Consider the following 41664-nt stretch of genomic DNA (forward strand, 5'->3'; position numbering starts at 1 on the left):
GAATTTTAACAAACAACTTATTTCTGAAAACAATCATAAGGAATTGTGGAAACCCCACACCAATATAGGTTTTAATGTGGCGCCATCACCACCGTATAAAACTCACTTTAGCGCTTATGGTCTAGGTTGGCTTCTGAGTGATAAAAACGGATTTATTGTTGTAGAACATACCGGAGGGCTGCCTGGGATGCTATCTAGAACCATGCTTATTCCCGAACTAAATGTTGGGATTGTTGTACTAACCAATACTGATCCAGGTGCGTATAGTTTTTCTACTATAGCCAGTACCATAGCGGACGCTTATCTCGGTGTAGATAAAACCGACTGGATAGCCAATGCAGATAAGAGGTTACAGGAAAGTGAAGCGGAATCCGATTCGATTACCACAGCGGTGTGGCAAACGGTAGCCAAACCGAAATCAACCAAAATTGACTACTCCAATTTTGTTGGCACCTACCAAGATAATTGGTTTGGGAAGGTAGAAGTCTTTTTAAAAAATGGCAAGCCATGGTTTACATCCTATAGATCCCCAAAGTTAAATGGAGAGATGTTTTTTTATAAAGCGAATACGTTTGCAGTAAAATGGGAATATAGGGATATGCCGTGTGACGCTTTTGCTATGTTCACTTTAGATGAGAATGGTAAGGCAATAGGAATAAAAATGAAAGGCATATCACCGTATATAGATTTCAGCTTCGATTTCCAAGATTTAGATCTAAAACGAATTGACAAATAAGCATAGAGGGATAACCGTCATAAATTCAGGGAGTTTTCCCTTAACATTTCTGCGCTTCAGTTTTAATTGTTTTATTGTATAATTACTACATCTGTCCTATTCTAGCGCATCTTACTAAATTGGCTTGTAAAAAATGTAGTTCAATAGTATAAAATCTGCCCAAAGAAAGGCAGATTTCATACTATTTTACATTACCCATTTGATCATTCCATATTAAAAAAAATGTATTGATTTTGGATAGCCAGAAAACAAATTATAACACTAGTTAGTATGTGGAACTACAAAAAATGGAATGTCGGAATGATATCCTAATCGCTTTATAACGGGCTCTTTAATAAAATCCTCAATTATACCATGCTCATAATTAATCATAGTAAGGATATTGATATTATTTTCCTCAATAAAGCTTTCTATTGCATGTTCCTTCTTCCCTTTGTCAGGCACCCAATTAAAACTATGCTGATAGTCCTTTAAATTAGTTTTTAGGAAATCCATATTCGCATTCTGTGTTTCAGTAAGGTGCTCCTTGCTATTAATATGCAGCACTTTAATTCTTGAGTTATGGATATCTGCTAAATTTTTTATGGGCTGTAATTCATCTCCATACCCTCTATTAAAATCGGTAGGAAAGCCAATCTGATTTGGTGTTACATATGCAAAATTACTTGGCACCAACAATAAAGGACAAAGTCTCACCTTGTCTATTACAGATACGGTATTGCTTCCTAAAAGAAACTCTTTGGCACCCGTAGCACCTTTTGTTCCCATTATTATTTGGTCTATATGATGCTCTTCAATTACATTTTTTATAGCATCCAATAACGGATCTAGACGAAAAAGGATTTCAAACTTATGCTCGCTGTTTGTGCTTTCACTTATAGCGAGTTCTTTCACCTCTGCCAAATGCGCTTTTGATTTGTCTTGAAGAATGTCTATATAACTAGGAGAAACATAGGTCCTAGAGCCGGAACTGAATGTCCAAGCGTGTAAAAAATAAAAGGTACACGGCTTTTCAGCATATAGTTTTAAAGCATATAGTGCAGCACTCCAGGCATTTTCTGAAAAATCTGTTGGTATTAAAATATGATGTCTCATGCTCATATTACTTCTTATCATTTTTAAAAAATTAAATCTTCATTCTAAAAAGTAAAACTAAGAAATAACGACTAGGAGTAAAATGACATCTGTCAGGTTTTAATCGAATTTAATAAACAAGCGTTGGCTGTCAATTACCGGGTTATTACTTCCGGTCGTCTAACCTCACTACGGTCATTGATTACGCTACTTAAATAGAACTTGTTCTCTCAAGGTTTAATATTTATCTTCCCCCCCTATTTAACATCCTGCTTTTATAGCTACATAAGAAGTAGAAATTGAGGTAAATGATCCCTATTGGGAATGGATAAATGGAAGTAGCAAATGTTTAATTGATAGTAACTACAAAAGAGAAAGAATGAAAAATCCCGTTGATAAAGGGCTTCTAAGGTCTTTAACCTTAATGGATGCGATTGGCATTGGTTTAGGTGCGATTATAGGAGCCGGTATATTTGTAGTAACCGGAATTGCAGCTGGTGTTTCGGGTCCGGCTTTTATCATTGGACTTTTGGCAGCAGGAATTATCGCTGCTTTTAATGCATTGAGTTCAGCACAATTAGCAGCTGTATATCCGCATTCCGGAGGCACCTACGAATATGGGTATATTTTAATAAATCCCGCTTTTGGTTTTTCCGCTGGTTGGATGTTTCTAATTAGCAAACTTTCGGCAGCAGGTGTTGTAGCTATAGGATTTGGTAGCTATTTTCATCAATTAGTTCCAATAGTATCTCCTATTACCCTTTCTATTATGGCCGTTATTCTGCTCACAGCTGCCAATTATTTTGGTATTAAAAAAGTTGGTATTTTGAATTTTGCTATTATCACCGTCACCCTGATTTCCCTTTTATATTTAACGTTTAGTGGAATATCCGAAATTAAAGAGGAGAACTTTAAACCCTTTGCGCCATTTGGAATTTCAGGAATAGCAGAAGCTGCGGCAATCCTATTTTTTGCATTTACGGGATACGCGAGAATCGCGACGCTTGCAGAAGAAGTAGCGGAGCCCAAGAAAACTATACCTAAAGCAATTATTATTACCATTGTAACTGCTATAGTATTATATGTTGCCATTTCTATAGTAGCTATTGGGGTTATAGGTTCGGAAAAGATGGCAAATAGCACTTCTCCTTTACAAGTGGTTGCCAACGCACTTTCTACTCCTGCAATTAGCACTATAATAACTATAGGCGCTTCTACGGCCATGTTAGGGGTACTACTAAGTCAGGTTTTAGGAATAAGTAGAATGATGCTGGCCATGGGTAGGCGGCGCGATTTGCCACCTATATTTCAAAACATACACAGTCAATATCAGGTACCCCATATAGGGATAGTGGTTACAGGTGCAATCATTTTACTGTTTACCATCCTCGGATCATTCGAGTTTATTGTAAGAGCGGCCACGTTTACTATTCTGTTGTATTACAGCATAACTAATATTGCAGCCATAAGACAACCTTTAAAGGAACGGTTATATGGCAAATTCATCCCTATTTGTGGTCTTTTAGGATGCTTAATTATGTCGGTATCCTTACCCATAAACGTGATAATTTCTGGTGTTGGATTACTCATTATTGGTTTTGTGATCCGGTTCTTAGTTCATAAAGTATATCGGTAGGCCCTATACTAACCTTCTTCTATACCTAGAATTTGGATTTAGGAGTCAACAAAAATAGGTATGGTATATCAATTTGATTACTATGAGATGTGGGTCGATTATTTTTTTGTATCAAATTTTAGCAAGCAGCTCTCTAACTAGGAGTTTCCATTTCATATTCAATCCATTCCCTAAAAACCACTAAACCACTCATTTTTAGTCGTTTTACACTACTATCATTTGCCATCTGCGGAAAATAGGCTATGTTGCTCAATTTGGTAAGAAAAAGAAAAACAGAAATGCCTTTCTTCTATTTTCTTCATAATGTCTATTATCATTTAATACATGAAAGTACCTGCAACTATTGCCATTAAACTAACTAAAGCAGCCGAAAAAGCTGTTAAACAAGGACATCCTTGGGTATTTGAACAAAGTATTGAGAAGGGTCCGGCCGGAAATGCAATTCCGGGAAGTGTATGTGTGATTTTTGATCAAAGAACGAATAAACCCTTTGCATTTGGATTATGGGATCCAAGAGAAATCATCCGAATAAAGATTATTTATAGGGGTGCGCGCCTACAACTATCACCCAATTTTTGGAAAGTGCAACTTAAAGAAGCGTATTCCAAAAGAAAGCACCTAATTACTAGCGGAGTTAGCGGGTATCGAGGTATTCATGGAGAAAACGATGGCTTTCCCGGCTTAGTATTAGATATTTATGCAGAAGTAGGGGTGCTAAAAATATACTCCGAAATTTGGAAACCTTATAAACAGCTACTGATACAAGAAATAAAAAAGCAGTTTAATATTGAGGCCATTGTGATCCGCTTTAGCCGTAAAATTTTAAAGAACAATCCCTTTTCTTATCAGGAAGGAGATGTCATAGGCAAAGTCCTGCACGATGAAAAGGTAGCTTTTAATGAGTATGGAGTACAATTCTTAGCCTATACCCGATCGGGGCATAAGACTGGATTCTTCTTAGACCAAAGACCTAACAGATTTTGGGTACAACAAAATGCAAGGGGAAAAAAGGTTTTGGATGTCTTTAGCTATGCTGGTAGTTTTGGTATTCACGCATTAAAAGGTGAGGCTCAATCCTTAACCTCTATCGATATTAGCGCGCCCGCAATGGACGTGGCTTTCGAAAATTTGGAACTTAATGGATTAGATCCTACAAAATGGACTCCGGTGGTTGCGGATGCTTTTACGGCTTTAGAGGAATTAATTGATAATAAAAAACAATTTGATATTGTTATCATAGATCCCCCTTCCTTTGCCAAACAAGCAACTGAAGTCCCCATTGCCCTTAAGCAATATGAACGATTGGCGCAGTTAGGAAAAGAATTGGTAGCTGTTAACGGCACTTTAATTTTAGGCTCCTGTTCTAGTCGAATCAACTTAGAAGACTTTCAGATGGTTCATCAAAATGGAGGAATTACAAAATCTAATGGATGGAAGTATTTACAAACGACTTTACACGATGATGACCATCCAATTTCATTTCCAGAGAGCAACTATTTAAAAACAATTTTCTATAAAAAAATAAAGGAATCCCAAGCACATGCTATATTGGGCTAGACCTATTAGTGAACAGGTGACTTACGGAAATAGTTTATAAAATTAAATTGTTTTCCTTTATAAAAGGTCCTAATTCATTTTTTTTCTAAATAGTACATCCGGTTCAAAACTAAATGAGATATCGTTTTGTTTACTAATGTTCCGATCAACCATATCCGATTTTAATGAGCTTAGAGTGTGCCTAATGGAGAGGTGAAAAATGGACAAGTCTGTATTCAGGGGAAATTTGGTGGATTTATGTTATTTTGGACTATCCCATCAAAACTTGTATTTTAAATCCGATTCCGGAAAGGAAATTAAAATCTTACTTAGCACAGTAAGCGTTCCTGCCCTGAGGTGTGAAAATTGTGGAGTAGTTATCCTTAATAAAGCAATAGTTTCACAGAGTCCGCAGGAAATACTCAATGAAATTCTTACTGTATCCGCTTCAAAAGAATTATAGGAAAGTAGTATGAGGGCTTATCCAGAGACCAATAGTCATGAAGAAATAGAGAAATTGTGGGACGATTTCTATTCCCCACAATCAACTAGTTTTAAAGAATCGTTCAACCAAGAAGAGCTATCATTCTTATCGCAATTTAATGACGTAATAGCGACTAAAAATTGGAAAATAATTCAGGCCTTTGCGGATTAAAAATTAGATTTGATAGTGGTAAAATAAAGAAACTAGTTAAAGGAAATTCTACAGTTTTACATTACTCTAGGATGCAACTTATTTACTAGATCCAATCAATCCATATTTGTTATTGCTTCATTTCTAATCGTACAGCCTTTAACCAAGAATTATGCAACTGTAAAAGTTCCTTTAAAATTTTAGGATTGGATTCCGCCAAATTATATTGTTCAGCGATATCCTTCTCTAAATTCACCAAAAACAACTTCTCCAAGTCCTTACTCTTTTCTTTACCAAGTGGCTCATTTACATTCCCTATAAGTTTCCATGGCCCTTTACGTACTGCCCATTGCGCAGTGCTATCATCATAACTGCCAAATTGCCAGTGCACTACATCGTGTAAAGATTCCTTTTTAGCATCTAAAATAATAGGCATTAAACTTTTACCGTCAATTTTCTCTGATACTTTAGAACTCGTCAGTTCAGCTATTGTGCTAAACCAATCCATTTGCATAGTAAGCTGGTCTCTCACTTCATTGGATGGAATTACTCCAGGATAGCGAATAATGGCTGGTACACGGATACCTCCTTCAAATAAACTAAATTTACTACCCCGATAGGGCCCTGCATTTCCTCCACCCCAAAATGCCCGTTCCTCCAAGGAATGTCCGTGATCTGACTGAAAGACTACAATAGTATTATCCGCAAGGCCTTGCCGATCTAGATAGTCCAGCACCTCTCCTATTGCCTCATCAGTTTTTGAAATAAATGCAGCATATTCCTTTCTGGGAGTAGGGAATTCACGGTAATAGTCCAGCCATTTTTTTGTCCCCTGATACGGATAATGGGGTGCATTAAAGGCCCAGTAAATAAAAAAAGGTTCGTTTTGTTTGTGATTGATCACTTGCTTGACTTCCTCGGTCATTAAATCCGAAAAGTGAGATCCATCATAATACACTTCCTCCGCGTTTCTAAATAAGTCGTGCTTATTGGGACCATCCCAATAGAATGTGTGGGAATAGTTATCGATACAGCCTCGTTGATGGCCAAAAAAATAATCAAACCCTTGTCCATTCGGCAAATTTTGCTCTCTGTGTCCCAAGTGCCATTTTCCGATCAAGGCGGTATAGTACCCATTTTCCTTTAACATTTCCGCCATAGTAACCTGTTCTGTTGGTAGCCCATAGCTACCCGTTTTTTCGGCCCCTTCAGGGGTAGGTACATTGTTGGGAAGACCTGCCCGTAGGTTAGTCTTTCCGGTCAATAGGGCTGCGCGTGATGGAGAACACACGGGTGCTCCAGCATAAAACTGGGTAAATCTAACACCTTCCTTAGCAAGCCTATCCATATTAGGAGTATACAGATCCTTAGCTCCATAACTATTAAGATCTATTGCACCTTGATCATCCGTCATAATAACAATGACATTAGGTTTGCTCTTATCTGATGCTTGGGAATAAACCCCTTGGCATAAGAAAACGAAGAGAAGCGTTAAGCAAATAGGACTGATAGATTTAATTGTGGTCATTTGATTCCGTTAATTTTTAATTTTAAAGATAGTAAACTAGATTAAGATTGGTGAAATAGATCCTAACCATCCTGTATTTAAATAAACTAATTGATCCATTGAAAATGGATAACATTAATCTACATTTCAAATTTTCAAATTGACTCGTGTCCAGTAGCGGGAACAAATTGGAAGTAATCTTCTTTTGCTGTAAACAATCCAACCTATCAATACTTTGCAGCGCTTAGTCAATTTATAATCAACGGCAGGGAAGAAAAACTCATACAGAAAGTTATCTACCCCTACTCCTGCGAGTGTGATTTCTCTCCCGATGGCTCGGAACGTTGTAATAGGCAACTCAAAAGGAAATGACAGGGTGCTGATTTTCAAATTATTACATTGCTTAATTTTTACATTAATCAATTGTTACATAAAATCAAATTTTCAAATTAACAAATCAACTCATCTCCAAATTAACTCGTTATTTATTGATTTTCGCTAAATATTCCTTTAAAAAGCGTTGGTCATTCTCATCTGAATCTCCATACTTTTTTCGCATTTCTTTTAACCTTTTATGCATCATAGTTTTTACTTCGGCATAGGTAGCATCATTATAAACGTTTTTCATTTCGTTGGGGTCACTTTCCAAATCATATAGTTCCCATTCATCAATATCATAATAAAAATGTATCAGCTTATAGCGATGCGTACGCACCCCATAATGCCGCTTTACCATGTGTATAGAAGGATATTCGTAATAGGTATAATATATGGCGTCTCGCCACTCTGTATTTTCATTTTTTACTAATTTCCTAAACGATTCCCCCTGCATCTTTTTGGGAATTTTAACGCCGGCATAATCCAAAAGTGTGGGAGCATAGTCAATATTTTGAACCATTTCGTTAACCTCTGTTCCTGGTTTTATTTCTTTGGGATACGATATCACAAAAGGAGTCCTTAGGGATTCTTCGTACATAAAACGTTTGTCGAACCAACCGTGCTCTCCTAAATAAAAACCTTGATCGGAAGTATAGACTACAATCGTATTTTCGTCCAACCCATTCTCTTTTAGGAAGTCTAACACCTGCCCTACTCCCTCATCTACCGAGGCTATACTGCCTAAATAATCCTGCATATACCTTTGATACCTCCATTGCATTAATTCTTTTTGGGACATACTAGGATAAATCTCTTTAAATTCTTCATTGATAGGACCATATATAGAATCCCAGGAGGCTCTTTGCTCCGCATCCATTCGTCCTAAATTATGTTTTAAGGCCCCAATTCCCCAATTGGAAGTTTCTTTTATACCCAATTCTTCCATAACCTCAGGATTTATTTTAGAATCTCCGGCCCAGTTCATATGTTGAAGAATATTCATTTCGGAACTCTTTGCGGCAGAACCCCGGTTGCTATAATCATCAAATAGGGTTTTTGGTTCCTTGAATTCCATTTTGGTGTATTCCGAATAATACTTTTTTGCTGGTAGCCATTCCCTATGGGGTGCTTTTTGGTGATAAAGAACACAGAATGGTTTATCCTGATCTCTATTTGCCAACCATTCCAAAGTAAGATCGGTAGTTATTTCCGTAACATATCCCGATAATTGTTGCTTATCCCCATTGATGATAAAATCGGGATTATAATAATGCCCCTGTCCAGGAAGAACAGCGGAATAGTCAAATCCCTGAGGTAGACCATCTAGATGTATTTTTCCGATCAAGGCCGTTTGATATCCGTTCTGCTGTAACAATTTAGGGAAGCTTTCTTGATCCCAATTAAACTCCTGCACATTGTCTACCTTACCATTTATAAAACTATGTTTTCCTGTTAACATCACTGCCCTACTGGGAGCACAAATAGAATTGGTGACAAAGGAGTTGTTGAAAATAGCACCGTTTTTAGCTATTCTATCGATGTTTGGTGTATTGTTTAATTTATGACCATAGGCGCTTATCGCCTGATAGGCATGATCATCGCTCATAATAAATACGATGTTGGGTCTTTTTTGGTCCTTTTCTTTCTTTTGTGCGAAAGATGAGGCTACTACAGCCAACATCACTAGGCAGCTAATTGATTTTCTCATTTCTATTGGTTCTATTTTAATAATAAAATGTGGTAATGGTTTACTTAGTTTCTTTGATACTTAATCTCGAGATCATTAGTTCTTACCTCCTTTAATTTTGCCCTTAACCGATTTTGCATCTCCGCTCTTACATTAGCATATTGTGGGTTATTTGCAAGGTTATTGTATTGTTTGGGGTCGTGCTCCATATCAAATAATTCCATCCCCGATCCGGCATCCTCATCGTATTGAATATACGCCCATTTTTTTGTCCTAATTAAAAAGGAATTTCCTCCCTGACTTACGGAAAAAGCCATATCCCGCACCTCAATATCAGGATTATCCAATGTTTTTGCGATACTTTTACCCTGAATGTTTTTAGAATATTTTAATCCTGCCAATTCTGCTACAGTGGGATAAAGATCCAATAATTCTGTAAATGAATTGCAAACCGCAGGTTCCTTGCCTGGCATTTTAATAATTAATGGTATCCGAACGGACTCCTCCTTCAAACTTACTTTCATCCAAAAACGGTGCTCCCCCAAATGAAAACCATGGTCTGAGGTAAATATAACAATAGTATTATCCTCCAAACCTTCTTCTTTTAGTGTGTTGAGTACCTTCCCCACCTGGGCATCCATATAAGACACCGATGCATAATAGGCAGCTACTGCTTTCTTTTCTTGCTCTTCCGACATTTCCCCATTTACACTGGTAACATAATTAATACCACGAGCTGGTATATCATCCCAATCATTATGGACTTTGGGAGGTAACACTATTTCCGAATGGGGATAAGGATCAAAATAAGATTTTGGTGCTACAAAGGGTACATGTGGTCTAACCAAACCCACGGCCAAAAAGAAAGGTTCATTTTTGTGCTTCCTGATTAATTCTATCGCCTTTTCTGCAGTCTTACCATCGGAATGCACTAAATCATCCCCATCTGCTTTTACTATGGTCATGACATTACCCCCTTTTCTTGGTTTATCTCCAAATGGATTGTTTTGCACCAATTCTGCCTCTCCCTCTGCTTTCCACTCAGGACCTTGACTATTATATCGTTCGGTCCAAGAGGCCTCGTCATCTTGACCGTCAGAACCAGTTTCAATATCAATAGGAACTCCCATATGGTAAATTTTACTTACCCGAGCTGTATAATATCCATTGTCTTTAAACAGCTGAGACCAGGACTTTCGTTTATCACCTACTTGTTCCCGACCGCTGACATATCCATAGGTTTGGGTTGCATTAGGGTAATATCCGAACATTAAGGAGGCCCGGGAAGGACCACAAACGGGATACTGAGAATAAGCGTGGGTGTACCGTGTCCCCTCTCTAGCTAGTTTATCTATGTTAGGGGTTTTACTAGCTATATTCTCATAGGAAGATACAGCTGTAGCCGTGAGATCATCCGCAATTATAAATAGGACATTAGGTTTCTTTCTGTCTTGTGCAACACCTATTGCTGAAATTATCAGTACTAAAAACAGTGCAAAATTTGTTCTCATATTGATAAATTTAGAGTGTGCCAACTGGTCTCTTTCCATTTGTGATCTTTTCATCTAAACTATACATCTGTTTTTTAAGATTGCTGATTTTTTCCGGCATTTCTTCCGCAAGATTGTATTCTTCTGAAATATCACTTTCCAAGTCAAACAAAAAAGTTCCCTCATCCTTAATAAGTAGTTTATACTTACCGTCTCTTATGCCTTCAAGCTTACCTTGTTTAGCATAATAAAGAAAGGGGTTAGAAGTCATTCTATGGTTTTGGTCAAAAAGCGCGGCAGACATGTCTACACCATCTATTTTAACATTTGGCAATTCTGCATTACAGATAGAAGCTATTGTAGGTAGTAGATCCATATTGGTTAGTACCTGGGTTTGTAAGCTCCCCGAAGGCACTTTACTTGGCCATCTAACGATACACGGGACACGCTGACCACCTTCCCAGGTGGTTCCTTTACCACCTCGTAAAGGTCCAGCAGATCCGCCTTCTGTTTTATATACTTTCCACGGACCATTATCCGATGTAAAAATAACCATGGTTCTTTCATCGATTCCGGATTCTTTGATGGTTTTTAAAATTTCACCAACGCTCCAATCTATTTCTTCAATGGTATCACCGTAGGGACCTCTCACACTTTTTCCTTCAAATTTCTTGGAGGAATAAATTGGAATGTGGGGCATGGGGTGTGCTAAATAAATGAAGAAAGGACTTGCTTTATTTTCTTTGATAAAATTGATGGTTTTTTGCGTTACTACTTTTGTGGAAAGCCGTTGGTCTGGATCCAGCTCTAGGGTGTCACTTTGTGAGAGAACAGGTAGTTTCCAAGGGTATGTGGAAGCCCTATTATTTATTAAGGATTGTTCTTTTTTACTCATGTCATTACTAAAGGGATACCCGTAAAATACATCAAACCCTTGCCTGTGGGGTAAAAACTTATCGTGGTGTCCTAGGTGCCACTTCCCAAAGCAGGCTGTTTTATAATCTATTTTTTTTAGAACTTCTGCTATTGTTTCTTCATCGGGATTTAATCCAGTTTTGGAATCGGGAAATAAAACCCCTTTTTCCAAACCTACCCTTTTTGGATAACTACCTGTCAGCAATGCTGCTCTAGATGGGGTGCAAACGGTAGCAGCTACATAGAATTGGGAAAGTTTCATGCCTTCTGCGGCCATTTTATCCAATTCTGGGGTGTGGATGGTAGGATTACCAAAACTACTGATATCCCCGTACCCCATATCATCAGTGTAAATTATTATAATATTAGGCTGACTTACATTTTGTGCAAATCCCATACTTGAACAGAGAATAACCATCAAGCGTATTGCATAAAGCTTTCTTATCATTTTAATTTGGTTTCATTGGTTGGAATTATTCTTATATCCTTGACTTTTTATTATAAAAATAATTACAGTTTAATTGTGTTGAACATGGTGCATTTTTTTTTACAAGAATATTTCTGTTAATTCCATATATCCTCTCCTTTTTGAGTATGATAATTTTCTAAATTATTTAATTTTCCAATGTCTTCATGTAAATTAAACAATTCTATGCCATTAACTTCATAGTAAACATGAAGTTTGTAATTGGAAAGCATTAACCTATTACCTTCGGATCGATAGTTAAAAATATTAACCTCTAATATTTTCATGAATGTTATAAAAAATTAGAAGTTAGTTATGTTCTTTTACTGGTTCATACCATTTAAGAATAAACCAGTATAAGGTTTTAAATAATTCAATTATGATTAAAACGAAAACAAAAACCTATAATCATCCAAATAATTTGATTCACGAATTAAGTTTAGTAATCCATAAGGGGGATCTTAATAGCGGCTGTTATGCAATGATATAAATCAAATTGATAAGATTTCCTATTCATAGATAGATAACAAACTTTAATAGAATAAAAAAGGACTAAAAGTTCCCCTTTGCTCCTTTTCCAACTAAATTAACCAACTCAAATCATTTATTTTACAAGAATTCTTTTTTAAAATTGGACCCTTCATATGTCACTATCTGATTATTTTAGATTATACCGATAATTTAGTAAGTCAGAACTGTTAACACGGGATAGTGATCTGAAGGCAATCGTGCCTCATTTGCGTAAAGTATCACATCCTTCGAATAAGCATCTAAATCCTGAAGTTCTTTAAGCTGATCAACATCCGTATGATAGGTGTCTGTTAAAATTCCATGCTTTAAAACATTAAAATTATCGCTCACAAAAATATGATCTATTCGGCTTTTACGATTTAAGTTTATATTAAAACCGTTAAAAGTTCCTTCAGCCCCATATTTAAGACTGGCTAAGTTATAAGCATCTTTTAGTATGGGAGAACCATCAAGAATCTTATATCCTTCGCTGGTTTGATCAATATTAAAATCGCCAGTCAACAAGACGGGGTTTTCTCTGGTAATTTCCTTGATTTTCTTTAAAATAAGTTTTGCGCTTTCTAATCTTGCCTTTGTCCCCACATGATCAAAGTGAACATTAAAAAAGAAAAATGTAAAATTCGTTACTTTATCTTTGAATTTACCCCAAGAACATATTCTAGGTAATGCTGCATCCCATCCCTTATTAGGTTGAGTAGGATCTTGAGACAACCAAAAATCCCCCTTATCCATAAGTTGAAACTTCTGGGTATTGTAAAATATAGCAGAATATTCACCTTTCTTTTTCCCATCATCCCTGCCAACTCCAATATATGCATAATTAGGGAGTGAATTAGATAATTCCTCCAATTGATGAACTAACCCTTCTTGAGTCCCAAAAATCTCAAAATCGTGAAATTGAATTAAATTGGCAACCGTTTTCTGCCTGTATTTCCAATTATTTAAAGAATCATTTGGGTTATCATACCGCAAATTATAACTGCCTACCCTAAATGTCTGTGAGAATGTAATATTCACCCCAGTAAAGAAGATTATTATAAAAATCAAAAATAAATTATCTACTGACTTCATAATTATTTATTTAAATATGAATAAAAGTTATAACTAACTAATAATAACGACTTGTAATAAATTAACAAAAGAAGTATCAATTAGTCTTTTTATTATATAATTGGTATTTAAAATAAGCCTCCTTGATATTGAAATCACCATTTTGATTTCCAGAGGCTTATTTTTACAAATCAATATTTAGAAGCTTACATCCTTGCTTTTAAATTATCCACAACAACTAAAGTTCCGATTTGTTATCACCAACCTGGATTTTGCTTTAAATTTGGGTTCATAAGAATATCTTCTTCGGGAATCGGGTAATAGTATCTTTTTTGATCCCAAATCCTGGGAACATTATCCAACCAAGTCAATTCTCCACTTGTTCCATTCGACAAACGTTGAGGATTAGGTTCGTTATTTATTGTAGGCCCAACAGCAACAAATTCGTAGGATACGTCAGGCAAAGGATTTGGCACTTCCAGAACAAAAATAACATCATCAATACCATCATCATTTAAATCCATTGGTTCGTTCAATGCTGGGACATAGAACCCTCTCCAGTTAATTTTCATCAAATCACCTCTATCCCATCGCCTCAAATCATCAAACCTAAACCCTTCCATAACCAGTTCAATTCCTCTTTCCCTTCTAACCTCCAATAAAACGGGGTCATTCAAATCAGGGAAATAATTTGATTTTAAATATTCATCTACCTGGGTCGGCAATTGACTTATGCCATTTTCAATACCTGCACGTCCTCTCAATGCTCCAATTGTTAGGGCCCAATCAGCATCATTTAGAGTTCCGAGTTCCGCCTTAGCTTCAGCATAATTTAGGAGTACTTCTGCATATCGAAGTATGGAAACAGAATTATCATTGTAGTCCCTTAGATCATAATAATTATCATCTAAAACCCATTTTATAGGTTGATAGCCGGTGAGAACATATTGAAAAGTTGGTGGGGCTGGAACAACTCTGTCCCCGTTGGTTCTTGTGTAATCGCCAAGTCTTATAGTTTGCTTTAGCCTTAAGTCTCGATTTTTAACTTCTTCCTTAAAAATCGTAGTTTCAAAGTCAGGACTAGAAGTGAAAGGTGTTCCATCCAAATTAAGATAAGTATTGATAAATTGTCTTGACAAACTAGATTTAACGCCATAAGTGGGACTAGTATATTTCCAATTGGCACCATGCAATACACCCAACTCCTGGTCCATTACCACAGCAAGCATTACTTCTGTATTTACAGGGCTTTTACTAATGAAGAGATTGCGGTAAGTTAAATCCGGTGTGCCAGAATAGTTTAAAGAGTATCCTGAATTCTCAATAACCAGTTTTGCTGCAGATTCAGCTTCTTCCAACCAAAAATCGGCGCTTGCTTGTAGTTCAAGTTCAGAATGGTATTTCCGATAAGTACCTTCAAACAAACAAATTCTGGATTTAATACCATAGGCTACCCATTTTGATATAGTACTACTGGTTGGGTCTACATTGGTTGTGATATTATTACAAGCATAATCTATATCGGCCAAAATAGAATCCATTACAATAGCTCTGGAATCTCTTTCTGCATACAAAAGATCATCATCACTTATCTCTGGTACTTCTCCTACCCATGGTACCTCTCCAAAACGCTTTAGTTTTTCAAAATAAAACATCGCTCTAAAAAATTTGGACAATCCATTATAGTGATTTCTAACAATAGGATCAATCTCCTCTGAGTTATTATTTTCCAGAAAAAAATTAATATTTCTTAAATCCGACCAACTCCATCCTGAGCTCTGATTAGCCCCATAACTTTTTGTAAGAAATTGATCAATTGAATTTCGTGCAATATAATCAGACATGTCATCGCCCAAGTAAATGTCTTGTGCTGACGGTAATATATTATAAAATGAATTCGTATATAGCTGTAAACCTGCTTCAGTATTAAATACAGATTCTTTTGACACCTCAGCTTTAGGGAGCTCTTCCATTTCACAAGATGTAGAAATAAGAGCAATGAACGTTAACCATATAATTAAGTATCTCATAGTCTTTTATTTTTTTTTGTTAGAATGTGGCAGAAATCCCAAATGAAATTGTTTTCAACATGGGATAATTTAGTGCATTTCCAGACCTACGTCCTTCACCTGAAGTTAAGTCAGGATCCGATCCACCAATATTTTCCACATCAAAATCTGTTGTTCTTTTATATAATGGTGACGTTGTCCATAGGTTTTCTCCAGAAACATAAAGTTTAACGTTAGATAAAAAAGAAAGGTTTTTCATGACACTTTCAGGTAGATTGCCTCCAATTTGAATGTTTTTCAATCTAAGGTATGCAACGTTCATTATATAACGCGACTGTACAACAGAAAGTTCCCTTCCAGCTCCTTGTGCAATATATCCTCTATACCTCGGTAAAAATGCATTAGGATTACTTTCGGACCAAACATTGTCCTGATGCCACTTTGGCAACATATTATATGGCCTATTGTATTGTCCCCAGAATGAACTTGCCTCTCTATCTGGAAACCAATCCTGCTTCCCCACTCCCTGAAAGAATGCAGAGAAAAAGAAATTATTCCAATCTGCGCCTAGGTTAAACCCGTAAGTAAATCTAGGACTGGAATTCCCTACAACTTTGAGATCGCCAGGATCACTTATCCTATTTTGACCAATATCTACCTTGCCATCCCCATCCAAATCTGCGAATTTTATATCCCCAGGTAACCAAATATTATTAGATGAAACTTTAATATATGACTGGTCTGCATGGGCATCAATTTCCGCTTCACTTTGAAATAACCCTTCCGTTTCAAAACCCCAAATTTCACCTAACCTCATACCTTCATAGTAATTGGATAACAGTTTCTCTGGATTATTAAATTTTGTAATTACCGATTTGTTGTCAGCCAAAATAAAACGAAGATCATAGTTAAAAGGTTTGCTGGCTAAATCAAATTGATTTCTCCAACTCATTGAAAGTTCCCAACCATTTGTTTTCATATCAGCATAATTCCCTTTTGGCACAGTAGCTCCAAAAATAGCTGGTACAGGCAAACCGGTAGTATACATATCTTTAGTTAACCGTTGATAAATATCTGCAGTTACATTTAACTTATTTGAAGCAAAACTTAAATCAACACCAAAGTTTGTTGTTGTTGCAGTTTCCCAGGTTAACCCCAGTGGTATAATGTTGGGCTGAGAAGTGTAAGCAGGCCTTGTTCCATTGATTATCCTTCCCAATTGAGATATGTTAAACAATTCCATGTAAGAATAGGGAGAAACATTCCCATTCCCCAATGAACCATACGAAGCCCTCAATTTAAAATTGGATACTATATCTCTATCAATATTCCAAAAGGATTCATTCGATAAAATATATCCAACAGAAATAGATGGAAAAAAAGCAGTTTGTTGATCCGAAGGAAATTTCGAAGAAGCATCGAGTCTTCCATTTAATTCTAACAGATACTTGTCTTTAAAGCTATAATTGACTCTATAAAATTGACCGGCAACGCGCCATTTATCAAAGCCCCCATCAACGTTAATATTTTCACCAATAGTTAACGCAATATTTTCTGCATCTTCAAATAAGATACCATTTCTAGATCCCGTAAAAGACTCGTAGGCTCTTTCTTCATAATTAAATCCAGTCATTATTTTAAAATAATGATTCTCATTAAATGTGGTTTCATACTCTCCATAAATGTTTGATGCAATATAATTTGTCTCAGCACTAATTCTTCTGATATCATTCGTTGTTGTACCAACATAATTTACGACACCCTCTTGCCGGCTAAATGGCACTTGAACCCGTCTACGAAATGATGATCGATTATCCATAGAGAACGTAAAATCCCCTCGAATTCTCAATTTATCATCAAGAAATTTCGCGGTTAAACCAGTCGTGTTTTTGATGAGAGCTCTTTTTGTGTCTTCTCCGTTTTTCCCATACCACATATCACCTACAGCATAAGACCCTGCATGGGTTAATGTTCCGTCTGGATTAAACATGGGAGAGGTAGGATGTCCTTCATCCGCAATATTTCTCCATATACCACCACCTTCTCCAACGTTTAACGGCTGGTGGTATTTTTGAACCGAATATTCCGTATTATTATCTAAACTGAACCAGTCAGTAATTTTTATTTCCCCTTTAGCTCTAAAGTTATACATTGAATAATCATCAGAATTATATCTGAATAATCCTTCTTGATTATTGTACCTTCCAGATATATAATAGCTAATCTTATCGTTGCTCCCAGAGACAGAAATATTTTGATCAATAGATGTTAATATATCTTTATACAACAATCCATACCAATCTGTACTAGCGTAGTAGATATAGTTACCGTCACCATCTATTTCATAATCGGGAAGGTTAGGATTTTCGGAACGTCTTTTTAATTCCTCTAGGTAAGCTAATGAAAAACTTTGTGTTTTATTGATAGAAGAAGGAATTCTACTGTAGTCGTTCCAAGCATTATATGCTTCATTAAAATTCTTAGCAAATGTATAACCGTCAGTTACAAAATCAGGCACTGTTGTTGGCGATTTAAAACCGGAGTTTAAAGTGTAATTTATAGTTATTTTATCTTTTTTAGGAGTCTTAGTGGTAATCAATACAACACCAAAAGTTCCTCTTGCACCGTATACTGCAGCTGAAGCGGCATCCTTTAAAACCGAAATGCTTTCTATATCATTGGGATTAAGTAGACTGGGATCCCCCTCAACCCCATCAATCAAGACGAGAGCGGACCCTCCCTGCCCAATGGAAGACGCTCCACGTACATTAAAACTTGCGGAACGACCTGGCTTTCCATCTGCAAGATTTATATTCAAGTTGGGAACAACGCCCTGCAATGCTTGAGTAACATTATTTATTGGACGATTCTCTATTACTTCAGAGCCTACCTGACTCACGGCACCTGTTAAATTAACTTTTCGTTGCGTACCATATCCCACCACAATCACCTCATCCAATCCAGCAGCACTTTCCTCCAATACAATATTAACATTGGTTTGTCCATTCACAGGTATTTCTTTAGTGGCAAAACCTACATAGGAAACGACAAGGGTTGCAGTGCCACTCTCAACACTTATAGTAAAGTTACCATCAAAATCTGCGGTCACCCCGTTGGTTGTCCCTTTTTCAACCACATTGGCCCCTGGCAGCGGAGTTCCAGTATCATCTTGTATAGTTCCATTAATGGCGAATTGTTGTATTAATTCCCCAACTGGAACACTTTTATCCATTTTTATGATATTTTCAATTTGTTTGGTAAGCACAATTTGCCGATTGTCCATCACCTCATACTTAATAGGTGTTCCCTTAAAAAGTTGATCAAGGATATCATAGATATTCACTTTGTTAACATGTAAGGAAACTGTTCTTTTAAGATCTATTTCTTTGTTTTTGTACAAAAACCTAAATTCACTCTTCTTTTCAATTTCCTTAAAGACATCCGCGATACTTACTTGATCGTGATTTATGGAAATTTTGGTGTTCTGTGAATAAAAATTCGCTTGGATCTTAAAAAGTGAAACTAGTAGCAATAACGCGGTCAGTTTCATTTTGAGAGTCATTTTTAAAGGAATGGACTTGAGCCATCCCTTAAAGCACATATTTTTCATATTTCTGGTCGGTTAATCGGTTTAACAAAAATTTACGTTACATCACATTAGCTCAATTTAAGAGATGGTGGAATATGCCCCATTTTATGTGACAAAACAAATCCTGGTTTTAAATTTTGATTTTTTACTTCATTGGCTCGTTTTAATTTATAGTGATTGTTCTGTTTTTATCAATTAAATAGTTGTTAAGGCTATTTTTTGAAATATAGGCCATAACTTGCTCAATACTTTCGAGTTCTATATTAAAAGTGGCTGTGAAAATTTCATCATCTAAAGCCCGGTTATTATTTATTATTTTACAATTATAACTCCGCTCTAATTTTTTAATAATATCCTTAAAAGCTACTCCCCTAAAAATTAATTGGTCTTTCATCCAAGCAGTAGTCATCGAAATATCAGCTTCCGCAATTGTAATACTTTCATTTTTCTTATTAAAAATGGCTACCTGCTCCGGCAGAAGAAGTGTTGCTGAATTATTCTTGGATTGTTTTGAAAATAGTTCAACAGACCCCTCCACCAATACAGTGTGCATATTTTGATCCTCTATATAAGCCGAAACATTAAATTGAGTTCCCAATACCCTAACCTTCACATTGTTTGCATTTACAATAAAAGGGTCTTTGTTTTTTGCAACATCAAAAAATGCCTCCCCTGACAGAAAAACGGTGCGATTCTCACCATGAATAAAATTTACAGGAAATTTCATACCGGATCCAGCGTTTAAAAATACCCTTGTACCATCAGAAAGAATTACTTGAAATTTTTTACCATATGGTACTTTAAGGGTGTTGTAAACCAATTCAGATAATTTAGTATCTGTATATTGGATTCCATGTTGAACTTGTTTCCCAATAACTTCTCCATTTTCCGAGACAATATCTTTAATTTCTTCCTCCTTTAAGATTACTGAACGCCCATTCTCCATTTGCAAGGTTATGGTTTGCTCATTATTAAAGGGCTCAGAAATGGAGGCGGCATGCTTCTCTCTTATAAAGATTAATAGCACACCTACTAATACAACTAATATGGCTGCATATCTAGAGACCCTAAATATTCTTCTCCTAGCATAAGATTTCTTATCCTTTCTAATTATTTCTTGTACGTGTTTATTAACATTTTCACTATCATAATCACCTAACTTATAATATACTGAGTAATTAATTTTCGAAAAGTCCTTAAAAACATCGGTGTTTCCTGGCTGCTCCAGCCACGAAATTAGCTCATCCAGCTCCTCTTCCTTTAGAGAATGGCTAAGGTACTTCACTATTAGGTTATCGATATAATTGGACTTCATAGCTTATCAATTCTACACATAATACGTAACCAATTTACTAGTCCCCTATTATTTATCAAAAAATATTATCATATTTGAATAGACACTCATAAAATGTATGGATAGTAAGTTGAATTTCAAAAACAATTCAGTTTTGATAGAGCAGCTAGAAAAGGGCAATGAACAGGCATTTGCTTATTTGGTAAAAGCCTATAACCATAAGTTATGTGTATACGCCAACAGTTTGGTGAATAACCCAGCAAAATCGCAAGATATAGTACAGAATGTATTTGTTAAAATTTGGAAGAATAGAAAAAAACTAATAAAAAGTTTTTCAATCAAGGGCTATATGTACCGCGCCGTTCATAATGAATTTATTGATCAATATAGAAGTACCAAATCCTTATTGGCCATAGAAGAATTATATATGGATACCATTCTGCAATATGAAATGGAAACTGAAATGGAAAAGACTGAAAAATTAATGAATCTTGTTATGGCGGCTATAAATGATCTTCCTCCCAAATGTAGACAGATATTTCTTCTAAGTAAACAAGAAGGCTTGGATAATATTGAAATTGCCGAGTACTTGGCCATATCGCGTAAGACGGTCGAGAATCAAATAACAAGAGCTTTCAGAATTCTAAGGGAAAAATTAGGAAAGAAGTATGAACTGGTCATATTGATCGTCTTTGGATTAGATAATAAAAACTTAACTAAACGACTTCAATGAATAATATCCAAATATTGAAAACCCTGAAATACACTATCCCGTAAACCGTTTAAGTTAGATTATAATAAAAACATCTGACTGAGGTCATGTATTCTTTTTTGCCAACTGTGTATCTTTAGCATAATCCACTTCTTTTGGCTTTGGCCCATATTTATTTTCTCCGGGAGTGCCCTCAGTTATAACAGGAGGCATTAACATAGCTGACGCAATAAATGAATTGACGGAGATGAACAACATATAACAGCGTATACCTAAATCCATCAGTATATTTACTCAATTTTGGTATAAATAAGGCCAGCATATAAAATATTAAAAATGACCCGTAGCCGACAGCATACCCCATACTCAATAGTATCTAAGGTAGTTTTAATGCTAAGTATATAATTATAATATTAAAATAAACAAATATCCAAAAGTTAATTCTTCTTGCTCTACCATTGAAGTCATCATACTGTTTCCATCCGTTTTTTAGAGTACATCCCGAACGTAATTTCTTTTAATTGTATCAGAATAACTATGAATAAACAATTTTGAGAATATCACGTTTTTTAACCGATTCTGATTAAAATGATGATTATATTAAACAAATTAATTATTATATAAGTAGGGTTGATTAAATGTTACAATAAAATAGAGATCTTACGCTACAACAATACGCAACAGCTATAATAATGCTAATTTTATAGTGTCAATTACTTCATGGAAAGACCATAAAATCTTTTATGGAGATCAACACTATCAATCAAAAGGTTCAGTTCGGGCAATCCCGTCTGAACAAGCCGGGTAAACCCGTCTAAATGAGTCGGGCAGGTCCTGGTGGGAGCATTCAAATAACAATTAGTCAATTAAAAAATAACAAAATGAAAACAAAAACGGTAGAACTAGTAGCTAGTCCAAGGCCGCCCCATTTTGTAGGGGACGGATTTAGGGTACATAATTTTATTCCAAGCGGATTCCGGATGGATATGGAGCGAATGAGCCCCTTTATTATGCTGGACTACAATTCCAAATATACTTTTCCGCCTTCCAACACTCCTAAAGGGGTTGGTGTGCATCCCCATAAGGGTTTTGAAACGGTAACCATTGCGTATAAAGGCAGAGTAGCGCATCACGACAGTAGTGGTGGTGGTGGAATAATAGGGGAAGGCGATGTACAATGGATGACTGCCGCTAATGGGGTGCTACATAAGGAATACCACGAAACCGAATGGAGTAAAAAGGGAGGCGAATTTCAGATGGTACAATTATGGGTAAACCTTCCCGCAAAGGACAAGAAAAGCGATCCAAAATACCAGGCCATTAAATATGAAGACATCAATCGATATGAATTGAAAGATGGATCGGGTACTATTGAAGTCATCGCGGGTGAATATAAAGGCACAAAAGGGTCTGCTTCTACCTTTACACCCGTACATATGTTTAATGCCAAACTGAACAACGGCGGAAAGGCAGATTTCCAATTTCCGGCCCATTACAATACAGCCTTGCTTGTTATAGAAGGAAGTATGGTAATCAACGGCAATGAAGAGGTGCCCACAGACCATTTAGCATTAATGGCAAACGACGGAGAAACTTTTGAAATTAAAGCGACAGAGAATGCCGTGGTGTTGGTGTTGAGCGGAGAACCGATTAATGAGCCCATTGCTGCACAGGGCCCCTTTGTAATGAATACCAGAGAAGAACTTATGGAGGCCTTTAACGACTTCAATACCGGTAAGTTCGGTTATTTGGAAGATTAAATAGTAGGTTCGAAAGAAACCTTTCTTAAAATAGTATTTTTTTTATACTTAACCGCAAAATCATTTGCCACGACGTTTTGTGCCGTGGCATTTGTGTTTGTACCTAGTTTCAATGCATGAATGTACATCCCTGATATGGGATGACCACTTAAAAATAATCAGTTGTACTCCATTAACACTGAGTTCCATGAACATAAACAGTAATCAATTTGAGTGGGCGGTAAAGGAGGTGGGATTTCTCAATCGTTGCGAAAAGCAACTTATGTCGAAATGCCGATTTTCAGTAATCGGTGGTCAGTTGAAGCTAATAGCACTATACTATTAGTTATGAAGCGATTAAAATTATATTAGCAATGATCTATTCCCTCTTTTGCTCTCAAATAAGGAATATACTTCCGGTTTTGTTTTCCTGATCCGCAGAGAACCTTAATGTAAATGCCACGGTTTGCATTTACGTGAAGAGGCCAGCTGATGCGCTAGAGGAATCCCGAAGCTTCGAGACCGAGATTCAACTTTTTATTTTTTTATAAAAGCGTGGCGTTTTTGAAAACGTTGACTCAAAAAAATTCATTATCAGATTTCTATAGCGATTATTTGAAATATCAAATTCCATTTTCAGGAAACATATTGAGCCATTTCTTGGCATTATGTAAGTAGATCTTATCTACCACCTGCTTTGGTAGCTTTAAGCCTTTAAATTCTTCATTTACCAGGTTGCTTGTCATTACCTCATCGGTTACAAAAAATCGCCAGTCCCGGAACCAGGTATCATGCATCTCCTGCATTAATTCATCAGCATCATCCTTTCCATCATCGGTCAAATCCGTGGCATAGAGTACACGATCTTGGTACTTTATAAAAAAGTTGCGCACCTTTTCCCTGTCCTCTGCGGTCTGATAAAAAACCTGACCCATTCTAGCAGCTAGGTCTATGGACATATTGGGAAACTTATCTAGCCTTTCTGCCAATTCATCTACGCTCCACTCTAAACTCCCCATATGTGCTCCAATAAACACTAGATCCGGGTGTTTTTCCAACATTCGGTCCCGGGCGGCTATCTGTTCTTCATAAGAGGGTAGTTCTGGGTGTTGGTACATATGGTACTGTGGATGTTCTTCAAAATATGCCCTATCATTATTGGTAGTCATTTCCTCTAAAGGAAGCCAACAGTTTTTTGGTTCTCCCAAGTGACCTACCAAAGGTATCTTCTTACTTACCAGGTGATTGAAGATAGCATCTAATCTAGGATGGTCTATCATAATCAACTGGTTGTCTTTATCGCGAAAAACCATACCAATATTCTTCCAAACCTTAACACCAATTGCTCCTTCTTCAAAACTCTTATCCAGCCACGCAATAGTATTCATTATAAAATCGGGATTATCCCAATCTTCTATAGAAAATGAGGAGACGACTTCATACTGCCCTGGATGCGCTTTCTTTTGCGCAAAACTATAACTGTATTGTGATTTTATGAGTTCCTTTCCTTTAGAAAGGTCCACCATAATATTAAGCAACCGAAAATTATCTTTCTTTGCTTGTTCTACAAAACTGTTCCGATTGGTAAAAACGTGAATATGAGTATCTATTTTAGCTACCTTATTAAAGTCTTCCAAAGTATAATATTCCTGGTTTTCCATGCATGATATTGTTAATAGTATTAATAAAGGACTCCACCGATGTAGTTTCATTTGGTTGGTTTTTATATTGATATCATCTGATAAAAGGAAGCCTCCATAAACTTACATTTTGCATATAAAGAAGTGCCTACTTTTTATTTACTAGCATTAATTTCTATAGGGGACTTACGCATTTAATGTGGGATTACTTATTTTTCTTATTTAATAGAAGTACTAACGGCTACTCAACCAGCCGCATCTTTTTCATCGGTTTTATCCGATTTAGGTAAAATGTTTTGCGCCTTATTATCTAACACAAGCGGTCCTACGAGATTTTCCCTGAAGAAAAACAGGAACAATAATCCAACTACCAACGCTATTATTGCTGGAACCAACCAAATGGATTCCCATTGGTAACTTAATACCCCCTTAATTTCTACAAGAAAATTATCGGTTACAGCTCCGGATACAAAAGAGCCAATAAACATCCCCACCCCATAGGTAGCAAAAGTGATTAGCCCTTGAGCAGAATTTCTAAAGGAAGGTTTACACTTTTTATCTATATAGATCTGTCCCGATACAAAGAAGAAATCATAACAAACCCCATGTAAAATAATCCCTAAATACAGCATCCAAATTCCAGGACCTATATCTCCATAAGCAAAGAGAAGGTACCGGACTACCCAGGCAAAAATACCTATCAGCATCATTTTTTTAATGCCCAGCCTTCTAAAAGCAAGCGGCATCAGCAACATAAACAACAATTCAGAAACCTGCCCCATTGTCATCTTAGCAGCGGCATTATCCATCCCCATATCATTCAGAAAAGGATTGGCAAAATTGTAATAAAATGCCAAGGGAATACAAACTAAAATTGAGCTAACAAAAAATACGATAAAGGACCTTTTCTTAAATAAAACCAAGGCATCCAATCCTAGAATGGAGGAAATGCTTGCACTTTTACCCGTAGGCGGCGTACTAGGCAGAAAGAAACTTAGTATGCCCAGTACTAAAGAACAATAGGCCGCAATACGAAAGGTCATATAAGACGATTCCAGTTCCATAAACCCTATTAAAAGTCCAGCTGCAATCCATCCTACAGTCCCTAATACCCTAATCCGCGGAAATTCCTTATCGGGGTCCTCCATTTGTGAGAACGAAATGGAGTTCACCAAGGACATAGTAGGCATATATAATAAAGTATAGAGCAAAATCAACCACCAAAATTCTTGAAAATGAGAAACGGTACTTATATAATACAAGGTGGCAGCACCCATTACGTGCAATGTTCCCAATACCTTTTGTGCGGAGAAGAATCGGTCAGCTACCAGTCCCACAAAAAAAGGAGAAATAATAGCGGCAATAGAAAGGTTGGCATAGGCTGCCCCTACCTGTGTGGCATTTACCTCCAAGGTAGACATTAGATAGGTGCCCATGGTAACATACCACGCTCCCCATATAAAATACTCTAATAGCATTAATACGGATAGTCGTAATCTTACGGTGTTTTTCATGCTGGTAGTTGGTTATATTTTTTATTGGATGATTCAATTGGTCAGAAAGAAGCACCGTTTATTTTTAGGTCTAGGATGATATTATTATCACATCCTGGTCTTATATCGACTCCATATATTTCAATTTTCTATCGGAACAAGGGAAAACCTGACCTTTTTAGATCAGGCTTCTTGTTCTTCCATAAAGGTCACACTAATTACTAAGCAGAGGAGCTATTTGTTCTGCAGAAGTTACTCCTGGAGGGAGTTCTATTACTTTTAAATTTCTAAAGTGAATTTCCGCTCCTTCAGATTCCAAACATAAATACCCTTTCTTTTGTGTAGATTTAGAAATTCCGTTAACGAATTTACCATTCACCGCAAGTTTAATCACTCCGTCTACACAAACAACATCATAGGTATTCCATTCACCTTTTCCCTTGGCTCTATTTTCTATGGACTTACTTCTCTCCCCTCTTGGATTGTCTGGTTTAGTTACTACTCCACCTACACCCCAAACTTCTCCATGAACATAGGCTATGGGTTGGGGAACCCCATCTTTTGCATTTATATTTACCCAATCCAATTCCAACATCTGGATTTCCACACCATCTGGCAAGGGGGAATTCCCTTTGGGATCTGCGCCACTCCAAGCAAAAATGCCCGAATTACCTCCGGCTTCCATATGGCGCCATTCTACATGCAGAATAAAGTTTTCATATTGTTTTTCTGATCTTACCACTCCAATTGGATGGCCTAAATTTACCAACACCCCATCATCACCAACAGTCCACCCTTCTTTGACGGTATTCACATTTATCCATTTAATGGTAGCTTCTTCTCCAGATTTACCAGAGATCATATTTTCCCAGGTATTATCGCTACCAAATTCAAATTCGAATGCTTCATTTTGAGCATTAGCGTGGCACCCCGTTAGTGCAATCAATACTACCGATAAATGGGCAATTTGTTTTCTAATTGAGATTTTCTTCATTTTCTTATGGTTATATATTTTTTTTACAATATAGTAATGGTCCTACATATTACCGCATATATCTTTTTAAAAGTATATAGTATCCTCGTGAAAAAGCGATTCACAAATTCCCAAACCACTTTTTCACGAGAACTATAATTACACCATTTTGGTTACTCCGGGCATAGCTATACCAGGTCCATCATACTTTAAGTCCCAGCTGTATTCATCATTCTCCGGACCTAGGGATACATTAGAATTCATTGCTTCCCCCCAAGTGATAGTCTGACCAGAATAGGCTGCATCCCTCGCAATAATAGCCATTAAGGTACTATTGGCAGCCATTTCCCCATCGTTTATGGCACTTCCCTTACGGATAGCTTTAAACAAGGCGTCGTGCTCACTTTGGTACATATCATTTGTTTCCCCATCGTACTTCCATTCATTTTCGCCCCAAATTTCGTGTCTATTGCCCTGATAAAACGCATTACCCAATGTCCCAGCGATTTCTACGGAGTTTTTGGACGATCCTCCACTTAACTGTCTCGTAGCGATATTTCCTTTTAATCCGCCGCCATAATCGAATTCTACAGCAAAGTGGTCATAAATATTACCGTATTTCTTATCGGTACGCCACTGTCTACCTCCTACTCCGGTAGCACTCAATGGCATTCTTTCTCCCATGGCCCAGGATATCATATCGGTACTATGGACGAACATTTCTACAATAAAATCGCCGCTTAACCAATTGTAATAATACCAGTTTCGCATTTTATATTGCATATCGTTCCAATCTGTTTGGCGATCTTTATACCAAAGCTCACCTCCATTTCTGGTGGAGGAAATGGATTTTATAGCTCCTATTTCTCCATTCAGTACCTTACCAAAGAAGGTCTGTTTAGGCAGATCATATCTAAAGCATAAACCAGAAACTATGGAAAGGTTCTTCTCTTTGGCCATTTTTGAAGCTGCCAGAAATTTACGTATCCCAGGGGCATCTACGCCAACGGGTTTCTCATAGAACACATGTTTACCCGCTTCTATAGCTGCGCTAAAATGCTTTGGCCTAAACCCAGGAGGTTCGGCCAATAGCACTACATCTACACCAGAATCAATTAATTTCTGATAGGCGTCAAAACCAACAAACTGTCTTTCTTTTTTTACATCAGCCCGCTGCCCGTGTTCTTTCTTTACCAATTCTAAGGAGCTGGTCAACCTATCTTCAAAAACATCGGCCATAGCGTGCAAAACCGTATTGGGGTCAGCATTCAATGCCTGTACGGCCGCACCGGTACCTCTACCCCCACAGCCCACTAATCCAACCTTTAACACTTTTTCCTGTGCAAGGAACGGATTTGCAAATCCGGCATTTAGGGTCGCTGCACTAAAAAGTGTAGCGGCCCCCGCCTTTTTTATGAAGGTTCTTCGGTCTGAACCTTCTGATGAACTATTCTCTTTTTTCAACATAACAATTATTTTACGTACCCGGGATTCTGGGTAATTACATCATTTATATCCATTTCTTCTTGTGGAACAGGCCAGCAATAATCCCTACCTGCATTAAAGCTTGCTATCCTTCCATAGTCCAATATCTTCCATTGTCCAGCTTCCTTATAGTACATTCCTTGGACCAATCCGGCTTTTACCTCACCTATTTTCCAACGATTAATATCAAACAAACGCAAGCCCTCAAAGGCCAATTCCCTTGCTCTTTCGTCTCTCACCATTTCTCTTAATTCTGCTTGGCTCTTTCCTTCCGCAATTGCGGGCATTCCAACAGTTGGCCGTTGCCTTATATCATTTATCGCCTTGTAAACCGAAGCATCTATCTCATTTAACTCTATTTTGGATTCAGCATACATCAGTAAGACATCCGCATAGCGCATCAATATCATATTGATATCCCCAAGGTTAGAGTTAGCAGCAAAAGACTCATAATCTACCCATTTCTTTAAATTATAACCATGAACGGTAGAAAACTCGGTACTACTAATCTTATCTGGCGTAGGACTATCTGGCCAAGAGTTATAGGTAGTATTGTTTCCAATAGGCTGTCCTGTATAATAAGCGATATAGTTCCACCTAGGATCTTTGTTCGCAAACGGATTATCTGGATTCACAGGGCCGGTATACTCGTACTTTTCAAAAAGACCGTGCATGGGCTCCACACTAGAACTACCTCCTAAGGAAGCGGCAGAATAACCAAAGGCATTATAGGTATCGCCACCGACTGCAAACTGCCTATCAAAAATTACCTCCGAGGAGTTTTGTCCCTCTACCTGAAACAACTTTTCATAATTGGGATAAAGACTATAAATACCCAGATCCATTACTTTTTTGGAAGTATCACGAGCAAGCTGATAATTACCGTTACGAATCGCTACTCTCGCTAATAAGGTTAAAGCCGCTCCATGGGTGACCCTTCCTGTATCATCTGCAGAATAACTCAATGGCAATGCATTAGAATTTATAATGTCATTCAGTTCATTGGTTACAAAGGTTACAATCTCTTCCCTAGAATTGGTAGGGCGTTGGTCATTAATATCAATAACCTCAGTAATTAACGGCACATCACACCATAAACTGGAAAGCTGCGTATAGTAATAGGCTCTTAAAAATTTAGCCTCCGCGGTCAATCTAGCAATCTCTTCTGGATCTGCGTTCTCTAACTTTACAATATTCCCAATTACATCGTTCGCTTTTCTCACTCCTCTATAGTACCGGTTCCAAATACCTGTAATAGTACTATTGGAAGGATCTATTTCCCCAAAACGGACATCGTTAAAGGTAGGAACGTTAGAGTACTTATGGTAGCCCAGATCAGTAATACCATCTAGTGCCATAACCATTTGCGTACCATCCAATTCGGCATAAACGGCATTAACGGCTAACTCAGCATCCCTTACGGTAGACCAGTAGGTAGTTTCGGAAACTGCCCCAGTCGGTTCTATATCTAAACCTTCATCAAACCCTTCACTACATCCCATAAACAAGGCAACGGTAGCGAAGAATAATAAACCTTTTATATTATTATTTCTTTTCATGATTTTGTCTTTTTTAAAATACGATGTTTAAACCTACGCTTATAGTCTTTGTTTGTGGAAAGAACTGGCTTCTACCTCTAGGGGTTTCAGGATCAAAAAGATTCTGTGGTGTAAAGGTTACCAAGTTTTCTCCTGACACATACATCCTTAGGTTAGAGAACACATCCTGCTCTAAAGTATATCCCACTTGGAAGTTTTTTAGCCTTGCATACTTGGTATCAACCAACCAAAAGCTCGATTTAACGATATTCCAGTTTCCACCAGCAATTACCATTGGCCATGTTCCATTAGGTCTTTTAACAGGATCAAAAGCGTTATCTGCCATTTCCTTAGGAATAAAGTTCTGATAAGCAGGTCCTTCTACCAATGCGCCGTCTAGGGTATGATATTGCTTTAATACGCCCTGCCAGAACATGGAGAAGTCAAACCCCTTATAAGAGGCATTAAATCGTAAACCGAATTCGTATCGAGGATCTTCATTTCCTATAATTACCTGATCTCCTCCTGGAGCTAAGGATTGAGAGATAACTCCGTCGCCATTTACATCTTTGTAAATGATGCTACCAATTCCCGCATTAGAACTTAACTTCGCAGGATACTTATCCAAGTCGGCCTGGGTACGATACAGCCCGGGAGAATCCAGCCCTCTAAGCGCGTTAATGGAGTAGCCCTCTTGCCACACGGTAAAACCATCGTTAAAGTAAGGTCCGGCTCCCTTTAAATCTTCAATCTTATTGATTACATCAGAGAAATTTACCCCAATGGTATAGTTAAACCCATCGTCATCTTTAAACGGACTGTGGTAGGTTAAACTAAGCTCATATCCATTGTTGGAAACCGCTGCTGCGTTCTGTACCGGTGCACCCACCCCAATTGTACTAGAGATAGGCAATTGCAATAGAATATCATCGGTGTACTTCCTAAAATATTCTCCTACAAAGGAGAGTCTATTGTTAATAAATGAAGCATCCAAACCAAAGTTGGTAATGGTCGTAGTTTCCCAGGTGATATTCGAATTCCCTGCCTGAGTGATAGCGGACCCGGAAACTACATTCCCTCCAAACTGATAACCTTGATTTAGGTTGTATGTATTTCTAAACTTATGAAGTCCAATATTCTGGTTCCCCAATTGTCCCCAAGATGCTCTTAATTTAAGGTCACTTAGGACAGCCCCGTCAGAAAGGTTTTCCATAAACGACTCGTTGGCAATATTCCAACCTCCAGAAACGGAAGGGAAATAACCATATCTATTACCATCACCAAATCTAGAAGAACCATCTATCCTTAAATTGGCTTGTAATAAGAACCGATCGTCAAAAGAATAATTTACTCGGCCAAAAAAGGAACGAAGTCTCCATTCTTCCCTAAATCCGCTTATACTCTGGTTATCCACACCACCAGCGCTTAAATCACGAAGGTCATTATTAAAGAAACCTTCCCTTTTAGCTGCTACGTTTTTAAGGCTGTTGTGTATCTCCTCGTAACCAACAAGTGCACCAAGGTCATGATAGCCAAATGTTTTCTCATAATCTAGGAACAACCGCTGACTCAATTCCCTTTCCGAAATATTCCTTTCTGTTAAGCTATTGGTAGCAAACCATCCGGATACGGTAACAGGCTCACCGGTTACATAATTTTTCATCCCTGCAAGGCTATTCATAAAGGTAGAAGTTCCTTGGTGATTGTTTTTATAGGTCACATTTCCTTTCAGGGTAAGCGCTTCCGAGAATTTATAATCAAAACCTCCCTGTGCTACAACATCATTGGAAAGCCTTACGGTTTCCCCTTCGTTGGCCATAGCAGCAGCATTCCATTGTCCAGAAATTAGGTCATAGGTACCATCTGGGTACTCCATCACCACATTTCTGTTCATATGCAGAAGTGCTTGTACAATCTGTTGTCCCGCAATGCCAGATGAATTTATAGCGTGTCCCGGTCCTGTAAAATTCCCGTTACGGTAGGTAAGTCCAACTTTAAAGGTCAGCTTATCATTGGCATATAAATCCGCGTTAAGCACTACGCTAGTTCGCTTATTGTTGAAATTTTTAATGATACCATCGGTATCGCTATAATTTAGGGAGGTGAAAATCTTCCCTATGTCGCCACCGCTAGAGATGGAGAAACCATGTTGGTTCATAAGGGCACCATTTCTAAAGATACCTTCTTCCCAATTTGCCCATGGGAATTGTAAGGGATTTGTTCCAGCAATCACATTGGAAATATACTCCTCAGAAAAGGTAGGAGAACCACCGGCATTTACCTGTGCATCATTTTCCAATCTCATCCAAGCCTCGTCACTAGGTTTTTCTGGAAAAAAACTAGGGTGTTGTATACCTATTAAAGTATTGTAGGACATGGTAGTTCCGGTAGAAGCGCCACGTTTTGTAGTTACCAAGATAACACCGTTTGCTGCCCTAGAACCATATATAGCGGCAGAAGCAGCATCTTTTAATACGGAAATAGATTCTATGTTCTGTGGCTCAACAGTACCAAGTGCCTGCTCAATACCATCTACTAAAACTAGCGGATTGGCATTGTTTAGCGTACCTACCCCCCTAATCCGGATTTTAACATCTTCTACCCCTGGTGCTCCACCCGAGTTAAAGATGGTTAATCCTGGAACTTCCCCTTGCAAAGCATTCGCCGTATTGGTAACGGGACGCTGAGCAAGTTTATCGGTAGGGATGGTACTAATTGCCCCAGTAATGTTTTTTCTGGACTGGGTACCATACCCTACTATAACCACCTCATCTAATCCAGAAGCACTCTCTTCCAATTGTACGTTTACGGTAGTTTGTCCATTTACAGAAACCTCTTTGGTAGCAAAACCAATGTAGGAAATCACCAATGTGGCGTTTTCACTAGCTACTTCCAAGGAATAGTTCCCATCAAAATCAGCAGTAACCCCATTAACGGTACCTTTCTCTACAATATTTGCACCAGGTAGTGGCATAGTACTTTGATCGGAAATGGTTCCAGATACGGTAAATTGCAGTGTTTTTATGTTGTTTTCATTAGTACCAACAGGGCTCTTGGGAAGGGTCTTTTTGGCCGATTTGCTCAAGATGATCTGTTTGTTCAATACCTCAAAATCTACATCGGTATTATTAAAAAGTTCCGATAAAATAGTAGCGATTTTTTCTTTATTTGCTTTTATGGAGACTTTTCTATTTAGGTCTACATCCTTCCTGTTCAATAGAAATTTAAATTCCGAAAGCGCTTCAATTTCATTGATAACAGTTCCAACAGTAGCATTGGACAGGTCCAAGGAGATTTCCTTGTTTTGTGGATAGGTATTTGCCTGAAGCTGAAATAGAGAAACAATGGTCAGCAATAACGTGAGTCGCATTTTCAGGCTTCGCTTAAAAGGGTAGCATAGCCCACCCCTTAGTTTAAAATGTTTTTTCATAATCTAGAAGTGTTAACTGGTTTTTATTCGGTTAAATTATTATGTGTGAAATCGGAAAAAGCACTAAAGCTATCCGATTCAAGTTTTTAAAACAATCTGATTACTAATAGGTTAAATGGTCTATTTCATTCTGTTGGGTTTTAGGGGTTACACAATTATTGTATTATTACTTCCTTATTTTCTATATCGTATTCAATGGCATAACTTTTATTAAACGATTCTAGCACCTGGTCTATGGTTTCTATATCAAATGTGGCATCGAACACTTGTTGGTCCAATAGGGGGTTGTTATTTGTAATAGCCACGTTATAATGTCGCTCTAAGGCCTGACGGATTTTTTTAAATTCCGTATTTCTAAATACCAATTTACCTTGGGTCCACGCGGTATAAAGTTTAGTATCTACATTTTCTACGGCTATCGTACTCCCACTTTTTAGCCATTCTCCTTTTGTTCCTGGTTCCAATCTTGTAGTTATTGCATCGGTAGCTGAATCTCCCTTTATTTGAAGTGCTACAGCACCTTCTACTAAAACGGTTTGAATATGATCGTTCTCTGGGTAATGGGAAACGTTAAATTCGGTTCCCAACACCTGTATCTCCATTTCATTGGCATAAACTACAAAGGGATGTTCCTTATCCTCAAAAACATCAAAATAGGCCTCCCCGGTTAAATAGACGGTGCGCTCCTTTCCTTTTATAAAGGCTACAGGATACCGAATAGAAGTACCCGAATTTAACACTACCTGAGTCCCATCGGAAAGAACAAGATTAAACTGTTTTCCATAGGGAACGCTTAGGGTATTGTACACCAGTTTCTCCGTATTGGAGGTGCCGCTATATACTAATTTGGTATCCTCTAAAATCCCTATACTATTTCCATTAGCATCTTTAATTGTTTTTTCTTTTCTACCCCGCAGCGTTTCTACTTCACCATTGCTCAAAGTGATCGTGATTTCTTCCTGCTTGTGCAAAATTGAATTGGTATTTGGTTTTACAAAAAGCGATAACGGTATAAGATACCCTAGGGATAAAAGTAACAGCCCTACTGCTGCATATCTAGTACTGGTTTTTAAAACGTGCTTCTTTTTATGCTTTTCTATTTTATGGATCAGTTTTTTTTTTATACCCACCGTATCTGGCCTGTTCTTGCTCGTAATTATTTCCAGATGCGATTGCACGTAAGCATCAAACAACTTCTGATTCCCTTCCATCAGGATCCAGTTAGTTAGCTCATCTATTTCCACAGTAGTAGCGGAATTGGATAAGAACCTAACAATCAGCTGTTCTACTTCTGGACTGACCATAGTTCGCCTCTTTAGTATATAGACAATACAAAATGCAAATACCCTAACTTTCTATCCGATTATTTTCTATATTCACATAAAATAACACCAACTACTTTTATTAAACCATTTAATTAACATGAAAAATGACAATAATAATTTTCTTGTTTCTCGACTTAAAATTGGAGAAGAAACCGCTTATAATTCCTTAATAGACCTTTATAACCAACGACTTTACGGTTATGCCCTTAGCCTTACCCGCGACCATGCACAATCACAGGACATTTTACAAAACGTATTTCTAAAGACCTGGGAAAAGCGAAAAAAACTAGATATACACACCTCGCTGAAAAACTTTTTGTACAGGGCCGTTTACAATGAATTTATCAACCAGTACAAGAAGAAAAGAGCGATCATGGTTTTAGAGCAAACGTATTATGATAGTTTAGAGAAGGCGGTGCTAGCTCAGGACGATCCTAGTTATGAGCGCATTAACAAGGAAATTACCAAGGAAATAAAACGCTTACCCCTTAAATGCCAACAGGTTTTTATCCTCAGCAAGCTAGAAGGCCTTACCAATACAGAAATTGCTAACTACCTCAATGTCTCTATAAAAACGGTAGAGGCACAAATCACCAAGGCCTTTAACATCATCAGAGGAAAAGTAAGAACTAAGTATGATATGGTTTTTATTATTGTTTTGGGAAAGAATGCTAGAGGTTAAGGTCGAATAATAGACTACATTATTTTGAGTTGCTTTTGAAGTTTGCCTAATTTTAAATCCTGGGCTAGGCAAAAGTTACGGCTAGGAACACTTATCCTTTGGGTACGATATTATATTGACTCTTGAAAGATATAATGATTCATGATATAATGGCCAACGCGCCAACTGGCCCCTCTCTACAAATGCAAAGCATTGCATTTTCCGATCGGTCCTAATAAATTTTTTAGAATACATCTAAAAACCGGTTTTTAAACTCCGCGCTTTTTAAGAAAATAAAAAGCTGAATCTCGGTCCCGATGCGTCGGGATTGAACCCTATTTTGGGGCTCAGGAAAACCAAACGAGAGGCTTTCCTCACCTGTTTTCAGCTTAGTATTAATTTTAAAAATTCTTCTCCTTTTCTCTTTATGAAGCTGAACTTCCTTACGGTAGGTAAATTCGAGTATAGAGATAAGCTTGGGTTACCACCCTTCTACTACGCATACCTTCGGGAGGTAAACCTTCCTCCGGTAGGTAAACTCCACAATAGGGTTCGGTTGACTTTTTATAAGTCAAACACACCAATACAATACAACGCAGTGTTTTCCCTACGCTAACTTATCACGGAAAAAATCTATAGTCCTATTCCATGCGAGTTCAGCTGCATCCCTGTCATACCTCGGAGTGGTGTCGTTATGAAAACCGTGGTTAACATTCGGGTATATATAAGCGGTATATTCTTTATTGTGCTTTTTTAAAGCCTGCTCATAGTCGGGCCATCCTTCGTTTACCCGTTTGTCCAGCTCCGCAAAATGAAGCAACAATGGTGCTTTAATCTTTTCAACCCCTTCCGTTGGTGGTCCCCCGTAAAAGGGTACGGCAGCGGAAAGATCCGCAATCGCTACGGCCATCATATTGGATACCCATCCTCCAAAACAAAAACCTACCACCCCTACTTTACCAGTACAATCTGGATGTGCTTTCAGGTAATCAAAGGCCGCTATAAAATCGTGTAGCATCTCATCCCTATTGCGTTTTTGTTGAAGCTCCCTTCCTTCATCGTCGTTCCCGGGATAGCCTCCCAAAGGCGTCAGCGCATCTGGGGCAATAGAAATAAATCCGGCCACGGCGGCCCTTCTCCCCACATCTTCAATATAAGGATTTAGTCCACGATTCTCGTGCACCACCACTATCCCCGGTAGCTTCCCCTGAATTTCAGCAGGTTTGGATAGCAATGCCTTTATCTCCCCTCCTCCTTTTGGGGAACTATAGGTGATGTAACCCGACCCTAACCGTGCGTCGTCTTTTTTTATCTGGATTTTCTTCACATAATCAGGAGAAATAAAACTGAGTAGCGCACCTACCGTGAGTCCGCCTATCGCATAAGTAGCTAGTTTATCAAGAAATAACCTTCTGTTTACCCTGTTATGGGCATAATCGTCGTAAAGATCAAACACTTCCTGTTTAATATCTTCTTTTGTGATCTTTTTCATTTTCTTGAGTTTTAGGTTATTGTTTGCTCTAAATACGCAAACGAAAGGTAAATTTATATCCCTAGATTATTTCCTGTTTAAAGATCAGCCTAACTTTAGGTAATTACGTTACCGTCTTCTTTGGCCAGAATATTCCATGGCTTCTCCTTTTCCAAAGCCGTAACTGAATCCGAAGGATACAAATCGGCCTCTTTGTCGCGTATTATAAATTTCAAAAGCTGCCTGGGCGATCTGGCTCTCATCTATTCTAGATTCAAACAGGTCCATTACACTTAGACTGAGGACCGCCTTGCCTTTAAGCAGACTCTTTCTAAGTCCTAAGTCCATGTACAGGTTATCGCTAATAGTACTCTGAACCGTTTGGTAGCTAGATTGATAATTACCCGTCATCTCCAGGTCAACGTCCAATGGCAATTTATATTTGGTCATTAATTTGGCCGACCATTGGTCCCCGCTGAAATCGAATACCGTAGTATTAAAAATCCCTTCCCGTTTAAACTGACTATAATTAAAATCCCCCGTTAGGGTAAACCATTTTACGGGACTATACTTGGTATTAAACTCGATTCCATTCGATTGATTGGTCCCAATATTTTCTGGCCTATAGGTGCTTACATTATTTTGGAAGGTAGATACCCGTTCTATCACATCGGTTGTATACCGGCTATAGATACCCAGGTTTAAGGAGGTCTTGCCTAAAATATAAATGCTGGTAATTTCATAGGAATCCGTGAACTCCGGTAGTAGATCGGGATTACCTTGCCGGATGCTAAAATTGTTCCGAATATTAAAAAAGGGATTTAAATCCCATAGCCTAGGCCTGTAGATACGTTTGGAATACCCCGCTTGTAGGGATATCCTATCGCTAAACTTATAGGAGGTATGCACACTAGGAAAAAAATTGGTATAATCCTGATCATTAGCTTCCCCAGAAGTGGCCAGTAAGGTACTCAGATCGGTCTGCTCTAATCGCATCCCTGCTTTTATCCCCCATTTCTCACCTTCGTAAGAGCCAGTACCATAGAGTCCCACTACTTTTTGATTGTACTCAAATATGTTTGTCAGCCCTGGATCATTTTCAAACGCCCCATCAACTAGGTTATTTACCTCATAATCATTGCTCACATCGTTCAGCACATATTGCGCCCCCGTTTCCAAGGTCCATTCCTCCGTAAAGGGATTGGTATAATCCAATTTATAGGTGAATACCGCTTCCTTAAAATCCGTCCGCGTATGTTGGGTAGCATCATTATTAGCTCCGGAAATAGTAGTGTTCTTAAATTCGGACGACTGGTCCTTACCAAAAAAATTCCCCAAGGCACTAAATAGTAGGGTATGGTCCTCATCCCCTTTAAAATCTTTTTTATACTGCAACTCGTATTGCAGTTTGGGGTTTTTAGCTTCGGTAACCTCATTTCGTTCCCAATTGCTACTAGTATCCCCACCAGAATTAATGGCTGCAAAGGCGGTGGAAGAAGGTTGCTCCTCTATTTCCATGGCAAAATTTCCCGAAAGGGTAAGTACATTGGTCTCATTGATATGATAATCCGTTCCCAAAACAATATTGTAATAGGTTTCGTTTCTGTATTCGATCCCACTACTGAGGATTGTCCGATTATTGACCAGATCTACGTTTCTGGTCTCAATATCATTGGGCAATTCCCGCACTCCGACTCCGAGCTGACTAAAAAGGTTGAATTTTTCGGTACGCCTGTTTAGGCTTACGCCAACGCTATGTGTGTTGGGAGCACCTGTATTTACAGATATAGATCCATTTAGCCCTTTTCGCTCCTCCTTTTTAATAACAATATTAATAATCCCTGAAGTTCCCTCTGCATCGTACTTGGCAGATGGGTTGGTAATTACCTCTATCCTATCTATCATATCGGCAGTAATGGTCCCCAAGGCATTCCCTTGTTCACTAGCGATGATGGAGGGTTTTCCATTGATGAGAATTTGTACTCCCTGACTTCCGCGCAAACTTACCTGTCCCTCTATATTTACATTAACCGAAGGCACGTTGTTCAGCACTTCTAGGGCACTAGCCCCTGTGGTACTCAGGTCTTTCCCCACATTAAAAACGCGCTTGTCCAACTTAAATTCGGTCCGGGATATTTCCCCTTGTACTACCACCTCCCGCAGTTGTTCTGCATCTTCAATAAGGGCTACAGTCCCTAAATCAATGATAGGTGTGCTACTGATAGGTTTAGCAAAGGTTTGGTTTTGATAGCCCAGAAAACTAATCTCTATATAAAAATTAGTGGCATCGGTCTTTAACTCAAAACTACCATCATCTGCTGTGGTGGTGCCTGATATCGGCTTTTTAGTAGCAACATGCGCTACCATTACCGTCGCAAAGGCAATAGGTTGTCCGCCTGTCTCTTCTACCACCTTTCCGGTAATAGTTATGAGGTTGTCTTGCGCATGGGATACGGTGGAGTTTAGTAAAAATAGAAAAAGGTATAGTCGTTGGAGCCTGGTGTATTTCATGAGTTTATTGTTCCTGTAGCAGGTGTAATATACGAATTTGTAGGTTGCAAACGCTTTGTAATAAATGCTTTAACTATTTTGTAAACCACGGAAGTCTACACGAGAAATGATTTGGTTTATAATTGGGTTTTAAAAATCTTATGCTTCCATTTTTAGCACCCTTCGACTACATTAAGGGTTCGGGTTAACACCAATATTAGGGTTCAGCTGGGATTGTAACTCTTCGACTACGCCTCCCTTCGGGAGGTAAACATGCCTGTGATAGGTAAACTTCACTTCGGCTGATAAACCTACCCCGGTAGGTAAATCTCCCTAAAAAGGGTCCGGGTGACTACTACGATTTATGCTTCCATATTTCCACCCTTCGACTACACTATAACTTTTCAATTAGTAGATTTATTTCAATCAGTATTATTATAATTAGAGAATCAAGCGAAGCAAATTTCCTTAGCCGCAGAATAATTGACGAAAGCTCCGAAATCAGGAGTGGAGGAACGAAACGACGCGGAGTTTCGTCAATGGTTTTTCGACCTCGTTGTCGAAAAAATTCATTGGATAAGGCGCCTTCGCCAACGCTACGGCTGGCTCCTCTAAACCAAGGTACACTGTACCTTCGCTTTTCGGCCCTGTTTCTTTTGGGCGAGCAAAAGAAATGAAAAGAGGATAGGCAAGATAGATTAGTTAAGACGCATAGCTTAGTAAATAAAAAGCAAACAGACCATATTAAGAGAAGGTATGCTGAACCGTTATTTTAAGGAGCTAATTTTAGCGAAGGCTAGTGCGCCAACTGGCACATCACTTTTAAATTGCCACGTATGAATTGCCACGCGCTTTTAAGCCGTGGTACAAAGAACATAATCACACCTACATTACATAAGCAATTAATTATAACTGTAGGCGTATGTATTGAATTTTAGGTCGTTTACTTTTTCTATATTAGCCGTCATGAATAAGATTGATATTAGAACAGTAAATGTTGTTCAATATATAAAACCGTTACGGGAAGGAGGCTCCTTACCTGCTATCGTCAAGGCCGATGATGAATTTCTTTACGTCTTAAAGTTTAGGGGAGCTGGCCAAGGGAAAAAGGCGTTGATTTCTGAACTTATCGGTGGGGAATTTGCACGTGCTATCGGACTAAAAGTGCCGGAATTGGTGTTTATGAATTTAGATGACACCTTTAGCAAGACGGAACCCGATGAAGAAATTCAGGATTTACTAAAATTTAGTGTAGGCCTTAATCTGGGACTGCATTTTTTGTCCAGCGCAATTTCCTATGATCCTTTAATTTCCACAGTAGATTCCATGACCGCCTCCAAGGTAGTCCTCTTAGATAGTATTATTAGCAATATAGACCGTACGGCCAAAAACACCAATCTATTAAACTGGAATAAGGAATTGTGGGTAATAGATAACGGGGCTAGTTTTTATTTCCACCATAACTGGGAAAATTGGAAAAATCACCTTTCCAGGACTTTTCCTCTGATAAAGGACCATGTGCTCTTGGAGCGTGCCCATAGTTTAGCAGAGGCCGCCGAGGAAATTAAAGTCAGACTGGACCAAGATAAACTGGCCGAGGTAATTGCGTTAATCCCGGAAGAATGGTTGACCAGTGAATCGGACACTATGACCCCCAACGAAATGAGGTCAGCCTACATGGAATATATGAATGCCAAACTTTCAATGATCAATTCATTGGTAAAAGAAGCTGAAGATGCAAGATAGGGTTAAATATGAATATGCCATTATTAGAATTGTTCCCAAAGTAGAACGTGGAGAGTTCTTTAATGTGGGCGTGTTGCTTTTTTCAAAATCGAAGAAATTTTTGGGTGTACAATTCCACATCGATGAAAAGAAATTAGCGGTTTTTTCTGCGGATCTGGATTTGGATTATCTAAATGAGTATTTGGGGGCTTGGAAATTAATATGTGAAGGAGCACCTTCATCGGGGGTTATTGGAGAAATGGAATTAACGGATCGCTTCCGTTGGTTGGCGGCTTCTAGAAGTACTATTATACAAACCTCCCAAACACATACCGGCCTTTGCCACGATCCCGAAAAAGAGCTGGAAGTTATTTTTAAAAAACAGGTGATGTAAGTTAAAATAGTAGTGAGTAGTGAGATGCTCAGTAACCAGTAATCAGTAATCAGTAA

27 protein-coding genes (1 of these 27 running past the window's edge) are annotated in these 41664 nt (G+C 38.0%); 9 read left to right on the plus strand and 18 right to left on the minus strand.

Translation table 11 applies throughout. The features are described 5' to 3' along the window. A protein-coding gene (locus G466_RS0119385; protein ID WP_026815101.1) for a serine hydrolase crosses the window boundary here: on the plus strand, positions 1-736 show its 3' end. It extends 839 nt beyond the left edge of the window; the window shows 736 of its 1575 coding nt (coding positions 840-1575); the start codon falls outside the window, past its left edge; it ends in the stop codon at positions 734-736. Positions 737-997: 261 nt separating this feature from the next. Here the strand turns inward: G466_RS0119385 and G466_RS0119390 are convergent, their stop codons facing one another. Continuing rightward, on the minus strand, positions 998-1852 hold the full coding sequence (locus G466_RS0119390; protein WP_229797123.1) for a universal stress protein: 855 nt from the start codon (positions 1850-1852) through the stop codon (positions 998-1000). A 337-nt stretch (positions 1853-2189) separates the two neighbouring features. On the opposite strand from G466_RS0119390, the gene G466_RS0119395 reads away from it, so the two are divergent. The 3 genes from G466_RS0119395 to G466_RS0119415 all read left to right on the plus strand — a co-directional run bounded on the left by G466_RS0119395 (position 2190) and on the right by G466_RS0119415 (position 5637). Continuing rightward, a complete protein-coding gene (locus G466_RS0119395; RefSeq protein ID WP_026815103.1) occupies positions 2190-3446 on the plus strand; it encodes an APC family permease in 1257 nt (418 codons plus the stop codon). Positions 3447-3770: 324 nt separating this feature from the next. Continuing rightward, positions 3771-5003 (plus strand): class I SAM-dependent rRNA methyltransferase, encoded by a 1233-nt coding sequence (locus tag G466_RS22800; protein ID WP_034236243.1) that lies wholly within the window; start codon positions 3771-3773, stop codon positions 5001-5003. Positions 5004-5454: 451 nt separating this feature from the next. Beyond that, the gene (locus tag G466_RS0119415) at positions 5455-5637 is read left to right on the plus strand and encodes a hypothetical protein (protein ID WP_026815105.1); all 183 of its coding nucleotides are present in this window, start codon (positions 5455-5457) and stop codon (positions 5635-5637) included. A 109-nt stretch (positions 5638-5746) separates the two neighbouring features. On the opposite strand, the gene G466_RS0119420 is transcribed toward G466_RS0119415, so the two are convergent. From G466_RS0119420 to G466_RS22810, 8 genes are all read right to left on the minus strand, one after another. Continuing rightward, positions 5747-7144 carry a sulfatase family protein gene (locus G466_RS0119420; protein WP_026815106.1) on the minus strand — a complete coding sequence of 466 codons (1398 nt, stop codon included), beginning with the start codon at positions 7142-7144 and terminating at the stop codon, positions 5747-5749. 460 nt (positions 7145-7604) lie between these two features. Continuing rightward, positions 7605-9209, minus strand: coding sequence for a sulfatase family protein (locus G466_RS0119425; RefSeq protein WP_026815107.1), 1605 nt, complete (start codon positions 9207-9209; stop codon positions 7605-7607). A gap of 44 nt (positions 9210-9253) precedes the next feature. Continuing rightward, the gene (locus G466_RS0119430; RefSeq protein ID WP_026815108.1) at positions 9254-10699 is read right to left on the minus strand and encodes a sulfatase; all 1446 of its coding nucleotides are present in this window, start codon (positions 10697-10699) and stop codon (positions 9254-9256) included. 10 nt (positions 10700-10709) lie between these two features. After that, on the minus strand, positions 10710-12041 hold the full coding sequence (locus G466_RS22805) for a sulfatase family protein (RefSeq protein ID WP_084419005.1): 1332 nt from the start codon (positions 12039-12041) through the stop codon (positions 10710-10712). Between the two features lie 699 nt (positions 12042-12740). Next, a complete protein-coding gene (locus tag G466_RS0119445; RefSeq protein ID WP_084419008.1) occupies positions 12741-13661 on the minus strand; it encodes an endonuclease/exonuclease/phosphatase family protein in 921 nt (306 codons plus the stop codon). A gap of 236 nt (positions 13662-13897) precedes the next feature. Beyond that, positions 13898-15670 carry a RagB/SusD family nutrient uptake outer membrane protein gene (locus G466_RS0119450; RefSeq protein WP_026815111.1) on the minus strand — a complete coding sequence of 591 codons (1773 nt, stop codon included), beginning with the start codon at positions 15668-15670 and terminating at the stop codon, positions 13898-13900. A gap of 19 nt (positions 15671-15689) precedes the next feature. Next, entirely contained in the window at positions 15690-19199 is a 3510-nt protein-coding gene (locus G466_RS0119455; RefSeq protein WP_026815112.1) for a TonB-dependent receptor, read from the minus strand. Positions 19200-19401: 202 nt separating this feature from the next. Next, entirely contained in the window at positions 19402-20553 is a 1152-nt protein-coding gene (locus tag G466_RS22810; protein ID WP_034236247.1) for a FecR family protein, read from the minus strand. A 97-nt stretch (positions 20554-20650) separates the two neighbouring features. On the opposite strand from G466_RS22810, the gene G466_RS22815 reads away from it, so the two are divergent. After that, positions 20651-21265 (plus strand): RNA polymerase sigma factor, encoded by a 615-nt coding sequence (locus G466_RS22815; protein WP_051315788.1) that lies wholly within the window; start codon positions 20651-20653, stop codon positions 21263-21265. Positions 21266-22125: 860 nt separating this feature from the next. Beyond that, positions 22126-23004, plus strand: a complete 879-nt coding sequence (locus G466_RS0119475) for a pirin family protein (RefSeq protein WP_026815113.1) — start codon at positions 22126-22128, stop codon at positions 23002-23004. Between the two features lie 602 nt (positions 23005-23606). Here the strand turns inward: G466_RS0119475 and G466_RS0119485 are convergent. The 7 genes from G466_RS0119485 to G466_RS22830 all read right to left on the minus strand — a co-directional run bounded on the left by G466_RS0119485 (position 23607) and on the right by G466_RS22830 (position 34846). Then, the gene (locus G466_RS0119485; RefSeq protein ID WP_034236248.1) at positions 23607-24644 is read right to left on the minus strand and encodes an amidohydrolase family protein; all 1038 of its coding nucleotides are present in this window, start codon (positions 24642-24644) and stop codon (positions 23607-23609) included. Positions 24645-24868: 224 nt separating this feature from the next. After that, the gene (locus tag G466_RS22820) at positions 24869-26137 is read right to left on the minus strand and encodes a nucleoside permease (protein WP_051315790.1); all 1269 of its coding nucleotides are present in this window, start codon (positions 26135-26137) and stop codon (positions 24869-24871) included. A gap of 193 nt (positions 26138-26330) precedes the next feature. Further along, positions 26331-27110: a 3-keto-disaccharide hydrolase gene (locus tag G466_RS0119495; protein WP_026815115.1), complete on the minus strand. Its 780-nt coding sequence runs from the start codon at positions 27108-27110 to the stop codon at positions 26331-26333. 138 nt (positions 27111-27248) lie between these two features. Further along, positions 27249-28556, minus strand: coding sequence for a Gfo/Idh/MocA family protein (locus G466_RS0119500; RefSeq protein ID WP_026815116.1), 1308 nt, complete (start codon positions 28554-28556; stop codon positions 27249-27251). A 5-nt stretch (positions 28557-28561) separates the two neighbouring features. Further along, entirely contained in the window at positions 28562-30133 is a 1572-nt protein-coding gene (locus G466_RS0119505) for a RagB/SusD family nutrient uptake outer membrane protein (RefSeq protein ID WP_026815117.1), read from the minus strand. Between the two features lie 13 nt (positions 30134-30146). Next, complete coding sequence (locus tag G466_RS22825) at positions 30147-33542, minus strand: TonB-dependent receptor (RefSeq protein ID WP_051315791.1); 3396 nt, start codon at positions 33540-33542, stop codon at positions 30147-30149. Between the two features lie 155 nt (positions 33543-33697). After that, positions 33698-34846 carry a FecR family protein gene (locus G466_RS22830; RefSeq protein WP_051315792.1) on the minus strand — a complete coding sequence of 383 codons (1149 nt, stop codon included), beginning with the start codon at positions 34844-34846 and terminating at the stop codon, positions 33698-33700. 118 nt (positions 34847-34964) lie between these two features. On the opposite strand from G466_RS22830, the gene G466_RS0119520 reads away from it, so the two are divergent. Further along, positions 34965-35549 (plus strand): RNA polymerase sigma factor, encoded by a 585-nt coding sequence (locus G466_RS0119520; protein WP_026815118.1) that lies wholly within the window; start codon positions 34965-34967, stop codon positions 35547-35549. 586 nt (positions 35550-36135) lie between these two features. Here G466_RS0119520 and G466_RS0119525 read toward each other — a convergent pair. Then, positions 36136-37020 (minus strand): dienelactone hydrolase family protein, encoded by an 885-nt coding sequence (locus G466_RS0119525; protein WP_026815119.1) that lies wholly within the window; start codon positions 37018-37020, stop codon positions 36136-36138. Positions 37021-37128: 108 nt separating this feature from the next. Next, complete coding sequence (locus G466_RS0119530) at positions 37129-39510, minus strand: outer membrane beta-barrel family protein (RefSeq protein ID WP_026815120.1); 2382 nt, start codon at positions 39508-39510, stop codon at positions 37129-37131. Positions 39511-40455: 945 nt separating this feature from the next. Here G466_RS0119530 and G466_RS0119535 point away from each other — a divergent pair. Beyond that, positions 40456-41235: a HipA family kinase gene (locus tag G466_RS0119535; protein WP_026815121.1), complete on the plus strand. Its 780-nt coding sequence runs from the start codon at positions 40456-40458 to the stop codon at positions 41233-41235. Continuing rightward, entirely contained in the window at positions 41225-41608 is a 384-nt protein-coding gene (locus G466_RS0119540; protein ID WP_026815122.1) for a DUF3037 domain-containing protein, read from the plus strand. Before G466_RS0119535 ends, G466_RS0119540 begins: the two co-directional genes overlap by 11 nt. Positions 41609-41664: the final 56 nt, after the last annotated feature.

This window comes from Arenibacter certesii DSM 19833 (assembly GCF_000429545.1).
GTDB classification, from domain to species: domain Bacteria; phylum Bacteroidota; class Bacteroidia; order Flavobacteriales; family Flavobacteriaceae; genus Arenibacter; species Arenibacter certesii.

Excerpts from the sequence above, each read along its gene's own strand:
- G466_RS0119445 (WP_084419008.1), bottom strand. The coding sequence starts at position 13,661 with ATGAAGTCAGTAGATAATTTATTTTTGATTTTTATAATAATCTTCTTT.
- G466_RS0119540 (WP_026815122.1), top strand. The coding sequence starts at position 41,225 with ATGCAAGATAGGGTTAAATATGAATATGCCATTATTAGAATTGTTCCC.
- G466_RS0119425 (WP_026815107.1), bottom strand. The coding sequence starts at position 9,209 with ATGAGAAAATCAATTAGCTGCCTAGTGATGTTGGCTGTAGTAGCCTCA.
- G466_RS0119450 (WP_026815111.1), bottom strand. The coding sequence starts at position 15,670 with ATGAGATACTTAATTATATGGTTAACGTTCATTGCTCTTATTTCTACA.
- G466_RS0119505 (WP_026815117.1), bottom strand. The coding sequence starts at position 30,133 with ATGAAAAGAAATAATAATATAAAAGGTTTATTATTCTTCGCTACCGTT.
- G466_RS0119530 (WP_026815120.1), bottom strand. The coding sequence starts at position 39,510 with ATGAAATACACCAGGCTCCAACGACTATACCTTTTTCTATTTTTACTA.
- G466_RS22830 (WP_051315792.1), bottom strand. The coding sequence starts at position 34,846 with ATGGTCAGTCCAGAAGTAGAACAGCTGATTGTTAGGTTCTTATCCAAT.
- G466_RS0119390 (WP_229797123.1), bottom strand. The coding sequence starts at position 1,852 with ATGATAAGAAGTAATATGAGCATGAGACATCATATTTTAATACCAACA.
- G466_RS22825 (WP_051315791.1), bottom strand. The coding sequence starts at position 33,542 with ATGAAAAAACATTTTAAACTAAGGGGTGGGCTATGCTACCCTTTTAAG.
- G466_RS22820 (WP_051315790.1), bottom strand. The coding sequence starts at position 26,137 with ATGAAAAACACCGTAAGATTACGACTATCCGTATTAATGCTATTAGAG.
- G466_RS0119415 (WP_026815105.1), top strand. The coding sequence starts at position 5,455 with ATGAGGGCTTATCCAGAGACCAATAGTCATGAAGAAATAGAGAAATTG.
- G466_RS0119475 (WP_026815113.1), top strand. The coding sequence starts at position 22,126 with ATGAAAACAAAAACGGTAGAACTAGTAGCTAGTCCAAGGCCGCCCCAT.
- G466_RS0119430 (WP_026815108.1), bottom strand. The coding sequence starts at position 10,699 with ATGAGAACAAATTTTGCACTGTTTTTAGTACTGATAATTTCAGCAATA.
- G466_RS0119520 (WP_026815118.1), top strand. The coding sequence starts at position 34,965 with ATGAAAAATGACAATAATAATTTTCTTGTTTCTCGACTTAAAATTGGA.
- G466_RS0119495 (WP_026815115.1), bottom strand. The coding sequence starts at position 27,110 with ATGAAGAAAATCTCAATTAGAAAACAAATTGCCCATTTATCGGTAGTA.
- G466_RS22800 (WP_034236243.1), top strand. The coding sequence starts at position 3,771 with ATGAAAGTACCTGCAACTATTGCCATTAAACTAACTAAAGCAGCCGAA.
- G466_RS22805 (WP_084419005.1), bottom strand. The coding sequence starts at position 12,041 with ATGATAAGAAAGCTTTATGCAATACGCTTGATGGTTATTCTCTGTTCA.
- G466_RS0119485 (WP_034236248.1), bottom strand. The coding sequence starts at position 24,644 with ATGGAAAACCAGGAATATTATACTTTGGAAGACTTTAATAAGGTAGCT.
- G466_RS0119420 (WP_026815106.1), bottom strand. The coding sequence starts at position 7,144 with ATGACCACAATTAAATCTATCAGTCCTATTTGCTTAACGCTTCTCTTC.
- G466_RS0119395 (WP_026815103.1), top strand. The coding sequence starts at position 2,190 with ATGAAAAATCCCGTTGATAAAGGGCTTCTAAGGTCTTTAACCTTAATG.
- G466_RS0119525 (WP_026815119.1), bottom strand. The coding sequence starts at position 37,020 with ATGAAAAAGATCACAAAAGAAGATATTAAACAGGAAGTGTTTGATCTT.
- G466_RS0119535 (WP_026815121.1), top strand. The coding sequence starts at position 40,456 with ATGAATAAGATTGATATTAGAACAGTAAATGTTGTTCAATATATAAAA.
- G466_RS22815 (WP_051315788.1), top strand. The coding sequence starts at position 20,651 with ATGGATAGTAAGTTGAATTTCAAAAACAATTCAGTTTTGATAGAGCAG.
- G466_RS0119500 (WP_026815116.1), bottom strand. The coding sequence starts at position 28,556 with ATGTTGAAAAAAGAGAATAGTTCATCAGAAGGTTCAGACCGAAGAACC.
- G466_RS22810 (WP_034236247.1), bottom strand. The coding sequence starts at position 20,553 with ATGAAGTCCAATTATATCGATAACCTAATAGTGAAGTACCTTAGCCAT.
- G466_RS0119455 (WP_026815112.1), bottom strand. The coding sequence starts at position 19,199 with ATGAAACTGACCGCGTTATTGCTACTAGTTTCACTTTTTAAGATCCAA.